Genomic DNA, 55968 nt, shown 5'->3' with positions numbered 1-55968 from the left:
GGGGCACGCACCGATTGTGACCCAGGGCGATGGCGGGCATCACCACGCCATGTCAGGCGTAGGTGCGGAAGCCGCGACCGGTCTTGCGGCCGAGGTAGCCGGCCATGACGAGCTGCTCGAGCAGCGGTGAAGGAGCGAAGCCCGGTTCGCGGAACTCCAGGTACAGCTGCCGCTCGATCGCCAGGGCCACGTCGAGACCGACGACGTCGAGGACCTCGAAGGGACCCATCGGGTAGCCGGTGCCCTTCTTCATCGCCAGGTCGATGTCGTCGGCGCTGGCGTAGTGCGCCTGGAGCATCTTCACCGCGTCGTTGAGGTAGGGGAACAGCAGGGCGTTGACGATGAACCCGGCGCGGTCACCGCAGGTCACCGGGTGCTTGCCGATCCGGCGGCACAGGTCCACGACGGTGGCAGTGACGTCGTCCGCGGTCGAGACGGTGTGGACGACCTCCACGAGCCGCATCACCGGGGCGGGGTTGAAGAAGTGCATGCCGATGACGTCGCGGGGACGCTCGGTGGCCGCCGCGCACTCGACCACCGGCAGCGAGGACGTCGTGGTGGCCAGGACGGCGCCGGGCCGGCAGATCTCGTCGAGGTTGGAGAACAGCGCCTGCTTGACGCTGAGCTCCTCGACCACGGCCTCCACGACGAGGTCCACGTCGCGCAGGTCCTCCAGGTCGGTGCTGCCGGTGAACCGGGCCAGGGCGGCGTCCCGCTCGTCCTCGGAGAGCTTGCCGCGCTGGACGGCCTTCTCCAGGCTCTTGGTCATCGCTGCGACCACCCCGGCGATCTTCTCCTGGCCGCGGGCGACGAGGACGACGTCCAGACCGGCCTTGGCGAACACCTCGGCGATGCCGGTGGCCATCGTCCCGGAGCCCACCACGCCGACCCGGCGGACGTCGCGCAGGCTGGTCCCGGCCGGCGGCTCGCCGGAGGGGGTGAGCTCGTCCGGGACGACCTGGGAGGAGCCCGGCTCGGCGTAGGTGTAGAAGCCGCGGCCGCTCTTGCGGCCCTTGAGGCCGGCGGTGACCATCTGCTTGAGGATGGGGCTCGGCGCGTGCAGCCGGTCGCGGCCCTGCTTGTACATCGTGTCGAGGATCTCGTAGGCGGTGTCGAGGCCGATGAGGTCCATCAGCGCCAGCGGGCCCATCGGGTAGCCGGCGCCGAGCTGCATCGCCGCGTCGATGTCCTCGCGGGTGGCGTACCGCGACTCGTACATCGACACGGCGTGGTTGAGGTAGCCGAACAGCAGCGCGTTGGCGATGAAACCCGCCTTGTCCCCGACGACGACCGGCTCCTTGCCCAGGCGGCGGGCCAGCTCGACGACGTCGGCGACGACGTCCTCCTCGGTGACGACGGTCCGCACCACCTCGACGAACGGCAGCACCGGGGCGGGGTTGAAGAAGTGCATGCCGACGACGCGGCGCGGGTTGTGGGTGGCGACGGAGATCTCGGTGACCGACAGGCTCGAGGTGTTCGTGGCGAGGATCGCGTCGGCGGACACGATCGAGTCCAGCTTGCCGAAGATCTCCTGCTTGAGGTCGAGGTGCTCGGGCACCGCCTCGATGACGAGGTCGGTGCCGGCGAGGTCCTCCAGCGCGGTGGTGAAGGAGATCCGCCCGAGCAGCGCCGCCTGCTCCTCCTCGCTGAGCTTGCCGCGGCGCACGGCGCGCCCGGTGGACTGCTCGACGTGACCGCGACCGGCCTGGACGGCGGCGTCGTCCACCTCGACGGCGACGACGGACAGCCCGGTGCGGGCCAGCACCTCGACGATGCCGGATCCCATCGTGCCGAGGCCGACCACACCGACCGTGCTGATCTCGCGGGCCATGACGTCCTCCGGGAGTGCGTTGCGTTCTCGTGGCGGGACCGGCGCCGCCGGCGCCGGGTACGGGCATCCTCGCAGAGCCGGGGCCGGCACAGAACCGTGCGCTCGGTCACCTGCGTCGCGCCGGTAGCCTCCGCGCCGTGCGTCTGGTCATCGCCCGCTGCTCGGTGGACTACGTGGGCCGGCTCACCGCCCACCTCCCGCTGGCCACCCGGCTGCTCGTCGTCAAGGCGGACGGCAGCGTGCTCGTGCACTCCGACGGCGGCTCCTACAAGCCGCTGAACTGGATGAGCCCGCCGTGCTCGCTGACCGTGGCCGAGCCGGCGCCCCAGGACGCCGCGGCCGGCGTGGAGCAGGTGTGGACGGTGCAGGCGACCCGCAGCGAGGACCGCCTCGTCGTGCGGGTGCACGAGGTGCTGCACTCCTCCCAGCACGACCTGGGCGTCGACCCCGGCCTGGTCAAGGACGGCGTCGAGGCGCACCTGCAGCGCCTGCTGGCCGAGCAGATCTCCACCCTCGGCGAGGGGTACACCCTCGTACGCCGGGAGTACCCGACGGCGATCGGCCCGGTCGACATCCTGGCCCGAGACCCGCGCGGGGCGACGGTGGCGGTCGAGATCAAGCGCCGCGGCGAGATCGACGGCGTCGAGCAGCTCACCCGGTACCTCGAGCTGCTGAACCGGGACCCCCGGCTGGCGCCGGTGACGGGGGTGTTCGCGGCGCAGGAGATCCGCCCGCAGGCACGGGTGCTCGCCCAGGACCGCGGGATCCGCTGCGTGACGCTCGACTACGACGCGCTGCGCGGGGTGGACGACGTGGCGTCCAGGCTCTTCTGAGCGCCGACGGCTGACAGCCTGCCGGACGGCGGGCATGCTGGCCCGGTGACCCAGCGCGTGATCGTCGTCGGGGCCGGGGTGATCGGCCTGTCCTGCGCCGTCCGCCTGGCCGAGGCCGGGTTCGACGCCCACGTCCTAGCCCGCGAGCTGCCGCTGGAGACGACGTCCGCGGTGGCCGGCGCGCTGTGGTTCCCCTACCGGGCCGAGCCGGCCGCCGACGTCGCCCGCTGGGGTCGCGTCACGCTCGAGGAGCTGCTGCGGCTCGCGGACGCCGAGGAGGAGGCGGGCGTCCTGGTCCGGGACGGCGTCCTGCTGCACCACACCCCGCCGCAGCGGCCGTCGTGGGCGGACGCCGTCTCCGACCTCACCTCCCTGCACCCGGTCACCGACCCGGCGCCCGGCTACCGGCACGGGCTCGCCGCGCGGGTGCCGCTCGTCGACATGGGGCGCTACCTGCCGTGGCTGCAGGCCCGCCTGGAACGGGCCGGCGGCACCGTCACCCGGATGCCGCTGCCGGCCCTGCCCGAGCGCGGCGTCGTCGTCAACGCCACCGGGGTGGCCGCCCGGGCGGTCGCCGCCGACCCGCTGGTGCACCCGGTCCGCGGCCAGGTCGTCGTCCTGGAGAACCCCGGCCTGGACCGGTGGCTCGTCGACGACGAGGAGACCCCGGACGGCCGGCTCGTGTACGTGCTGCCGCGCACGGACACCGTCGTCGTCGGCGGCTGCGCGGTCGAGGACGACTGGGACCCGGTGCCGGACCCGGACCTCGCCGAGGCCATCCTCGCCCGGGCCACCGAGGTCGAGCCGCGCCTGCGCGGCGCCCGGGTGCTGGCCCACCGAGTGGGTCTGCGGCCCGCCCGCTCCGCGGTTCGCCTTGAGACGACCCATGCGGGCGACGGCACGGTCGTGCACTGCTACGGCCACGGCGGCGCCGGGGTGACCCTGTCGTGGGGGTGCGCCGACGAGGTGCTCGAGCAGGTCCGCGCCGCCACCGGGTACTGACGGCGGGCAGCCGCCCGCGCGCAGCCCGAGACGGACCGCCAGCGCGAGACCGGCCAGGCCGGCACCCAGACCGGCGACGACGAACAGGACGACGTCGGTACTCACTCCGGAACGTCACCAACGCGCCGCCAGCCGTCGGCGTCGACCTCGACCACCCCGGGCGCCCGGAGCAGATCGGGCAGGGCCGCTGCAACGTCGGCCGGAACGCGGACGACGACCGTCTCACCCCGGTGCAGGTCCGCCAGTGCCTCCAGCTGGGCCCACGGGTCCGTGGGGCCAAGGTCCACCGACGTCGGCGTTCCGTCCGGCACGAGCAGGAAACGGGCGGGGCACTGCAGGTCACTCACGGCGGCAGCCTGCCACGATGACCCGTGTGATCGAGGACCTCGACGACACCGCGCTGCGCGCCCGGGCGAGCATCAAGTGGGACCTGGCCGAGCCGGACGTGCTGCCGGCCTGGGTGGCCGAGAACGACTTCGCCCCCGCCCCGCCCGTGCAGCAGGCGGTCGCCGAGGCGGTGGCCCGGGGCGCCTTCGGCTACCCCACCGTCGACGAGCGCACCGGGCTGCCCGAGGCGACGGCGCAGTACTGCGCGTCCGCGTGGGGGTGGCACGTGGACCCCGGCCGGGTGCTGCTCAGCGGGGACGTCATGGCCGGGGTCCGGCTCGTGCTCGAGACGCTCTGCGAGAAGGCCCCCGTCGTCGTCCCGACACCGGCGTACCCGCCGTTCCTGGACGTCGTCCCGCTCACCGGACGCGAGCTCGTCACCGTCCCGCTCGACCCGGACGCCGAGCGCGCGGTCCTCGACCTGGACCAGGTCGAGGCCGAGCTGGCCGCCGGCGCCCGCACCGTGCTGCTGTGCAACCCGCACAACCCCTGGGGGCGGGCGTTCACGGCCGAGGAGCTCACCGGCCTGCGCGACGTCGTCACCCGGTACGGGGCGCGGGTGGTCTCCGACGAGATCCACGCCCCGCTCGTGCTGCCCGGCGCACAGCACGTGCCGTACGCGTCGCTGCCCGGGACCACGGAGCACACGACGACCGTGCTGTCGGCGAGCAAGGCCTTCAACGTGCCGGGCCTGAAGTGCGCGCAGGTCGTCTGCGGGTCGGCCGAGGACCACACCGCGCTGCGCCGGGTGCCCGTCGTCGCCAACCACGGCGTCTCCCCACTGGGGATCGTGGCGAACACGGCGGCCTGGGCCGAGGGCGGACCGTGGCTCGCGGCCCTGATCGAGCGCCTCGACGCGAACCGCGGCCTGCTGGAGCACCTCGTCGCCGAGCACCTGCCGGGGGTCCGGATGCGCCGCATCGAGGCGACCTACCTGGCCTGGCTCGACGTCCGGGCCCTCGACCTGCCCGCCTCCCCGGCGGCCACCGCGCTCGACCGTGGCCGGGTGATGGTCAACGACGGGCTCGCCTTCGGCCCGGGCGGGCAGGGCCACGTCCGGCTCAACACGGCGACGAGCCCCGAACGGCTGACCGAGGCGGTCCACCGCCTGGCCCGGGCCTGGTACGGCGACGGCCGGTCGGTGTCAGCTCGCTGACTGCCGGTGCCCGGAGAGCTCCGGCAGCCCGTAGGCGCGCCTGATCGCGGCGACCACCCGGCCGAGGACCTCGTCGAGCCCGAAGTCCTTGGGCGTGAACACCTCGGCGACGCCGGCCTCCCGCAGCCGGTGGGCGTCGCCGTCCGGGATGATCCCGCCGACGACGACCGGCACGTCACCGAGGTCGTGCTCCCGCAGCCCCTGCAGGACCTGGGGCACCAGCTCCATGTGGGATCCGGACAGCACCGACAGGCCGACGCAGTGCACGTCCTCGGCGACCGCGGCCGCGACGATCTGCGCCGGCGTGAGCCGGATGCCCTGGTAGATGACCTCGAAGCCGGCGTCCCGGGCGCGGACGGCGACCTGCTCGGCGCCGTTGGAGTGACCGTCGAGCCCGGGTTTGCCGACGAGCATCCGCAGCCGGGTCCCGAGCTCCTCACCGGTGCGCCGCACGGCCTCCCGCAGCGCGGCCAGCTCGCCGGCGGGCTCCCCCGCACCACCAGGCGCGCTCCCGTCCCGCCCGGACTGGTCCGCCACCGACGGCGCGCCGACCGAGCCGGACACCCCCGTCGGGGCGCGGTACTCCCCGAACACCTCCCGCAGCGCACCGGCCCACTCCCCCGTCGTCACCCCGGCCCGGGCGCACGCGAGCGTCGCGGGCACGAGGTTGGCGTCGCCGCGCGCCTCCTCGGTGAGCCGACGCAGCGCGTCGGCGGCCGCCTGTTTGCGGGCCGGGTCGGCGTCCCGCTCGGAGCGCCAGCGGCGCACCGCCTCGACCGCGGCGGCCTCGACCCCCGGGTCCACGGTCTGGATCACCGTCGTGAGGTCGGCGGTCAGCGGGTTCGGCTCGGTGCTGGTGAACCGGTTGACGCCGACGACGACGTCCTGCCCGGTCTCGATCCGGCGCCGGCGGGCGGCGTGCGAGGCGACGAGGGCCTGCTTCATGTACCCGGACTCGACGGCGGCGACGGCCCCGCCCATCGCCAGCACGCGATCGATCTCGGCGCGCGCGCCGTCCGCGATCTGGCGGACCTTCGCCTCGACCACCGGGCTGCCGTCGAACAGGTCCTCGTACTCCAGCAGGTCGGACTCGTAGGCGAGCACCTGCTGCATCCGCAGGCTCCACTGCTGATCCCACGGCCGGGGCAGGCCGAGGGCCTCGTTCCAGGCCGGCAGCTGGACGGCGCGCGCCCGGGCCCGCTTGGACAGCGTCACCCCTAGCATCTCCAGCACGATCCGCTGGACGTTGTTCTCCGGCTGGGCCTCGGTCAGGCCCAGGGAGTTGACCTGGACGCCGTAGCGGAACCGCCGCTGGCGCTCGTCGCTCACCCCGTAGCGCTCCCGGGTCAGCTCGTCCCACAGCTCGACGAAGGCGCGCATCTTGCACATCTCCTCGACGAACCGGACCCCGGCGTTGACGAAGAACGAGATCCGGCCGACCACCTCCCCGAACCGCTCCGGCGGCACCTGGCCGGAGTCCCGGACGGCGTCGAGCACCGCGATCGCCGTGCACATCGAGTAGGCGATCTCCTGCACCGGCGTCGCGCCGGCCTCCTGGAGGTGGTAGCTGCAGATGTTGATCGGGTTCCACCGCGGGACCTCCGACACGGTGTACGCGATGAGGTCCGTGACGAGCCGCAGGCTGGGCCCAGGCGGGAAGGCGTAGGTCCCGCGGGAGAGATACTCCTTGATGATGTCGTTCTGCGTGGTGCCGGCCAGCTGGCCGGGCGCCGCCCCCTGCTCCTCGGCGACGACCTGGTAGAGCGCGAACACCCACATCGCGGTCGCGTTGATGGTCATCGACGTGTTCATCTCGGCGAGCGGGATGCCGTCGAACAGGGCGCGCATGTCACCGACGTGGCTGACCGGGACACCGACCTTGCCGACCTCGCCCCGGGCGAGCTCGTGGTCGGGGTCGTAGCCGGTCTGGGTCGGCAGGTCGAAGGCGACGGACAGGCCGGTCTGGCCCTTCTCGAGGTTGCGCCGGTACAGCGCGTTGGACTCCCGGGCGCTGGAGTGCCCGGCGTAGGTCCGCATCACCCACGGCCGGTCGCGCTCGGGCCGGCTCGGCTGGGACGGGTCAGTCATCGGTCGACCTCCTGGCAGGTGCGGTGAGGCTACCGACCGGTACCGCGGTTACGGGAGGTCAACCGGAGGTGAGGGAGGCCACTTCCGGCCCGGGCGAGCAGCGGCACCGCCGGGCACCGCGGCGCACACTGGACGGGTGTCCCCGTGGCAGAGCTACTCCTACCTGCTGGGCCCGCTCGTCGCGTTCGCGATGGTGGCCGTGCTGGCGCTACTGCTGCGCTGGGCGTTCTCTCGCGGCCACTCGCTGGTGGAGTCCCCGCCCCGGGCAGGTGCGCCGCAGGACTACGGGCTGCTCGTCGCCGTCGCCGAGCCGGCCACGTTCGTCGAGGCCGAGGTGCTGCGCCGCCGGCTCGCCGAGGCGGGGATCACCGCGACGCTGGCGCCGACCACCCTGGGACCCCGGGTGCTCGTGTTCCCCCGGGACGCCGACACGGCCCGGGCCGTCCTCCGGGACTGACCCGGCGGCGGCCGCGGGGCCCACCGGGGTCACGGAGCGAGCAGCCCGGTGGCGTCGTCCACGGTGCTCCGGCGCACCTGGGCCCCCAGACCCGCCAGCGTCCCGACGAGGTCCTCGTACCCGCGGTCCACGTGGCCGGCCCCCTCGACGGTCGTCACCCCGTCGGCGACGAGGCCGGCCACGACGAGGGCCGCGCCGGCGCGGATGTCGGTGGCCACGACCGGCGCCCCGGACAGGCGTGGCCGTCCCCGCACGAGCACGTGGTGGCCGTCCACCCGGACGTCGGCGCCGAGCCGGGCGACCTCGTCGACGAACCGGAACCGGGACTCGAACAGGTTCTCGGTGATCACCGCGGAGCCGAGGGACACCGCGCCCAGCGCGACGGCGAACGGCTGCAGGTCGGTCGGGAACCCGGGGTACGGCAGCGTCGCGACGTCCACGGCCTGCGCCCGGCGCGGCCCGACGACCCGGAAGCCGGCGGCGTCGGCCAGCACGTCGGCACCGGCGGCGCGCAGCTTGTCCAGCGGCAGCCGCAGGTGGTCGGCGCGCCCGCCGCGCACCAGCACGTCCCCGCCGGTGGCCGCCGCCGCGTACGCCCACGAACCGGCCACCACCCGGTCGGCGACCACGCGGTGCTCCACCGGGTGCAGGCCCTCGACGCCCTCGACGACGAGACGACCGGTGCCGATGCCGTCGATCCGCGCGCCCATCGCGACGAGCATCTCCGCGAGGTCGACCACCTCCGGCTCGCGGGCCGCGTTGTCGAGCACGGTCGTGCCCGTGGCCAGGACGGCCGCCATGAGGAGGTTCTCGGTCGCCCCCACCGACGGGAAGGCCAGCGGCACCTCGGCGCCGGTCAGCCCGCGGGGGGCCTGCGCGACGAGGTAGCCGTGGTCGACGTGCACGGTCGCGCCGAGCGCCTCCAGGCCGGCGACGTGCAGGTCCAGACCGCGCGAGCCGATGGCGTCGCCGCCGGGCATCGCCACGTCGACGCGGCCGACCCGGGCGACGAGCGGGCCGAGCACGCTGATGGAGGCGCGCATCGCCCGCACCAGCTCGTAGTCGGCCCGGTGCCCCGGCTCGTCCGGCACGTCCACGGTGACGACGTGCGCGCCGGTGTCGTGCTCGACCGTGCACCCGAGCCGGCGCAGCAGCTCGGCCATGATCCGGACGTCGAGGATGTCCGGGACGTCGAGCAGGGTGCTGTGCCCGGGGGCCAGCAGGCAGCCGGCCATGAGCTTGAGCACGCTGTTCTTGGCCCCGCGCACGGTGACCTCGCCCTGCAGCCGGGCGCCGCCGGCGACCTCGATGCGCTCCACGACCGGCGATCGTAGGGGGGCGCGTCGTAGTGTCAGGCCATGGTCAACCTCACCCGCATCTACACCCGCACCGGCGACGACGGCACGACGGCGCTCGGTGACTTCAGCCGGACCCGCAAGACCGACGCCCGGCTGGTCGCCTACGCCGACGTCGACGAGGCCAACTCGGCGATCGGCGTCGTGCTGGCCGCCCCGGACGCGGCCGACGTCCTCGGCGAGGACGTCGTCGCCCTGCTGACCCGAGTGCAGAACGACCTGTTCGACGTCGGCGCCGACCTGTGCACACCGCTCGCGCCGACCTACGACCACCCCCCGCTGCGGGTCCGCGAGCAGTGGGTGGCGGAGCTCGAGACGGCCTGCGACACCTACAACGAGCCGTTGACGCGGCTGCGCTCGTTCGTCCTGCCCGGGGGCACGCCGGCGTCGGCGGGGCTGCACGTGGCCCGGACCGTCGTCCGGCGCGCCGAGCGGTCGGCCTGGGCGGCGATCGAGTCCTACGGCACCGGCGAGCAGGGCGGGGTCAACCCGCTGACGGCGACGTACCTCAACCGCCTGTCCGACCTGCTGTTCATCCTCGCGCGGTACGCCAACCGGTCGGCCGGCGACGTGCTGTGGCAGCCCGGCGGCGGTCGCCAGGAGGCGCCGGCCCGTCGGCAGCGGCGGCAGGACGCCTAGGTCCTGCTCCGGCGTGCGGTCCTGCTCCGCCGGGCGCTCAGGTCACGCGCGCGGTCTGCCCGGGCGGCGCGGACTCCAGCCATGAGGCGAGGCCGGTGTAGGCGTCCTCGGTCATCGCCAGGTCGAGGTCGTCGCCGCGGTGGCGGCAGTGGACGACGACGGCCTGCGGGACGACGGCGGTCACCTCCGAGCCCTGGGTGGGGCGGCGGTCGACCACCGCGAGGTCCCCGCGGCGCCAGGTCGCCTTGGGTCGCAGCGAGAACGAGAACACCCGGAACCACTCGAGCCGGTCGTAGCCGTAGCGAGCGACGCCGAGGCTCCAGTGGCCGTCGGGCAGGCGCAGCGAGCAGTCGAAGGACGCCCGGCGCCGGGCCAGCCCCTGCCGGCGCAGCACGAACGCTGCGGCCAGGACGACGAGGAGCAGGGTGAGACCGAGGGCGGCCAGCAGGGGGACGACGAGCTCCTCCACGTGGCCGCCTCGGACTACCGGGAGGCCGTGGTCTCGTCCGGCATGGTCACGTCGTCGAGGACCAGGACGACGCGGTCGTGCTCGACCGACAGGAACCCGCCGCCCGTGGTCACCGTCACCGGCGACCCGCTGACGGGGTGCACCCGGACCTCGCCCTGGACGAGGGCGCCGAGGACCGGGGTGTGACCCGGCATGACGCCGAGCTCGCCCTCCGTGGTCCGGGCCACGACGAGCGATGCCTCGCCGGACCAGACCGTCCGGTCGGCTGCGACGAGCTCGACATGGAGTTCGGCCACGGGTTCACGCCTCCTGCGTCCGGGGGGGTGCCGCCGGTCGTGGCGGCGGTGCGGTGCCGAGGATAGCCACCGCCTGACACGACGACGACGCGGGGCCCGCACCGGTCGACCGGTGCGGGCCCCGCGGCGGGCGGACTGCGCGCTACTCGCCGGTCTCCTTCTGGATCCGGGCCCAGTTGCGCTCGACGTCCTCCAGGCCGCCGCACATGAAGAACGCCTGCTCGGCGACGTGGTCGTACTCGCCGTCCGCGATCTTCGTGAAGGCCTCGACGGTCTCCGACAGCGGCACGGTCGAGCCCTCGATGCCGGTGAACTGCTTGGCGACGTAGGTGTTCTGGGACAGGAACCGCTGGATCCGGCGGGCCCGGTTGACGACGATCTTGTCCTCCTCCGACAGCTCGTCGACGCCGAGGATGGCGATGATGTCCTGCAGCTCCTTGTTGCGCTGCAGGATCTGCTTGACCCGCACCGCGGTGGTGTAGTGCTCCTGGGAGATGTACCGCGGGTCGAGGATGCGGGAGGTGGAGGTCAGCGGGTCCACGGCCGGGTAGATGCCCAGGGACGCGATCTCCCGGGAGAGCTCGGTGGTCGCGTCGAGGTGGGCGAACGTCGTCGCCGGGGCGGGGTCGGTGTAGTCGTCGGCGGGCACGTAGATCGCCTGCATCGAGGTGATCGAGTGGCCGCGGGTCGAGGTGATCCGCTCCTGGAGCAGGCCCATCTCGTCGGCAAGGTTGGGCTGGTAGCCCACCGCCGACGGCATCCGGCCCAGCAGCGTGGAGACCTCCGAGCCGGCCTGGGTGAACCGGAAGATGTTGTCGATGAACAGCAGCACGTCCTGCTGCTGCACGTCGCGGAAGTACTCCGCCATCGTCAGCGCGGACAGGGCCACCCGCAGGCGGGTGCCCGGCGGCTCGTCCATCTGGCCGAAGACGAGCGCGGTGGAGCCCAGGACGCCGGACTCCTCCATCTCCACGATGAGGTCGTTGCCCTCACGGGTCCGCTCCCCGACCCCGGCGAACACCGACACGCCGCCGTGGTCACGGGCCACGCGGGCGATCATCTCCTGGATGAGCACCGTCTTGCCGACGCCGGCGCCGCCGAACAGGCCGATCTTGCCGCCCTGCACGTAGGGCGTCAGCAGGTCGATGACCTTGATGCCGGTCTCGAACATCTCGGTCTTGGACTCGAGCTGGTCGAACGCCGGGGCGGTCCGGTGGATCGGCCAGCGCTCGGTGACCTCCAGCGGCTCGTCGCAGTTGAGGCAGTCCCCGACGACGTTGAAGACCTTGCCGAGGGTGACGTCGCCGACGGGGACGCTGATCGGCGCGCCGGTGTCGTGCACCGGCATGCCGCGGACCAGGCCGTCGGTGGGCTTCATCGCGATGGCCCGGACCATGTTGTCGCCGACGTGCTGGGCGACCTCGAGCCACAGGGTGGTCTGCTCGCCGAGCAGCTCGTAGGTGACCTGCAGGGCGTTGTTGATGTCGGGGATCGCGTCCGCGGGGAACTCGATGTCGACGACGGGCCCGGTGACCCGGGCGATGCGGCCGACGCCGGGCTCGGTGGAGCGGACGTCGGTCTCCGGGAGAGTGGCGGTCATGGTGTGTCTCTCAGCTCCTACCGGCTCGCGGTGGCCTGGGCGAGCGCGTCCGCGCCACCCACGATCTCACTGATCTCGTTCGTGATCTCCGCCTGGCGCGCCTGGTTGGCCAGCCGGGTGTACGTGCGGATGAGCTCCTCGGCGTTGTCGCTCGCGGACTTCATCGCACGCTGACGCGACGCCTGCTCGCTGGCCGCGGCCTGCAGCAGGCAGTTGTAGATGCGGCTGCCGATGTAGCGCGGCAGCAGCGCGTCGAGCACCTGCTCGACGTCCGGCTCGAACTCGTAGAGCGGCAGCAGCTCGTCCGGCGACGGCTCCTCGACCCCTTCGACGACCTCCAGGGGCAGCAGCCGGATGACCTCGGGCTGCTGGGTGACCATGTTGACGAACCGGGTGAAGACGACGTGGATCTCGTCCACGCCGCCGTCCTCCGACCCCCGCACGAAGGCGTCGACGAGCGTGTCCCCGATCTCCCGGGCGACCTCGAACGTCGGCTGCTCGGAGTGACCGGTCCACTCCCGCTCGACCGGGCGCCGGCGGAACCGGTAGTAGGCCACCGCCTTGCGGCCGAACAGGTACGGGACCGGCTCGACGTCGTTCTCCCGCAGCCGCTCGGCGAGCCGCTCGCCCTCCTTGAGGACGTTGGCGGAGTACGCCCCGGCCATGCCGCGGTCGCTGGTGACGAGCAGTACCGCGGCCCGACGCACCTCGGCCTTCTCGGTCGTCAGCGGGTGCTCGGCGTCCGAGAACGTCGCCACCGCCGACACGGCGCGGGTGATCGCCCGGGCGTACGGCGTCGAGGCGGTCACCGCCTGGCGCGCGCGGGAGATCCGCGACGTCGCGATCAGCTCCATCGCGCGGAAGATCTTCTTCATCGACTGCGTCGACCGGATCCGTCCGCGGTAGACCCGCTGCTGGGCTCCCATGTGCTCTGCTCTCTCGTCGTCTGCTTCGAGGCCGCCGTCAGCGCTTCTGCCGGACGATCTTCTCCTGCTCGACCTCGGCCTCGTCGATCGCCTCGGCCTCCTCGTGGCCGGGCTGGACGAAGCCGCCGTCCTGCCCGCCGGAGAAGCCCTGCAGGAAGGACTGCACCTCGCGCTCCAGGGTGGCCGCGGTGTCGTCCGAGAAGGTGCCGGTCTCCCGGATGGTCGACAGGACGTCGGTGGAGCGGCGCAGGTGGTCGAGGAACTCGGTCTCGAAGCGGCGGACGTCGCCGACCGCGACCTTGTCGAGCTGGCCGGAGGTCCCCAGCCAGATCGACACGACCTGCTCCTCCACCGGGTACGGCGCGTACTGCGGCTGCTTGAGCAGCTCCATCAGGCGCTGGCCGCGGTTGAGCTGCTGGCGGGAGGCGGCGTCGAGGTCCGAGGCGAACATCGCGAACGCCTCCAGGGCCCGGTACTGCGCCAGGTCCACCCGCAGCGAGCCCGACACCGTCTTCATCGCCTTGATCTGCGCCGCGCCGCCCACCCGGGAGACCGAGGTGCCGACGTCGACCGCGGGGCGCTGGTTGGCGTTGAACAGGTCGGACTGCAGGAAGATCTGACCGTCGGTGATCGAGATGACGTTCGTCGGGATGTAGGCCGAGATGTCGTTGGCCTTGGTCTCGATCAGCGGCAGGCCGGTCATCGAGCCGGCGCCGAGCTCGTCGGACAGCTTCGCGCAGCGCTCGAGCAACCGGGAGTGCAGGTAGAAGACGTCACCGGGGTAGGCCTCGCGGCCCGGCGGGCGGCGCAGCAGCAGGGACACCGCCCGGTAGGCCTCCGCCTGCTTGGACAGGTCGTCGAACACGATGAGGACGTGCTTGCCGCCGTACATCCAGTGCTGGCCGATGGCCGAGCCGGTGTAGGGCGCGAGGTACTTGTAGCCGGCCGGGTCGGACGCCGGCGCCGCGACGATCGTCGTGTACTCCAGCGCACCGGCGTCCTCCAGCGCGCCGCGGACCGAGGCGATGGTGGAGCCCTTCTGGCCGACAGCCACGTAGATGCAGCGGACCTGCTTGCTCGGGTCCCCGGTCTCCCAGAACTGCTTCTGGTTGATGATCGTGTCGATGGCGATGGCCGTCTTGCCGGTCTGCCGGTCGCCGATGATGAGCTGGCGCTGGCCGCGACCGATCGGGGTCATCGAGTCGATGGCCTTGATCCCGGTCTGCAGCGGCTCGTGGACCGACTTGCGGGCCATGACGCCGGGTGCCTGCAGCTCCAGGGCGCGGCGGCCCTCGGCCTCGATCGCACCGAGCCCGTCGATCGGGTTGCCGAGCGGGTCGACGACCCGGCCGAGGAAGCCGTCGCCGACCGGCGCGGAGAGGATCTCCCCGGTGCGGCGGACCTCCTGGCCCTCGTCGATGCCGGTGAACTCGCCGAGGACGACGACGCCGATCTCCCGGACGTCGAGGTTGAGCGCCAGGCCGCGGGTCCCGTCGGCGAACTCGAGCAGCTCGTTGGCCATGACGCCCGGCAGGCCCTCGACCCGGGCGATGCCGTCACCGGCCTCGGTGACCCGCCCGACCTCCTCGCGCGAGGCCGCGCCGGGCTCGTAGGACTGGACGAAGGCGTCCAGCGCGCTCCGGATCTCCTCCGGTCGGATCGTCAGCTCCGCCATCTTCGATGTCCCTGCTTCCTGAAGTCCGTGGTTCCTGGAGTCTGTGGTTCGGTGAAGTCTGCGGTTCCTGAAGGTGGTGCGGTGAGGTCCAGTGTGGGTCGTCAGCCGGCGAGTCGGCGCCGGGCGTCGTCGAGGCGGCTCAGGACGCTGGCGTCGATGACCTCGTCGCCGACCTGGATCCGCAGACCGCCGACGATCTCGGGGTCCACCTCGACGTTGAGCCGCATCGTCGTGCCGTACAGGCGCTCGAGCAGCCTGGCCAGCCGTTCGCGCTGGTCCTCGGTGAGCGGCACCGCGGCGGTGACCCGGGCGAGGAGCCGCTGGCGACGCCGGGCGGCGACGGCGCCGAAGGCGTCCAGGGCGTCCGGCACGGAGCGGCCACGGGGATGGGTGACGGCCTGGACGGCGAGCACGAGGGTCGGCTCGTGGACCTTGCCCTCGAGCAGCCGGCGGACCAGTGCGGTGCGGTCCTCCAGCGGGGCCTCCCGGCTCCCGAGGGCCTGGCCGAGCTCCCGGTGGCCCTCGACGAGCCGGGCGAACCGGAACAGCTCGTCCTCGACGGCGTCGAGGACGCCCTGACGCTCGGCGGCGGCGAGGACCGCGACGACACCGAGGTGCTCGGCGGCGTCCGCGATGTCGCGGGCCTGCGACCAGCGGTCGCGGGCCAGCCCGGCGACGAGGTCCCGGGTGGCGTCGCTGACCTTGCCCTCCAGCAGCCGGTCGACGAGCGCCGCCTTGTCCTGCCCGTCGCGGGAGGGGTCGGTCAGCGCCCGGCGCAGCGTGCCCGAGGAGTCCAGCAGCCGCGCGACGGCGAACAGCTCACCGCCGACCTCGGCGGCCACGGCCGGGTCGAGGGTGCCGAGCAGCGGCTCCACCCGCTCCTCGGCCGCCGCCAGGGACTGCCTGCTGGTGCCGCGCATCAGGCGTCCTGCCCCGCACCGGCCCGGGCCCGCACCGCGTCGGCGTCGCTGCGCTCCAGGTCGGTGAGGAAGCGCTCCACGACGCGGCTCTGCCGGGCCTCGTCCTGCAGGGACTCCCCGACGATCCGTGAGGCGAGCGTCACGGCCAGGGTGCCGACCTCGTGGCGCAGCTGGATGACCGCCTGCTGGCGCTCGGCCTCGATCTGCCTGTGCGCCGACTCGGTGATCCGGGCGGCCTCGGTCGAGGCCCTCTCCCGCATCTCCGCGACGATGGCGGCGCCCTCGGCGCGGGCGTCCTCACGGATCTTCTGCGCCTCGGCGCGGGCCTCGGCGAGCTGGGCCCGGTACTGCTCCAGCGCGGCCTCGGCCTCGGCCTGGGCCTCCTCGGCCTGCTTCATCCCGCCCTCGATGGCGGCCGCGCGCTCGGCGTAGACCTCCTCGAAGCGCGGCACCACCCGGGTCGCGATGATCCAGTAGAGGATGCCGAAGGCGATCAGCCCGACGATGAGCTCGGCCGGGTGCGGGATGATCGGGTAGGCCTCGGCCCAGAACCCCTCCTCCGCGGCGAGGACCGCGGCGGCTTCGGTCTGCATGAGGACTCCTCGCAGTGTGTCGGGCTGGGTCAGAGGATGAACGCGAGGACCAGGCCGAACAGGGCGAGCGCCTCGGCCAGGGCGAAGCCCAGGATGGCGATCGGCTGCAGCATGCCGCGGGACTCGGGCTGGCGGGCGGTGCCGTTGATGTAGGCCGCGAAGATCAGGCCGACGGCGATGGCCGGGCCGATGGCCGCCAGTCCGTAGCCGATGACGTTGAGGCTGCCTTCCATGTCTCTCTTCTCTTCCTCTCGGTCGGCGCGCCGGGGCGGCGCGTCGGTCGGTGGGTTCCGCTCAGTGCTCGTCGGCCAGGGAGCCGGCGATGTACAGCGCGGTCAGCAGGACGAACACGTACGCCTGCAGGAACTGGACGAGCAGCTCGAAGAACGTCATGACGATGGCCATGACGAACGCCGCGACGCTGCTGAGGTTGACGAACAGGTTGCCCCCGTGCAGGAGCATGTACTCGCCGCCGAGGATGAACACCAGCAGCAGCATGTGGCCGGCGAACATGTTGGCGAACAGTCGCATCCCGAGCGTCAGCGGCCGGGTGATGAAGAAGGTCATCAGCTCGAGCACGTAGACGAACGGGGAGATCCAGCCCGGGATCCCCGGCGGCATGAGCCCCTTGAGGTAGCCGCCCAGGCCCTTCCGGCGGATGCCGACCGCGTGGTAGACGACGAACGTGACCAGGGTGACGGCGATCGCGAAGCCGATCCGGCTGAACGTCGGGAACTGGATCGGGGGGATCACGCCGAACCAGTTGTTGACGAGGATCAGCAGGAACTGGGTCAGCAGCAGCGGCAGGAACGGCCGGAAGTTGCGGCTGCCGAGGATGTCGATCGCGACCGAGTTCCGGACGAAGTTGTAGACGCCCTCGCCGGCGAACTGGAGCTTGCCGGGGACGACGGCCATCCTGCGGGCGACGGCCGTCATGAACCACGCGATGAGCACGACGGAGATCGCGATGACGAACATCGACCGCGTGACGGCGAACGCGCCGTCGCCGATGAGCGGCTGCCAGAAGTCACCGGGCGTCGGCGGGTTGAAGCCTTCCGCGGCGAGCACGAGCGGGCTCACACCATCTCCTCGCGAAGGTTCGGGGGGTGCTGGGGGGCCGTGACGACCGGCTCAGCGGGTCCCCCCGGGCCAGTGGTCACCGCGTACCGTACCGGAGCCAGATGAGGTAGCCAGCCAGGGCCGTGCCGACGAGGACGCCGACCAGCACCAGCCAGGTCGTCCCCAGCCACCGGTCGAGCAGCCAGCCGAGGAACCCGTAGCCGGCCATCCCGGACAGCAGGTACGCCGGGACGCTCCAGGCAGCGGCCGCGTCCCGTTCGGACTGCAGGCGGTCGCGCTCCCGGCGCTGCGGGTCCTCCGGTGGGCTGCTCATCGCGGACGGGACGGTAACACCGCACGGCGCTCACCGGGCCGCCCCACCGATCGGCAGCCGGGCGCGGGCCAGGCCGCGGACCTGCCCCACGAGCCAGGCGACCGCGCACGCCATCGCGGTGACGGCGAGCGCGGTCGGGGACAGCCACGACTCGTCGCGCAGACCGAGGACGGCGGCGCCGAGAACGGCGACCTTGGTCGAGTACAGCGCGAGTGCCACGCCCAGGCTCATCTCCGGGGCGACGTTGCGGGCTGCCCGCATGACGGTGAGGGTGAGTCCGAAGAACACGACCACCAGCGCAGCCCCGAGAGCGGTGCCGACGAGGACCCCGGTCCCGGCGCCGGTGCCCTCGAGCACGGCGGCGACGGCGAGGGCGAGCCCGCCGACCGCGGCGGTCGGCAGGAGGGCGCCTCGCATCATCGCGAGGTAGGGGTCGGCGGCCTGCACCGGGTTGCTGCTCCCGTCGGTGGGGGTCGTCGGCGTGCTTGTGAACGCTATCACAAGCGTTGGGCGGTCCGCCCGCGCAGCGGCCCGAGGGTGAGCGCGGCGGAGGCGACGATCGCGGCGAGCCACAACGGCACTCCCACCGACAGCGGGACGAAGGCCAGCGAGACCGCACCGAAGGCCATCACCCCGGTCCACAGGTACAGGATCAGCACCGCCCGGGCGTGGCTGTGGCCGAGGTCGAGCAGCCGGTGGTGCAGGTGCATCCGGTCGGCGACGAACGGGGACTGCCCGGCCCGCAGCCGGCGGACCACGGCCAGGGCCAGGTCGGTGAACGGCAGCAGCAGGACGACGACGGGCAGCAGCAGCGGGAAGAAGGCGGGGACGACCTGGGCGTCGGAGACGACGGTCGGGTCGATCTGGCCGGTGACGGCGATCGCGGCCGAGGCGAGCAGCAGCCCGAGCAGCATCGAGCCGGAGTCGCCCATGAAGATCCGCGCCGGGTTGAAGTTGTGCGGCAGGAAGCCCAGGGAGGCGCCGACGAGGGCGGCGCCGACGAGGGTGGCGAGGCTGGAGTAGTCGTCGGCGCTGGTGTCCCGGGTCAGCAGGTAGGTGTAGACGAAGAAGGCCGCTCCCCCGATGGCCATGACCCCGGCGGCGAGCCCGTCGAGGCCGTCGACGAAGTTCACCGCGTTGATGGTGACGACGACCGCCAGGACGGTCAGCACGAGGAAGGTCACCCCGGAGCCCACGGTGACCCCGCCGACCGGCAGGGACACCAGCTGGACGCCCTGCCAGGCGAGCAGCCCGGCGGCGAGCACCTGCCCGGCCAGCTTCGTCAGCGCGTCCAGGCCCCATACGTCGTCCGCGACGCCGACGAGGCACACCAGCGCCCCGGCGCCGAGCACCGCCCACGGACCGCGCCCGGCGAACACCGGGTCGAGGAACGGCACCTGGGACGCCACGGCGAACGCCACGGCGACACCCGCGAGCATGGCCAGGCCGCCCAGCCGCGGGGTCGGGACGACGTGCACGTCCCTGGCCCGCACCGGCGTCAGCGCACCGGTCGCGACCGCGAGCCGGCGGGCGAGCGGGGTGGTCAGGTAGGTGACGGCCGCGGCCAGGACGAGGACGAGCAGGTAGGCCCTCACCGCAGGCGCCTCACGCCCCGCCCGGCCCGTCGACGTCCGGGACGACCTCGCGTACCTCCTCGAGCCCGAGCGCCCCGAGCCGGACGACGCGCAGCCGCCCGCCGGTGGCGTCCAGGATGGTCGACGGCTCGCTGCGGCCGGTCGGCCCCGCCTCGAGGTAGGCGGCGACCGCGTCCCCGAGCTGCTCGCGCGCCTCGGCCGCGGTCGTCGCGGCCGGGCGGCCGGTCCGGTTGGCGCTGCTGACCGCCAGCGGACCCGTCGTGGCGAGCAGCTCGAGAGCGACCTCGTGGTGGGGCATCCGGACGGCGACCGTGCCCCCGGTGTCCCCCAGGTCCCAGTGCAGGGACGGCTGCGCCCGGCAGATCACGGTGAGCGGACCGGGCCAGAAGCGCTCGATGAGCGCCCGGACGTCGTCCGGCACGTCGGTGGCGAGCCCGTCGAGGGTGCGGGCGTCGGGGACGAGGACCGGCGGCGGCTTCTCCCGGCCGCGGCCCTTGGCCTCGAGCAGGGCGGCCACCGCCGCCGGGGTGAACGCGTCGGCACCCACCCCGTACACGGTGTCGGTGGGCAGGACGACGAGCTCGCCGCGGCGCAGCGCGTCGGCGGCGTGCCGCAGGCCGGTGGCACGCTGGTCGGCGTCGGTGCAGTCGTACAGGCTGCTCACGAGGGTCCACTCTCCCACCGCCGGGCGCTGACGTGGCGGGGACGTCCGGTCAGGTCGGTGTGCCCGGCCGGCTCGCGCCACCCGCCGCGCCGCAGCTCGGCGAGCAGCGCGGGCTGCTGGACCTCGGCGTGCTCGACGACGACGAGCCCGCCGGGCCGCAGCAGCCGGGCCGCGGTGCGCAGCACGGCCCGCGGGACGTCGAGGCCGTCGGGGCCGCCGCCGTACAGCGCCGCGGCCGGGTCGTGGTCACGCACCTCCGGGTCGACGGGCACGGCGTGCGGGGGCACGTACGGCGGGTTGGACACGACGACGTCGACGGTGCCGTCGAGGTCGCCGAAGGCGTCCGCGGCGTCACCGAGGCGCAGGTCGACCCCGGTGCCGGCGAGGTTGCGCGCTGCCCAGGCGTGCGCCGCCGGGTCGAGCTCGACGGCGTGCACGACGGCCCGGGGCACCTCGTGGCGGACCGCGAGGGCGATGGCGCCCGACCCGGTGCCCAGGTCGACGACGACCGGGGCCCGTCCGCTCGCGGCGACCCGGCGGGCCTCGGCGACGGCGACGCCGGCGACCACCTCGGTCTCGGGGCGCGGCACGAAGACCCCCGGGCCGACGTCCACCTCGACGGTGCGGAAGGCGGCTCGGCCGGTCAGGTGCTGCAGCGGCACTCGTCGGGCCCGTTCGTCGACGAGGTCGGCCAGACCCGGTGGGGCGTCGGCCCCGCGCAGCGCCGCGGCCCGCAGCTCGCCGGGACGGCAGCCGAGCAGGTGGGCGGCCAGCGCCTCGGCGTCCTGGCGCGGCGTGGCGACCCCCGCCTGCGCCAGCCGCGCAGTGGCCCGGCGCAGCGCGACGTCGAGCCGCTCGGCGGTCGGCACGCAGGGCGGCTCAGCCGACGCGGTCACCGCTACCCGCCTGCTCCAGGCGCGCGGTCTCGTCGGCGTCGACGCAGGACTGCAGCACCGGGTCGAGGTCGCCGTCCAGGACCTGGTCGAGGTTGTAGGCCTTGAACCCGGTGCGGTGGTCGCTGACCCGGTTCTCCGGGAAGTTGTACGTGCGGATCCGCTCGGACCGGTCCACGGTGCGCACCTGCGAGCGGCGGGCGGCGGCCGCCTCGGCGTCCGCGGCGGCGCGGGCCTCGGCGAGCAGCCGGGCGCGCAGGATCCGCATCGCCTGCTCCCGGTTCTGCAGCTGGCTCTTCTCGTTCTGGCAGGAGACGACGATCCCCGTCGGCAGGTGGGTGATCCGCACCGCGGAGTCGGTGGTGTTGACGCTCTGGCCGCCTGGCCCGGAGGACCGGAACACGTCGACGCGGACGTCGTTCGGGCCGATCTGCACCTCGTCGTCACCCTCGTCGGTCTCGGGCATGACGAGGACGCCGACGGCCGAGGTGTGGATGCGGCCCTGGGACTCGGTGACCGGGACCCGCTGCACCCGGTGCACGCCGCCCTCGAACTTCAGCCGCGCCCACACCCCCTCGCCGGGGCCAGGGGTCCCGCGGGAGCGGACTGCCAGGACGACGTTCTTGTAGCCGCCGAGGTCGGACTCGGTCGCGTCGAGCACCTCCGCGCGCCAGCCGCGGCGCTCGGCGTAGCGCAGGTACATCCGTACCAGGTCGCCGGCGAACAGGGCCGACTCCTCACCGCCCTCCCCGGCCTTGACCTCCAGGAGCACGTCCCGGTCGTCGTCCGGGTCGCGGGGCACGAGCACCCGGCGGAGCCGCTCGGCGGCGTCGTCCCGGGCCTGCTCCAAGGCGGGCACCTCGGCGGCGAACCCCTCGTCGTCGGCGGCCAGCTCGCGGGCCGCGGCGAGGTCGTCCTCGGCGGCGCGCCAGCGGTCGTAGGCGGCGACGACGGCGCCCAGCTCGGCGTAGCGCCGGCCCAGGGTCCGGGCCCGGCGGGCGTCGGCGTGCACGGTCGGGTCGGCGAGCGCGTGCTCGAGCCGGGCGTGCTCCTCGAGCAGACCCTGGACCGACTCGAACATGCTGGCTCCTCTGCGTGGGACGCCCTCACCGGGCGCGACGACGACGACGGCGCCGGCACCCCCCCGGGTCGGGGGCGTGCCGGCGCCGTGAGGTCGCTACTTGCCGTCGCCGGAGGCCACGGTCCTCTTGCCGTAGCGGGCCTGGAAGCGGGCGACCCGGCCGCCGGTGTCCATGATCTTCTGCTTGCCGGTGTAGAAGGGGTGGCAGGCGCTGCAGACGTCGGCGTGGATCTGACCGCTCTTCGCGGTGCTGCGGGTGGTGAACGTGTTCCCGCAGGTGCAGGTCACCTCGGTCACCACGTAGTCCGGGTGGATGTCGCTCTTCACAGGGGCTCCTTCGGTGTGGAGGTCGCCGGGTCGCGACGCCGAGCGCGCACGCGTGAACCGGAACCGTCGTCCAGTGTGCCAGAGGGACCGGCACGCTTCCCAAACGCACGGGGCGCGGCCGGCCTTCCCGGGTCAGTCGTCGTCGCCCTTGCCGGCGATCGGCGTCGTCTTCTGCACCTGCATGAGGAACTCGGTGTTGCTGCGGGTCTCGCGCAGCTTGGACAGCAGCAGCTCGAGGGCCTGCTGGGAGTCCAGCGCGGACAGCACCCGGCGGAGCTTCCAGATGATCTGCAGCTCCTCGCGGCCGAGCAGGATCTCCTCGCGGCGGGTGCCCGAGGGGTTGACGTCGACGGCGGGGAAGACCCGCTTGTCGGCCAGCCGCCGGTCCAGTCGCAGCTCCATGTTCCCGGTGCCCTTGAACTCCTCGAAGATGACCTCGTCCATCTTCGAGCCGGTCTCCACCAGCGCGGTGGCCAGGATGGTCAGCGAGCCGCCGTTCTCGATGTTGCGGGCGGCGCCGAAGAACCGCTTCGGCGGGTACAGGGCGCTGGAGTCCACGCCGCCGGACAGGATGCGGCCCGAGGCCGGTGCGGCGATGTTGTAGGCACGGCCCAGGCGAGTGATGGAGTCGAGCAGCACCACGACGTCGTGACCGAGCTCGACGAGGCGCTTGGCCCGCTCGATGGCCAGCTCGGCGACCGTCGTGTGGTCGTCGGCCGGACGGTCGAAGGTCGAGGCGATGACCTCGCCCTTGACCGTCCGCTGCATGTCGGTGACCTCCTCGGGGCGCTCGTCGACGAGCACGACCATGAGGTGCACCTCGGGGTTGTTGACGCTGATCGCGTTGGCGATCGCCTGCAGCACCAGGGTCTTACCGGCCTTGGGCGGGGAGACGATGAGCCCGCGCTGGCCCTTGCCGATGGGGGCGACCAGGTCGATGATCCGCGTCGTCAGGATCCCCGGCTCGGTCTCCAGCCGCAGCCGCTCCTGGGGGTACAGCGGGGTGAGCTTGCCGAACTCGACCCGCTGACGGGCCTGCTCCGGGGTCATCCCGTTGACCGTGTCGAGGCGGACGAGCGGGTTGTACTTCTGCCGCCTGTTCTCCGGCTCGTTCTCCCGGGGGGCGCGCACCGCGCCGGTCACCGCGTCGCCCTTGCGCAGGCCGTTCTTCTTGACCTGCCCGAGGGAGACGTACACGTCGTTGGGGCCGGGCAGGTAGCCGGACGTGCGGACGAAGGCGTAGTTGTCGAGGACGTCGAGGATGCCGGCCACCGGGACGAGGACGTCGTCCTCGGACACCTCGGGAACCTCGTCGGGCAGCTGGTCGCTGCCGCGGCCGCGGCGCTTGCGGTCGCGGTACCGACCACGGCGCCGGCGGCCGCCCCGCTCGTCGTCGTCGCCGTCCGGACCGTGCTGGCGGTCGTTCTGCTGCCGGTCCTGCTGCTGCCGGTCGTTCTGCTGCCGGTCGTTCTGCTGCCGGTCCTGCTGCTGCCGGTCGTTCTGCTGCCGGTCGTTCTGCTGCCGGTCGTTCTGCTGCACACCGTTCTGCGGGGCGCCGTTCTGCGGGGCGCCGTTCTGCGGGGCGCCATTCTGCGAGGCGCCGTCCCGGTGGGTGCCGTCCTGCTGGTCGCCGTCCTGCCGTCGTCCGGCGTCGGGAGCCTCGGCCTGGGACCGCTGGGCCGGCGTCCGCCGGACGGCGTCCCCCCGGTCAGCCGGCGGCTGCCCGGCCTGGTGCGCGCGGATGGCCTCGAGCAGCTCGCTCTTGCGCATGCGTCCGGTGCCGCGCACGCCCAGCTCGGAGGCGAGCGCCTGCAGCTGGGGCAGACGCAGCGTCGACAGGCTGGGGCTTGCCGCCGCGGAGCTCTCGACGGTCTCGGTGGTGTCTGTCACGAAGGACCCTTCCCCCTCGTCGGCGGTCCTTCAGATGTGGACCGCGGGTGTCCGGCCGAATCGCCGGGTACGGGAACAGCCACGCTGGGGACGCCGGGGCGACGTCCACGGTGGCGCTGATGCACGGGGCCGAGTGGCCGAGATCTCGGAGAGTTCCCGGGCCTCGAGGGCCCCGGGTGCACGATCACTCTAACACCGACTGGCGTCCGGTACTTCCGCAGTCGGAGAACCCGGCGCGCCGTGACCGGACGCCTGGGCTCCGGTGGTCGCCACGCCGGGTCGGAGCACCTGCCAGCCACCGGCAGCCTCGGCGGCGAGCGCGGCGGCGTCCGCGGCCTGGTCCACGGTGGTCAGCACGAGCACGCTGGGGCCGGCGCCGGAGACGACGGCGGCCAGCCCGTCGGCGCGCAGCCTGCGCACCAGCGCCAGGGTGGCGGGCATGGCCGGTTCGCGCTGCCCCTGGTGCAGGCGGTCCTCGGTCGCCGGTAGCAGCAGGTCCGGGGACCGGGTCATCGCCTCGACGAGCAGGGCGGCGCGACCGACGGTGAACGCGGCGTCCCCGTGCGGCACGGTCGGCGGCAGGACAGAGCGCGCCGTCGACGTCGGCAGCTGGTCGGCGGGCAGGCAGACGACGGGTTCGACGTCGGGGTGCACGTCGAGCCGCACCGCTCGCCAGCGGCCGGTCGGCTCCTGCCACCCCAGGGTCATCCCGCCGAGCGCGCAGGCGGCGGCGTTGTCGGGGTGCCCCTCGATCCCGCTGGCCAGGTCGACCACGTCCTCGGCGCCGAGCGCGCCCGGCGCCAGCAGGGCCCGCCCCGCGGCGACCCCGGTGACGATCGCGGTGGCCGAGGAGCCCAGGCCCCGGCCGTGCGGGACGGCGTTGCGGCACCGCAGCGCCAGGCCGGGGCGGCAGACCACCCCGGCGCGCTCGAAGGCCGCCCGCAGGCCCCGGACGACGAGGTGGTCCTCGCCCGGTGGCAGCTCACCGGCTCCCTCGCCGTCGACCTCGACGGTGACCGGGTCAGCGTCGAGGTCGTCGGCCACCTCGACCTCGTCGAAGACGCCGAGGGCCAGACCGACGGCGTCGTAGCCGGGTCCGAGGTTCGCGCTGGACGCCGGCACCCGGACGGTGACCGAGGCGCCGGGCTCCGGCGGTGGCACCGCCGCCCTCACTGCAGCTCCAGGGCCGCGGCGGCGGCGTAGGCGTCCACGCCGATCCGCAACGGCTCGACGTCCCCGCCGTCCGGCGTCCGCAGGGCCCACTGGGGGTCCTTGAGCCCGTGCCCCGTCACCGTGCACACGACCCGCTGGCCGGGCTCGAGCGCACCGGCCTCGTGGCGGGCGAGCAGACCGGCGACACCGGCGGCGGAGGCCGGCTCGACGAACACGCCGTCCCGGGCCGACAGCAGCCGGTGGGCGGCGAGGATCTGCTCGTCGGTCACCGCCTCGACGACGCCGCCGCTCTCGTCGCGCGCGGCGACGGCCTGCTGCCACGAGGCCGGGTTGCCGATCCGGATCGCGGTGGCGATGGTCTCGGGGTGGTCGACCGGGTGGCCGGCGACGATCGGGGCGGCCCCCGCCGCCTGGAAGCCCCACATCCGCGGCCGGCGGGTGGCCGGGCCGTCCTCGGCGTACTCGGTGTAGCCCTTCCAGTAGGCGGTGACGTTGCCGGCGTTGCCGACCGGCAGACAGTGCACGTCCGGGGCGTCGCCGAGGACGTCGACGACCTCGAACGCCGCCGTCTTCTGGCCCTCGATCCGGTACGGGTTCACCGAGTTGACGAGCTCGACCGGGTACGCCTCGGCAAGCTTGCGGGCCAGGGTCAGGCAGTCGTCGAAGTTGCCGGCCACCTGCAGCAGCGTCGCGCCGTGGGCGATCGCCTGGCTCAGCTTGCCCATCGCGATGCGGCCCTCTGGCACGAGCACCCCGCACGTCATCCCGGCCGCCGCGGCGTAGGCGGCCGCGGAGGCCGAGGTGTTGCCGGTGCTCGCGCAGATGACGGCGCGGGCACCGAGCTCGGCGGCGCGGGTGATGGCCGTGGTCATCCCCCGGTCCTTGAACGAGCCGGTGGGGTTGCAGCCCTCCACCTTGAGCCACACCTCGCAGCCGGTGCGCTCGGACAGGTGGCGCGCGGGCACGAGCGGGGTGCCGCCCTCGCCGAGCGTGACGACCGGGGCGTCCGCGCCGAACGGCAGACGGTCCCGGTACTCCTCGATCACCCCGCGCCACAGGTGCGCCACGGCTGCTCCCTCGTGCGTTCTCGCTGGTCTGGTGCGGTCTCAGTCGTTCTGAGTCAGTCTCGTCCGGCTGGTCGGGTTCGTCCGGCCGGTCAGTCGCTCATCACGCGCAGCACGGAGGCCACCGCGTCGACGACGTCCAGCTTGGCCAGCGCGTCGACGGTCGCGCCGAGCGCCGCGTCCCGCGCGGTGTGCGTGACGATGGTCAGCGTCGCACGCCGGGTGGCCTGGTCGTCCTGCTCGCCGGCGACGGTCTGCCGGAGGGTCTCGATGCTCACCTCGTGCTCGGCGAACACCCGGGCGACCTGCTCCAGCACGCCGGGCCGGTCCTCGACGTCCAGGCGCACGTGGTACCGGGTCAGCACCTCGCCCATCGGACGGGTGGGCAGGTCGGCGTAGCGGGACTCCCGTGGGCCGAGCCCGCCGTGGACCCGGTGCCGCGCGGCGGAGACCAGGTCACCGAGGACGGCGCCCGCCGTCGGGGTGCCGCCGGCGCCCTGGCCGTAGAACATCAGCGGGCCGGCGGCGGCGGCCTCCACGAACACCGCGTTGAAGGCGCCGCGGACCGATGCCAGCGGGTGGTCGCGCGGGATCATCGTGGGATGGACCCGCACGGACACGCCGTCCGGGTCGGTGGTCCGTTCGCAGATGGCCAGGAGCTTGACGACGGTGTCCGAGGCGCGCGCGGCGGCGACGTCCGCGGCGGTGACGCCGGTGATGCCCTCGCGGTGCACCCGTTCGAGGGGCACCCGGGTGTGGAAGGCCAGGCTGGCGAGGATCGCGGCCTTGGCGGCCGCGTCGAACCCCTCGACGTCCGCCGTCGGGTCGGCCTCGGCGTACCCGAGCGCCTGGGCCTGCTCGACGGCGTCGTCGAAGCCGGCGCCGGTGGAGTGCATCTGGTCCAGGACGTAGTTCGTCGTGCCGTTGACGATGCCGAGCACCCGCTCGACCCGGTCGCCGGCGAGGGACTCGCGGACCGGCCGGACGATCGGGATGGCGCCGGCGACCGCCGCCTCGAAGTACAGGTCGACGCCGTGCTCGGCGGCCGCCTCGTAGAGGGTCGGGCCGTCCTCGGCGAGCAGCGCCTTGTTGGCGGTGACCACCGACGCGCCGGACGCCATCGCCCGCAGCAGCAAGGAGCGGACCGGCTCGATCCCGCCGACCACCTCCACGACGACGTCGACGTCGGCGACGAGCGCCTCGGCGTCCGTGGTGAGCAGGTGGGCCGGGATCGCGGGGTCGCGGCGCCGGTCCGGACGGCGGACGGCGATGCCGGTGAGCTCCAGCGGGGCACCCACCCGGGCGGCCAGCTCGTCACCCTGGGTCAGCAGCAGTCGCGCGACCTCGGTGCCGACGACCCCGCACCCGAGCAGACCGACCCGAACCGTCACCGCGTTCCCTCCTGCCGAGGTACCTCCCTGCCGACCAGGCTCCCGCCCGGGCACGCGACCCGCGCCGAGTGCCTCGGCATCCTCCCGTGTCCCGTTGTTCGGGCGAACCCCGTCCCACCATCCGGACGTGCCCAGGGCCACGGCCCGGGGAACGGGGCAGCCCTCGAACGCTCACGCGTGCCACGGATTCAGGCAGGCCACACCAAGGGGTTCGAAGTGCTTGGTGTTCCGCGTCACGACTGTCATCCCGGCGGACTCGGCGATGGCCGCGATCAGCGCGTCGTCCAAGGGTGCGTGCTCGGGAACACGATACGCCGCCAGGACCCGCGCAGCCGACACGTCGAAGGGCAGCACCCGGTCCGCAAGTACCTCACAGGGGCGCTGAGCCTGCGGTCACGCCAAGCCGCTCGGGTTCGAACTCGATGTCGGCGCCCTCGTCGGTGCCCAGAACGTCGACGATGGTGACCGGTTCTCCCTGCAGAGCCTTCGTGAGGACGTCGCGCGCCTCCGCTTCGACCGACCGATGATGCGCCTCGGCGCGCGCACGGAGCGCGGCCTTCGTCCCGGCGGGAAGGTTGCGGATCAGAATCTGTTCCACGACACCACCTCCGCTATCAGCATCACGATATCGCTAGAAGGGTGGCGTCAGAGGTTGCCGCGGCGGGCCTGCTCGCGCTCGATGGCCTCGAAGAGCGCCTTGAAGTTGCCCTTGCCGAAGCCCAGTGAGCCGTGCCGCTCGATCAGCTCGTAGAACACGGTCGGCCGGTCGCCGATCGGCGTGGTGAAGATCTGCAGCAGGTAGCCGTCCTCGTCCCGGTCGACGAGGATCCGCCGCTTCTGCAGCTCCTCCACCGGCACCCGGACCTGACCGATGCGCTCACGCAGCTCAGGGTCCTCGTAGTAGGAGTCCGGGGTGTCGAGGAACTGCACCCCGGCGGCACGCATCTCGTCGACGGTGCGCAGGATGTCGTTCGTGGCCAGGGCGATGTGCTGGGCACCGGCACCGTCGTAGAACTCGAGGAACTCGTCGATCTGCGACTTCTTCTTGGCGATGGCCGGCTCGTTCAGCGGGAACTTCACCCGGTGGTTGCCGTTGGCGACGACCTTCGACATGAGCGCCGAGTAGTCGGTGGCGATGTCGTCACCGATGAACTCTGCCATGTTCACGAAGCCCATCACCTTGTTGTAGAAGGCGACCCACTCGTCCATCTTGCCGAGCTCGACGTTGCCGACGACGTGGTCGACGGCCTGGAAGAGCCGCTTCGGGGCCCCCTCGCGTCGGGTGACGACGGTCTCGCGCGCCTCGTACCCCGGCAGGTACGGGCCGCTGTAGCGGGACCGGTCGACCAGGGAGTGCCTCGTGTCGCCGTACGCGGCGATGGCTGCGACGCGAACGGTCCCGTGCTCGTCGGACACGTCGTGTGGCTCCTCCAGCACGGTCGCGCCGGCGGACCGGGCGTGGTCGATGCACCGGTCGACGTCGGGCACCTCGAGCGCCAGGTCGACGACCCCGTCACCGTGCTTGCGGTGGTGGTCGAGCAGCGGGCTCGAGGGGTGCACACCACCGGACACCACGAACCGCGCCGAGCCGGACTTCAGCACGTAGGACTTGTGGTCCCGGTTGCCGGTCTCCGGGCCGGAGTAGGCGACGAGGTCCATCCCGAACGCGAGCTGGTAGAAGTGCGCGGTCTGGGTGGCGTTGCCGACAACGAAGTGGACGGCGTCCATCGCCGTCACCGGGAACGGGTCGGTGCTCTCGTCGTACTCGACCAGGCCCACGAGCTGCTTGAGCTGCTCGAGGTCCAGGTCGGCCTCGCGCTCCTGGGGAGTGAGGTCGGTCTCGGCGTGCGTCGTCACTGTTCCTCCTGCAGCGGTGGCGGACGGGTTTTCCGGAAGGGTGTCCGACGTCCGCGCTTCGGACAACAGCCCGTCGCTGTGCTGGTCACTGTGTACATTTCCGGGCCGGACTTCGATGTGCTGCTGGTCAGAATGACCAGTGGCCTCCAGTGAGCAGAGGAGACGGGAGACCATGATCGACCGCCTGGACGCCGACCTCGTCGCGCTGCTGCACGCCGAGCCCCGGATCGGGGTGCTCGAGGCCTCCCGCCGGCTCGGTGTGGCTCGCGGCACCGTGCAGGCCCGGCTGGAGAAGCTGCAGCGCACCGGCGTCGTCACCGGGTTCGGCCCGGAGGTGGACCCCGCCGCCCTGGGATACCCGGTCACCGCGTTCTGCACGCTGGAGATCCGTCAGGGCCTGGGGCACCGCGTGGTCGCCGACCACCTCGCCGAGGTGCCCGAGGTGCTCGAGGCGCACACCGTGTCGGGCGCCGGCGACCTGCTGATCCGGGTCGTCGCGCGGTCCAACGCGGACCTGCAGCGGGTCATCGACGAAGTGGTGGACGGCGAGCACGTCGTGCGGTCCTCGACCCTCATCGCCCTGCAGACCCAGTTCGGTACCCGCACCCTGCCGCTCGTCCAGGCCGCTGCCCGAGAGGGCGGGCCAGTTCGTCGACGGGACGTGAAGAACGACCCTGCACCTGCCGATGGGCTCCTGTGATGCCCGAGTCGACGCAGCGCGCCTGGCGCCGCCTGTGGGACCACCTGGCGGCGCGGGCCGTGCTGCTCGGCGTCGCCGTGTTCGGGCTGAGCCTGACGGCGGTCATGCTGCGCCCCGAGGGTACGCACGTCGCCGTCTGGTGGCCTGCGGCCGCGGTGGCGGTCGCGGTGACGGTGCTGTCGCCGCGACGACACTGGCTGGTCCTGGCCGCCGTCGTCCTGGTGTCCTCCGCGCTGGCCAACTACGTCGGTGGCCGGACGCCGGTCACGGCCCTGGCGTTCGGGGTGGCGAACGCCGTCGAACCGCTCGTGGCGGCCGGCTGGCTGATGCAGGGCCGGGACCGGCCGTTCCGGCTGCGCACGGTGGAGGACTCCGTCCGGCTGATCTCCGCTGCCGCCCTCGGGGCGCTGGCCGCCGGCACGGTCGCGGCCCTGACCGCCGGCCTGCTGCTGCCCGACTCGCCGTGGACGGTGCTGCGGTCGATCACGTTCGCGCACACGGCGGCCGTGCTCGTCGCCACTCCGGTGTTCCTCACCGTCTCCTCCCCGCACGACCCGGTGCACCGGCGCGCCGAGGCACTCGCCCAGTGGGCGGCCGTCACGGTGGTCACCGGGGTCGTTCTGCTGCCGGCACACTCCTACCCGCTGAGCTTCCTGCCGCTGCCGTTCCTCGTCTGGGGGGCGGTCCGTCTGGGCAGCCGGCACACCACCGCCCAGCTGCTGCTCTTCGGGCTCGCGGTCTCCCTGACCAGCGCTCAGCAGCGCGGGCCGTTCGTCGACGTCGCCGACGGTGACCTTGCACTGTCGGTGTCCGTCGCCCAGCTCTACCTGGCCACCTACGCGACGATGCTCGTGCCGCTGGCGCTGGCCGCCCGTCAGCGCCGGGAGGACCTGGCCAGGCTGCGGTCCAGCGAGCAGCTCTACCGGCTGACGTTCGACGGCTCGCTCGTCGGGATGATGATGCTGCGCCTGGACCGGGCGCCGGCGTCGCCCCGGCTGCTGGTCGTCCGCACGAACGAGACGGCCGCGGCGGTCCTCGACCGCCGACCCGAGCAGCTCGTCGGGTCCGAGCTGTGCCGGCTCGTCGACGAGCGCGACCGCGACCTGCTCTACCGCGCCGTGACCACCGTCCTCGAGACGGACGACGCGACCTGGCGGGGCGACGTCCGGCTCACTTCCGGCACGGGCCTGCGGTGGGTGGAGATGGCGATGGCGCGGCTGGCTGACCAGGAGGAGTCCGTGGTCACCGTCCAGATCGTCGACGTGACCGAGCAGCGCACGAGCGAACGGCGGCTGCGCGAGCTGGCCCTGCACGACGCGCTCACCAGGCTGCCGAACCGCACCCTGCTCGATGACCGGGTCACCCGGACCCTGGAGGACCGCCGGGTCGGCCGCGGCGCGCTGCTCTTCTGCGACCTCGACGACTTCAAGGAGGTCAACGACTCCGCCGGCCACGCCGCCGGTGACGCGGTGCTCGTCGAGGTCGCCCGGCGCCTGCTCGCCGTGGTCCGCCCCGGCGACACGGTCTGCCGGCTGGGCGGGGACGAGTTCGTCGTCTTCTGCCCCGGCGCCGGTGTCAGCGAGGCGCTGCCGATCGCCGAGCGGGTCGTCGCCGCACTCTCCCACCCGGTCGAGGTCGCCGGGACGGCGCACGCGGTGCGGGTGAGCGTGGGGCTGACGGACGTGGCCGCCGGCAGCACGTTCGACGCTGCCCTGCGGGAGGCGGACCAGGCGATGTACGTGTCCAAGGCCGCGGGCAAGGGCCGGGTCACCACCTACCAGCCGGTGCAGGCCTGACCGGGCCGGCGTGAGGGCCCGACCGGGCTCAGGCGAGCGCCGCCGCGACCTCGGCGGCCGCTGCCCGGACCGCCCGGTGGGCGAGCGGTCGGTCCAGGTCACCGAGGGCGACGACACCGACGGAGGCGTCCAGCTCGGTGAGCGGCACCGGCGCCGCGACCCCGACCGCCCCGGGCTGCAGCTCGGAGTCCGTGCTCACGACGTCCCGGTCGCCGCGGCGTCCGGCGAGGATGGCCCGGCCGGCGGCCCCCCGGTCCAGCGGGTGCCGGGAGCCGACCCGGTAGGAGACGTGGAAGTCCGTGCGGGTCGGCTCGACGACGACCACGGCGAGCGCCTCCCCGCCGTCGGCGATCGTGAGGTGGGCGGTGGCCCGCACCTCGTCCGCGAGGCGCCGGAGCACCGGCGCGGCGGCCTCCCGCAGCAGCGGGTGCACGCGTTGCGCCAGGGAGAGCACACCGATCCCGAGACGGACCCGCCCGTCGTCGCTGCGCCGCACCAGCCGGTGCTCGGCGAGCGTGCCGAGCAGCCGGTAGACCACCGGACGGGCGACGCCGAGGGCGGCGGCGAGCTCGGTGACGGTGAGACCGGCGCGGCCGTGCTGCTCGTCGGCGAGCAGTTCGAGCAGACGCAGGGCCCGGTCGAGGGTCTGCGACGTCTCGGCGGCGGCCACGGCCGGTGCTAGAGGCTGAGCGCGGCGAGCGCGGCGTTCGTCACGGACCCGGGCAGCAGGTCGTGCAGCTCGTAGAGGTCGTGCACGCTGCCGGACTGGCCGAACTCGTCGACCCCGAGCGGGACGGCGGGCACACCGAGGGCGGAGCCCAGCCAGGCCATCGCGTGGCTGGCGGCGTCGTGCACGGTGACCACGGGTGCCCGATCGGGGAACACGGTGCGCAGCACACCGGGCACCGAGGGGGCGGTCGCCGTCCGCACGCCCTGCCGCAGCGTCCGCTGCCAGGCGGCGTAGACCCGGTCCAGGCTCGTCACGTCGACGACGTGGGCGGCGATGCCCTCCTCGGCCAGCTCCTCGGCAGCCGCGAGCACCTCCGGCAGCACCGCTCCGGACCCGACGAGGTGGACGACCGGCGCCTGCTGCTCGACGAGCTCGGGGTGGGCGGCGTGCGCGTCGAGGAGCCGGTAGGCCCCGGCGAGCACCTGCCGGCGCAGCACGGCGTCCCCGACCCGGGCCCGGGCCGCCTCGAACGGCGACTGGTCGATCGGCCGGGTGGTCAGCCGCAGGTAGTAGGCACCGTCGTCGTGCGGGGCGGCGGTGCGCGGCGCGGGCTCCCCGCCGGCGGCGATCCGGCCGAGAGCGTCGCACATCAGCCAGTCCAGAGCAGTGGCGTAGGCGGGTTCGATGAACGTGACCCCCGGCAGCTCCACGCCGATGGACGCGGTGATCGACGACTGGTGGGCCCCGCCCTCGGGGGCGAGTGTGACCCCGGACGGCGTCCCCGCCACGAGGAACCGCGAGCCGGAGTACGTGCCGTAGATGAAGGCGTCCAGGCCGCGGGCCACGAACGGGTCGTAGACGGTGCCGACGGGCAGCAGCGGCTGGCCGGAGTGGTCCCAGGCGAGGCCGAGCTGGCCGAGCAGGAGGAACAGGTTCATCTCCGAGATGCCCAGCTCGATGTGCTGGCCGGTCGGCCCCTCGGCCCACTTCAGCACGGGGTCGGCGTTCCAGGACCGGCGCTCGGTGGGGGCGAAGACACCGGTCCGGTTGATGAACCCGGCGAGGTTCGTCGACGTCGCGACGTCCGGGGCGGTGGTGACGAGGTAGGGCGCGACCGACGCGTCGCGGGAGAGGTCGACGAGCACCCGGCCGAAGACGTCCTGGGTGCTGATCGGCTTGGTGGCCCGCACCCCGGTGGAGTCCGGCACGCTCACGCCGGCCAGCCGCGGTGATCGGGCCTGGCGGGCCAGCGCACGGGCGCGCCGCTCGACCCACTGCCCCGCCGGGGTGCCCGGGTCGAGCCGGTCCCACTCGGTGGCGGCGTCCAGGCCGGTCTGCTCACGCAGTCGGTCGATCTGCTCGCCGGAGAGCAGGGCGGAGTGGTTGCGCGGGTTTCCCGCGATCGGCAGTCCCCACCCCTTGATGGTGTAGGCGAACACGACGCTGGGCCGGTCGGTCTCGGCGTCGCACTCGGTGAGCGCCTCCAGCACGGCCCCGAGGTCGTGCCCGCCGAGGTCGGTGACGAGGACGCCGAGGTCGTCGTCGGCGACGTCCCGGACGACGTCCGCCAGGCCGTCGGGGGCGCCGTCGAGCAGCCGCGCGCGCAGCTGGGGACCGGTGAGCCCGAACAGGGACTGGTACTGCTCGTTCGGCATGGCGTCGATCCAGTCGCGCAGCAGGACACCGCCGTCGCGCTCGAAGAAGGCCTGCAGCCGGCGGCCGTACTTGACCTCGACGACGTGCCAGCCGTTGGCCTCGAACGCCGAGCGCCACTGGTCGATGCGCACGCCGGGGACGACGCGGTCCAGGGACTGGCGGTTGAAGTCGACGACCCAGGTGACCCGGCCGAGCCCCTGCGTGGCGGCGTCCGCGACGGCCTCCCAGATGTTGCCCTCGTCGAGCTCGGCGTCACCGAGCAGCGCGATGAAGCGAGACGGCTCGCGCTCGCCGAAGTGGGCGTCGACGTAGCGGCGCACGGCGGCGGCGAACAGCGGGGCGGCGGCGCCCAGGCCGACCGACCCGGTGGAGAAGTCGACGTCGTCCGGGTCCTTGGTGCGCGAGGGGTAGGACTGCAGGCCGCCGCGGGCGCGCAGCATGGTCAGGTAGCGGCGGTCGAGGCGGCCGAGCAGGTACTGGACGGCGTGGAACGCCGGGGAGGCGTGCGGTTTGACCGCGACCCGGTCCTCGGCGTCCAGGTGGGCGAACCACAGGGCGGTGAGGATCGTGACCAGGGACGCCGATGACGCCGGGTGGCCGCCGACCTTCACCCCGTCGCCGGTGTCCCGCTCGCGGTTCGCCGCGTCGATGATCCGGGTGGACAGCCACAGCACCCGGCGCTGGATCTCGTCGAGGACGTCGAGGTCGACCCCGGGTTCGGCGGCAGCGGACATCCGCCGGGGGGCGACCCCGGGGGCCTGGGACGGCGCGGCCGGCGGCGGGGCGTCGTCCACCGGGAACCGGCCGGGCAGTGGAGCGGTGGCGGCGTCGGTCACGGCGGCGACTGTAGGCCCCGGCCCGGGGTCAGCCGAAGACCCCCCGTCCGCCGCGAGCGTGGCGGGACTGCATGATCACGTCGCGGAGACGGGGGGCCCAGGGTGGCGGGACTGCATGATCACCAACAGGGTTGGTCGGTGATCAGGAGGGGGTCAGACGCGCCCAGCGGCCTTGAGCTGCTCGTCGTACTGCTTCTTGACCTCGTCCATGTCGAGCGCGCGCACCTGGCGCAGCAGGTCCTCGAGCGCGGGCCGGGGCAGCGCGCCCGGCTGACCGAACACCGGGATGCCGTCGCGGTAGATGACCAGCGTGGGGATCGACGTCACGCCGTACCGGCCGGCGAGCTCGGGCTGGTCCTCGGTGTCGACCTTGGCGAAGGTGGCGTCCGGGTTCTCCTCGGAGACCTGCTCGAACACCGGGGCGAACTGGCGGCACGGACCGCACCACTCGGCCCAGAAGTCGATGAGGACGATGCCGTCCTGGACGGTCTCGTCGTGGTTCTCCATGGTCATCGCTGTCGTAGCCATGGTCGCTGTAACGGACGAGCGTGGCCCGGTGTTCCACCATCGCCGACGGGTGACGCATCTCATACCCCGGGGGGCATCGGTGTCAGCGGCGGCCGACGAACCAGTCCCGCAGCGTGTCGATCCGGGTCTGGAGCTGCTCGGGGGTGGCCCGGGCCACCTCGGTCCCGCCGCCGAGGCGGCGCAGCTCGGCGTGCACCACGGCGTGCGGCTGGCCGGTGCGCCGTGCCCACGCCGCGACGAGACCGTTGAGCTCCTTGCGCAGCGCGGCGGTGAGGCGGTGCACGGCGGCGTCGGTGACCCCCGCCGGCTCCTGGCGCCCTGCGCCCCGGCGCCTGGCGTGGTCGGCCTGACGCTGGCGCAGCAGCGTGGCGACCTGGTCGGGCTCGAGCAGCCCCGGGATACCGAGGAAGTCCTGCTCCTCGTCGCTGCCGGGCTCGGCGTGGGACCCGAACTCGCCGCCGTCGAAGAGCACCCGGTCGAAGGAGGCCTGCGCCTCCAGCGCCTGGAACGTTCCCTCGGTCAGGTCGCCGGAGGCCTTCTCGGCGCGCTGCGCGGCCTCGAGGAGGCCGTCCTCGAGCCACTCCTGTGGCTCCTCACCGCGCGGACGGTCCAGGGCGTGGTCGCGCTCGACCTCCATCGCCCCGGCGAGCTCGAGCAGCGCCGGCACGCTCGGCAGGAAGATCGACGCGGTCTCTCCCCGACGTCGGGCCCGGACGAACCGCCCGACCGCCTGGGCGAAGTACAGCGGCGTGGACGCCGAGGTGGCGTAGACGCCGACGCTGAGCCGCGGGACGTCGACACCCTCGGAGACCATCCGCACCGCGACCATCCACCGCTGGTCGCCGTGTGCGAACTCCTCGATCCGGGAGGACGCGCCCGCGTCGTCCGACAGCACGACGACCGGCTGCTCACCGCTCACCTGCCGCAGCACGGCCGCGTAGGCGCGGGCGGTGCTCTGGTCGGTGGCGATGACGAGGCCGCCGGCGTCCGGCACGTGCCGGCGCACCTGCGCGAGGCGCTTGTCGGCGGCCCGCAGCACGGCCGGCACCCACTGCCCGCGGGGGTCCAGCGCGGTGCGCCAGGCCTGGGCGGTCATGTCCTGGGTGAGCGGCTCCCCGAGCCGGGCGCTCACCTCGTCCCCGGCGCGGGTGCGCCAACGCATCTGCCCGGAGTAGGCGAGGAAGAGCACCGGCCGCACCACCCCGTCGCGCAGGGCGTGCTCGTAGCCGTAGGCGTAGTCGGCCCGGGAACGGCGGACGCCGTCGGCGTCCGGGACGTAGTCGACGAACGGGATCGCCGCGGTGTCGGAGCGGAACGGGGTGCCGGTCAGCGCCAGCCGCCGGGTCGCGGGCTCGAAGGCCTCGCGGACGGCGTCACCCCAGGACAGCGCGTCCCCGGCGTGGTGGATCTCGTCGAGGACGACGAGCGTCGGCGCGGCCTCGGTGCGCGCCCGGTGCAGCACCGGGCGGGCGGCGACCTGGGCGTAGGTGACGACGACACCGTCGTAGTCGCGGCCGTGGGTGCCCTGGCTGTTGCGGAAGGCGGGGTCGATTCGGATACCCGCCCGGTGCGCGGCGTCCGCCCACTGGGACTTCAGGTGCTCGGTCGGCGCGACGACCGTCACCCGCCGGACGACGCCGCGTTCGAGGAGCTCGGCGGCGACCCGCAGCGCGAACGTCGTCTTGCCGGCGCCGGGGGTGGCCACGGCGAGGAAGTCCCGTGGCTGGCGGCGCAGGTACGTCTGGAGGGCGTCCGCCTGCCAGGCACGCAACTTCGACGCCGTCCCCCAGGGGGCCCGCTCCGGGTACGCCGGGGGGAGCTGCGAGGCGGCGGCGGACGACGCGCGGTGCGGCGTGGAGGAGGAGGTCACGGTCCGGCGAGGGTAACCGAGCCGCGACCGGAGCCGCTCAGCCCGGCCACCCAGCAGCCAAGGCGACGCTACGACTCAGCAGCGCCGTGAGTGCGCAGCCATCCGGCGATGTCCGGCACGTCCAGCTCGCCGGCAGCCGCGCGAACCATCAGGCGCTCAGCGTCGTCGACGGTGTACGCGAGGTCGCACCCGTTGAGCAGGTAGAAGACGCGGGTTGCAGCCCAGGCGAGGCGCTTGTTGCCGTCGACGAGGGCGTGGTTGCGCACCAGTGAGTGCAGGAGGGCAGCCGCCTTGTCGTCAAAGGTCGGGTAGGCGTCAACTCCCGAGATCGTGACCCAGGGACGTGCGGCCGCGGAGGCGAGGAGTCCGGCGTCCCTCACCACAACCTCATCGAGCACGCCCGTTGCGATCTCAAGGAGGTCCTCGACGGTGAGAAGGTCAAACTCCTCCCCGCTCACCTGCTGAGACGCTCGAGGAGCTCATGGTCTTCCGTGCGCACCCGGTTGATGGCGGCGGCCAGACGCTGGGGCCGCTCGGAGACGTACTGCGCGATGGCGGTGCGGGCCACCTCCTGCATCGAACGCCCCTCCTCCTGGGCCTTCGCGCGCAGCGCCTCGCTCTCCTCGTCGGTGAGCCGAAGGGTCATTGCCACGACGGCACGGTACCACCGTGGTAGCAGTCACCACAGGACGCGTCGCCGGACGTCGGCAGCATGCTCAGCCGTCGCCGTCGTCGTCCCCGCCCGGCAGGCTCTCGTAGATCTCCTTGCACGCCGGGCAGACCGGGAAGCGCTGCGGGTCGCGGCCTGGGACCCAGACCTTGCCGCACAGCGCGATCACCGGCTCGCCGGTCAGCGCCGACTCGAGGATCTTCTCCTTCTTCACGTAGTGCGCGAAGCGCTCGTGGTCGCCGGGCTCGGCCAGCTGCGGCTCCTCGACGAGCTCACGCTCGAGCACGGCGGTGCGCTGCTCTCCTGGGTCGGAGGCGGGCTGCGGCTGCGGGTGCTGCTCGGTCATGACCCCCAGTCTAGGCGGGCTGCGCCGGCGTCGTCAGTTGAGCGACGGGTCCTCGGGGAACGTCGCCACGAGTGCCAGGTCGCCGCCCTGACGGCGCAGCACGTCGGCCCACAGCCGCTCGGGGGTGTCGGTGAACGCGTCCCCCGGCTCGGCGTCGACGACGTACCAGGACCCGTCCTCGATCTCGCTCTCCAGCTGGCCCGGCGCCCACCCGGCGTAGCCGGCGAAGATCCGCAGCCGGGTCAGCTCGGGCACGACCACCTCCGGCGGGGTGTCGAGGTCGACGAGGCCGAGGCTGCCGGTGAGCCGGCGGACGCCGAGCGGCTCGGCGTCCGCCGCACCGGGGACCGAGACCAGGCCGAGCGCGGAGTCCAGGGCGACCGGACCGCCCTGGAACAGCCGGCCGGGGACGGTGACGAACGGCTGCCACACCGGCAGGACGGCGTCCACGTCGATCTCGGTGGGGCGGTTGACGACGACCCCGAGGGCACCGTCCTCACCGTGGTCGAGCAGCAGGACGACGGTGCGGCGGAACTCCTCGTGCACGAGCCGCGGCGTCGCGACGAGGAGCCGTCCGGTCAGGTCCTGGCCCCGCATGCCCTCATTCTGCCCGCCGGCGGCGCCGGCCGCCCTGTTGCGCCACGACCACGCCGACCACGGTGCCGACGGCGTCGGCGAGCGCGTCCCACGGGTCGCCGCCCCGGCCGGGCAGCGCGAGGTGCTGGACGGTCTCGCTGACCACGGCGTGCGCGAGCAGGACCGTGACGAGCGGCCCGGTCGGCAGACCGGCGCGGTGCCCGGCCCAGCCGACGGCGGCGAACACGAGCAGGTGCACGGCCTTGTCGAGACCGGGCAGACCGGAGCCGTCGCCGACCGTGGGCCAGTACAGGACGACGAGCTGGACGACGACCGTCGCGGCCAGGACCAGCCGGCGCCGCCGCGCCGCGCCGGGCGCACCAGCCGGGGGCACGGTCAGGTGTCGGCGAAGAAGGACACCGGGCCGGCCACGACGACGCCGATCTCCTCGGTGGTGGGCAGCGGACCCTGGGTGCGGCACAGCACCGGCAAGGGGGAGCCGTCGGGGCCGGGCACCTGCAGCCGGACGCTCGCGTCGTGGCCGTAGAAGACGGTGCCGACGACGCGGGCGGTGGTGCCGCCCCCGGAGTGCACCATCCGCACCTGCTCGGGCCGGATCACCACCCGGCCCGGGCCCTCGGCGACGTCCCCGCGAAGCAGCGACAGTCGGCCCAGGGGGGTCTCGGCGACGCCCTCGCGCACCCGGGCGGGCAGCACGACGGCCTCGCCGACGAAGGTGGCGACGTCGAGGTCGCCGGGGGCGGAGTAGAGCTGCTGGGGGGAAGCGCTCTGCACGACGACCCCGTCCCGGACGACGGCGACGAGGTCCGCGGTGGACAGGGCCTCCTCCTGGTCGTGGGTGACGAGCAGTCCGGTCGCGCCGGTGGCCCGCAGCGCGGTGCGCACGTCCTCCCGGACGGCGGCCCGCAGGCCGGCGTCCAGGGCGGAGAACGGCTCGTCGAGCAGGACGAGCGCCGGGTCGGGGGCGAGGGCGCGGGCCAGCGCCACCCGCTGCTGCTGGCCGCCGGAGAGCTGGGAGGGCATCCGGTCACCGAGGTCGCCGAGACCGACGAGGGCGAGCAGGTCACGGACCCGTTCGCGGCGTCGCCGGCCGGAGCCGGTGCCGCGCCGGGGCAGGCCGAAGGCCACGTTCTCGGCGACGGTGAGGTGCGGGAACAGCGCACCCTCCTGCGGGACGACGCCGATGCCCCGGTGCTCGGGCGGTACGTGCACCCCCGGCCCGGCCAGCAGCCGGCCGCCGAGGTGCACCTCGCCGGCGTCCGCCCGCTCGAAGCCGGCGACGACGCGCAGCAACGTGGTCTTGCCGCAGCCGGAGGGGCCGAGCACGGCCGCGAGCTGCCCGGAGGGCACGTCGAGGTCCAGGCCGTGCAGCACCTCGGTGCTGCCGAAGGCCTTGCACAGGCCCCGAACCTTGAGGTCCCTCACCGCTCACCTCCACGTGCGTCGCTCACCAGTGTCTCCTGGGCCCTGGACATCAGGAAGGTCGGGACCGCGGCGAGCAGCACGAGCGCCACCGCGTACGGGGCGGCGGCGGCGTACGCGCCGACCTCGGTCTGCGTCCACAGCTCGGTCGCCAGGGTGTCGACCCCGGTGGGGCGCAGCAGGAGGGTGGCCGGCAGCTCCTTCATCGTCGTCAGCATGACGAGGGCGAAGCCGGCGGCGATGCCGGGCCCGGCCAGCGGCAGGGTGACGTCGCGCAGCACCCCGGCGGGCGTGCGCCCGAGGGAGCGGGCGACCTCCTCGAGACGTGGCGGGCTCTGGCTGACGGCGGCGCGCACCGAGCCGATGGCAGCGGGCATGAACAGCACCGCGTAGGCCAGCACGAGCAGCGGGGTCTGCTGGTAGATCGGCTCGGCGTAGCGGATGCCGAAGAACACCAGCGCCAGGGCGACGACGATGCCGGGCAGGGCGTGCCCGGCGTAGGTGGCGTGCTCGAGCATGCGCACCCCGCGTCCGGTGTAGCGGGCGGCGAGGACCCCGACGGGGACGGCGAGCGCGGTCGCGGCGAGCGCGCCGAGCAGCGACACCCACAGGGTGGACGCGCCGGCGGGCACGAGGCGGCCCCAGTCGACGCCGGCGGACTGGCCGCGGACCACCCAGTAGGCGAGGACGACGGCCGGGTAGCCGAGCGCGAGGGCCGCCACGCCACCGGTGGTGGCCAGGGCGAGCGGCCGGCCGCGGCCGAGGCGCAGCAGCTGCGGGGTGCGGGAGGCACCGGCACCGACCCGGGCGTGCTCGGCGCGGCCGCGGCTGCGGGCCTCGGCGACGGTGATGCCGATGGTGATGACGACGAGCACGATGGACAGGACCGCAGCAGGCGTCCGGTCGAAGGAGGCCTGGTAGGAGCTGTAGATGACCCGGGTGAAGACGTCGTAGCGCATCAGCGACGGGGTGCCGAAGTCGCTCAGCGTGTAGAGGGCGACGAGCAGCGCGCCGGCCGCGGCGGCCGGGCGCACCTGGCGGGCGGTGACCGACACGAACGTGGCCAGCGCGCTGCGGCCCAGGGACCGGGACACCTCCTCCAGCGCGGGGTCGGTCCGGCTCAGCGCGGCGGCGACCGGCAGGTAGACGTACGGGTAGGTGCTCAGCGTGAGCACCAACCAGGTGCCGCCGAACCCCGCCGAGGACGGGACGACCGACACCCACGCGTACGCGGCCACGTAGCTGGGGACCGCCAGCGGCAGGGCGGCCACGACGCTCCAGGCCCGCCGGCCGGGCAGGTCGGTGCGGGTGGTGAGCCAGGCCAGCACGACGCCGATGACGACGGCGGCCGCGGTGACCGCGGCGGCCAGCCCCAGACTGCGCACGACGAGCCAGAAGGTGCGGTCCCGCCACAGCGTGTCGAGGACCGCGGCCGGTCCGGCCTCGACGGCGCGCACGAGGAGGTACCCGATCGGCAGCAGCGCCAGCGCGGCGGCCACGACCGCGGGGACGACGAGCACCGCCGGCGGGCGGCCGGCGGTGGCGGGGCGCCGACAGCGCCGCCGCTGGGTCGGCGGCACCGTCGGCGCGTCGATCAGAGTCAGGTCAGCCCCACCTCGTCGAGCAGGTCGAGGGTCTCCTCGAGGGAGTCGAGGTCGTTGAGGTCCACGCTCGAGCCCTGGCCGAGCGGCTCGAGGTCGTGCTCGGTGGAGGTGATGCCCTCGACCACCGGGTACTCGGCGGTGCTGTCGGCGAAGTACTGCTGGGCCTCCTCGGAGAGCAGGAACTCCACCGCCCGCTGGGCGGCGTCCTCCTGCTCGGAGCCGGCGATGACGCCCACGCCGGCGACGTTGATCAGGGCGCCGGGGTCGTCGCTGTCGAGGAAGCGGATCTCGGCGTTGACGTTGTCCTCGCCCTGCTCGGCGACCCGCTCGTACCAGTAGTAGTGGTTGATGAGTCCGAGGGCCACCTCGCCGGAGTCCACGGCGTCCAGGACGGCGATGTTGTTGTCGTACTTCTGCACGTCGAGGTCCACGAGCCGCTCGAGCCACTCGCGGGCGCCGTCCTCGCCGCGGTCCAGGCGCAGGGCGGTGACGAAGGACTGGAAGGACGCGTTGGTCGGCGCGACGCCGATGAGCCCCCGGTACCGCTCGTCGAGGACCTCGTCGACGCTGGTCATCTCGGCGGCCTCGGGTGCCTGCCTCGGGTCGTAGGCGACGACCCGGGCGCGGGCGGAGGTGGCGACCCAGCGCCCCTCGTCGTCCGCGTACTGCTCCGGGACCAGGCTCAGCACGTCCTGCGGCAGCTCCGCGAGGCGCCCGGCCTTGGCCAGGGCGCCGAGGGCGCCGGCGTCCTGGGAGAAGAACAGGTCGGCGTCGGTGCTCTCGCCCTCCTCGAGCAGCTGGGCGGCCAGGTCGCTGGAGCCGGCGTAGCGGACCTCGACCTCGGTGCCGACGGCGTCCTCGAGCTGCTCGAGGATGGGGCCGACGAGGTTCTCGTTGCGCCCGGAGTACACGGTGAGCACGTCCTCCCCGCCGAAGGCGCCGCAGCCGGACAGGCCACCGGCGAGGACGACGGTCAGGGCGGCCGCGACGGGGGCGCGCAGCCGGGTGCGGGGCGGGGCGTTCACAGGCTCTCCTCGTCAGGATCCGGGGACGGCGGTTCCAGGGCGACCGCCGGAGGCACCCTACTTAGGACAGCCTTACCTGTTCAACCGGGGACAAGCGACCGCTCAGGCGCCGGCCGAGGCCCTCCCCCCGGCGACCGCGGCGGCGGCGTCCGTGGCGGCCCGACCGGCGACCACCCGCGCCGGGGCGTCGGCGTGCTCCTCGGCCTGCACGGCCCGCCGGACGGCGTCGGCGACGACGGTCGCGACGTCCGGGTGGAACACGCTCGGGACGATGTAGGTGGCGTTGAGCTCGTCGTCGGTGACGACCGCGGCGAGCGCGTAGGCGGCGGCGAGCAGCGTGCCGGTCGTGATCGACGTGGACTGGGCGTCGAGCAGCCCGCGGAACACCCCCGGGAAGGCCAGCACGTTGTTGATCTGGTTGGCGAAGTCGCTGCGGCCGCTGGCGACCACGGCGGCGTGCCGGGCGGCGTCCGCGGGGTCCACCTCGGGCACCGGGTTGGCCAGGGCGAAGACGACGGCGCCCTCGGCCATCGTCTCGATGTCGTCCCCGGTGAGAATGTTCGGTGCGGACAGGCCGATGAACACGTCGGCGCCGGCGAGCGCCTCACGCAGCGTGCCCTGGACGCCGCGCGGGTTCGTGTGCGCGGCGGTCCAGCTGGTGGAGACGTCGAGCCGGTCGCGGCCCGGGTGCAGGACGCCGAACTCGTCGGCGACCACGACGTCGCGGGCGCCGGCCGCCAGCAGCAGCTTGAGCACCGCGGTGCCGGCGGCGCCGGCACCGGCCATGACGATGCGGACGTCCTCGATCCGCTTGCCGACCACCTTCAGCGCGTTGGTCAGGGCGGCCAGGGTGACGATGGCGGTGCCGTGCTGGTCGTCGTGGAACACCGGGATGTCGAGCTCCTCCCGCAGCCGGCGCTCGATCTCGAAGCAGCGCGGCGCGGAGATGTCCTCGAGGTTGATCCCGGCGAACACGGGCGCGACGGCCTTGACCACGGCGACGATCTCGTCCGGGTCGGTGGTGTCCAGGCACAGCGGGAAGGCGTCGATGCCGCCGAACCGCTTGAACAGGGCCGCCTTGCCCTCCATCACCGGCAGCGCGGCGAGCGGCCCGATGTCACCCAGACCCAGGACGGCGGTGCCGTCGGTGACGACGGCGACCGTGTTGCGCTTGATGGTCAGCCGGCGGGCGTCCTCGGGGTTGTCGGCGATGGCCTGGCAGACCCGCGCGACGCCGGGGGTGTAGACCATGGACAGGTCGTCGCGGTTGCGGATCGGCACCCGGGACTCCACCGACAGCTTGCCCCCGATGTGCGCGAGGAACGTCCGGTCGGAGACCTTGCCGATGCTCACCCCGGGCAGGGCCCGCAGCGCCTCGACGAGGTCGACGCTGTGGTCGCTGTCGCGGGCCGCGCAGGTGACGTCCACCCGCACCCGGTCGGCGCCGGAGGCGGTGACGTCGAGTGCGGTGACCACGCCGCCGGCGCCCTCGATCGCCGTCGTCAGCTCGCTGACCGCGGTGGGCCGGGCCGGCACCTCGAGACGGACGGTGATCGAGTACGAGACGCTGGGTACGGAGGCCATGGCCCCATCATCGCGGACCAGCAGCGCGGCGTCGCTCAGGCCTTGCTCAGGTGCTCAGGTGCTCAGGTGCTCAGGTCCGGGTCAGCCTCGGCGGCTCCGCTTGTCCGCGTACATCTCCCGGTCCGCCCGCTCGACCACCCGCTGCACCGGGTCCCCCGGCTCGGCGGACGCGGCGCCGACCGAGGCCCGCACCGGCAGCCCGTCCGGGGTGACGGCCTCGGCGAGCGCGGCGCGCAGCCGCCGGACCAGCCCGGCGGCGTCCGCGACGCGAGGCACGAGGACGCCGAACTCGTCCCCGCCGACGCGGGCGACGACGTCGGTGGTCTCCCGCAGGCCGGAGCCCAGGGCGCGGGCGGCGGTGCGCAGCAGCTCGTCCCCGGCGGCGTGCCCGTGGGTGTCGTTGACCTCCTTGAGCTCGTCGAGGTCGACCAGGGCGACGGTGACCGGGACGCCGGTGTCGACGAGCTCCTGGACGGCGAGGAGCTCCTCCTCCCAGCGGTGCCGGCTCGCGACCCCGGTGAGGGTGTCCCGCTCCAGCCGGGCACGGATGTCGTCGAGGCGTCCTTCGAGCTGGTCGCGGCCCTGGGCCACCTGGAGCAGGACGGTCGCGGCGTCGGCGATCTGCACCGCCATCCGCCGGCACAGGTCGTTGAACCGGCAGTGGTCCGAACCGCGGAACACGGCGAGCAGCCCGCCGCCGAGGTCCTCCCCGAGGGGGTGCAGCAGGTAGGAGGTGACGCCGTCCTGCGGGGACAGCGGGACCGGCAGTGGCGCGGTGGCGGCGTCCTGCACGACGACGCCCCCGGGGTGACGGGCGAGCAGGTCCCGGGCGATCCGGAGCACGTGCGCCGTGGTGGTCCCGTCGCGTGGGTCCGCGACGTCCGCCGCGGGGTCGCGCTCCGGGGAGCCGGTGTCGGCGACCGCGCACCGGCCGTCGCCGGTCCACACGACCACCACCTGGGCGAGCATCGCGTCGGCGGTGACGTCGGCCACGTGCTCGAGGGTGCGCCCGAAGGAGCGGCCGAGCCCCCCGGTGATCCGCTGGACGGCGCCGAGGACCTCGAGCTCGTCGCCGAGCCGCTGGGCGACGGTGCTGCGGGTGACCGCGTCGGCGATCTCCAGCGATGCCTCGCGCAACGTGTCGGCGGGGGTGGCCATCAGCGCCTCGCTGCGCTCCGGGTGCCCCCACACGACGACGACGTCCTCGGTGACGTGCAGGAGCACGGCGGTGCACGCGTAGTAGGGGCCGACGATGCGGGCGGACGACGCGGCGAGGACCCGCACCGGGGCCGGGTCGTCGAGGGCCTGGTGCAGCAAGGGTTCGGTGGAACGCTCCGCCTCGACGATGCCCGCCCAGCCGTCGCCGCGGCCGTACCCGCCGACGTGCGCCCAGGAGCCGGGTGCCACCCGGCGGAAGACGAGGACGTCGCGGGCGCCGGTACCGGTCATCCCGGTCGCGACGACGCGCCCGTCGCCGGCCGTCGGCCGGTGCAGCGATGGCGTCGTCATGGGCGTGGTCCCCGTCCTGTCCGGGCTCAGTATCGGCCCACGGCACCCGTGGAGGTACCAGGTTCACCGGATCGGGCTCTGGCACCCGCCTCACCCCGGGGCCGTGGCGGCCTGCGAGGCTAGGGTGGCACCGTGACCGCCGCACCGACGAGGGCCCTGGACCGGTCCTCCGCCCTGCCGCTGTGGGCTCAGCTCGCCGACGACCTGGTCGCCCGGCTGGACGGCGGCGACTTCACCGAACGGTTCCCCACCGAGCACGAGCTCATGGCCCAGTACGGGGTGAGCCGGCACACCGTCCGCGACGCTCTGCGCCGGCTGCGCGACGACGGCCTGCTGTCGGCCGAGCGCGGACGCGGCACGTTCGTCCAGCCGGGGCGCATCGACCAGCCGCTGGGAGCGATCTACTCCCTGTTCCGGGAGGTGGAGGCACGCGGGATGGTGCAGACCTCCCAGGTGCGGGCCCTCGACGTCCGCTCGGACGCCGAGGTCGCCCGCCGGCTGGGCCGGCCCGCCGACGAGCCGCTGGTGTACCTCGAGCGGCTGCGGCTGGCGAACGACGAGCCGCTCGCGCTGGACCGGGTCTGGCTGTGCCGGCCGCTGGGCGACCCGCTGCTGGCGGCCGACCTGAGCCGCACCGGCGTCTACGACGTGCTGGCGCAGGCGAGCGGCGTCCGGCTCAACGGGGGCCGAGAACGGATCCAGGCGGTCCTGCCGGACGACGCCGAGCGGGAGCTGCTCGGTCTGACCGGCGTCCCGGACGTCGCGGCGCTGAGGATCGCCCGGACCGGCGAGCTGGACGGCGACCCGGTGGAGTACCGGACCACCCTGGTCCGCGGTGACCGGTTCGCGGTCGTCGCCGAGTGGAGCACCCGCCGCGGGTACCGGATGGACCTGGCGGTCCCGCAGGTCTGAGCGCCGGCCCGCCCCGACCGAGAGTCCTCCGGCCCTGCCGCCACGCACCGAGCGTGAGCACGCTGACGTCGTGGCCACGCTGACGTTCCTCGGCGGCACCGGCACGGTGACCGGCAGCAAGTTCCTCCTCGAGCAGGAGGGTTCCCGGCTGCTCGTGGACTGCGGCCTGTTCCAGGGCCTGCGCGAGCTGCGGCGACGCAACTGGGAGCCGCTGCCGCTGGACCCCTCCGGCCTGGCCGCCGTCGTCCTCACCCACGCCCACCTGGACCACTGCGGGTACCTGCCGCGGCTGGTGCGCGACGGGTTCTCCGGTCCCGTGCTGTGCACCCCGGACACCGCCGAGCTCGTCGCGGTCGTGCTGCGCGACAGCGCCCACCTGCAGGAGGAGGACGCGCGGTACGCCGCGGGAGCCGGCTACTCCAAGCACCACCCGCCGCTGCCGCTGTACGACGCCGCGGACGCCGAGCGGGCGATCGCGCTGCTCCGGCCCACGCCGTTCGGCGAGCGGGTCCGACCGGCTCCCGGCCTGGAGGTGCTGCTGTCCCCCGCCGGGCACATCCTCGGCTCGGCCACGGTCCTCGTCGTCGCCGGCGGCCGGCGGGTGGTGTTCAGCGGCGACCTGGGCCGGCCGGTGCACGCCCTGCTGTCCCCGCCGGCGCCGCTGCCGGAGGTGGACGCGGTCGTGCTGGAGTCGACCTACGGTGACCGGGAGCACCCGGAGCCGGACCCGGAGGTGCTGGCGGGCGCGATCCGCCGGACGGTGCGGCGCGGCGGGGTGGTGCTCGTCCCGGCGTTCGCAGTGGACCGCACCGAGCTCGTCCTCGCCGAGCTGGAGCGGCTGCGGAGCGCCGGCGAGATCCCCGACGTCCCGGTGGTCGTCGACAGTCCGATGGCGCTGGCGTCGCTGCGGATCTACCGGACGGCGCTGCGCGAGGGGCACCCCGACGTGCGACCGGACGCGCGGACGCTGCTCGACCGCAGCGACGTCCGGGAGGCGCGCACGGTGGAGGAGTCGATGCGGCTCAACGCCCCGGCGCTGCCGTGCATCATCGTGTCGGCGTCCGGGATGGCGGCCGGCGGCCGCGTCGTCCACCACCTCAAGCACCTGCTGCCGGACCCGCGGAACACGGTGGTGCTCACCGGGTTCCAGGCGCCCGGCACCCGCGGTCGGGACCTGCTCGAGGGGGCCCGGCGGCTGAAGATGCACGGCCGGTACGTCCCGGTACGCGCCGAGGTGGTGGAGGTGCGGGACTTCTCCTGCCACGCCGACGCCAGCGAGCTCGTCGACTGGGTGCGTGGGGCGCCCCGGCCTCCCGCGGTCGTCTACGTCGTCCACGGGGAACCGGCCGCCTCGGCCGCCCTGGCGGACCGGCTGGAGGACGAGCTCGGCGTTCTCGCCGTCCCGCCGCGACCCGGCGAAGTGGTCCGGCTGTAGCCGGGCCTCAGGTCAGGATGAGCACGACGACGCCGAAGTAGACGAGCAGCGACAGCAGGTCCTGCACGACGGTGGCGAGCGGCCCGCTGCCGAACGCGGGATCCAGGCCGCGGCGGTGCAGCAGCCACGGCAGCAGCATGGCGACGACCGTCGCGATCGAGCAGGCGGCGACGAGGGAGAGGGCGACGGCGACCGCGAGCCGGGCGGAGCCGAGCGCCCACCACACGGCCGGCAGGGCCGCGGCGGCGACGATCAGGCCGACGAGCAGACCGGTGACCGCCTCGAGCCGGTAGACGCGGCGCAGCGGCATCCCCACGGACAGACCCCGAACGACGAGCGCCTCGGTCTGGGTGCCGACCGCGTCGGCCATGTACACGACACCCGGGATGAAGAACGCCAGCCGGACGTCGCGGGCGAGCTCGGCCTCGAACCCGCCGACGAGCCACGCCGCGACCGCGGAGCCGAGGAGGCCGAGCAGCAGCCACGGCAGGCGGTGCCACAACCGGTCCCGCAACGGCTCCTCGGTGGCGTGCCGGGCCCCGGCGGTCGAGGCCAGGTACCCGCCGAGCCGGGCCAGGTCCTCTTCGTGCTCCACCAGCAGGACGCCGAGCAGCCGGACCGGCGGGACCAGCCCGAGAAAGCGTCCGTCCTCGTCGCACACGGCCAGCGAGGACTCCCCGTGCCTCACCGCCTTCCACGCGGCGCGCTCCTGGTCGACGTGGACGGCGACGACCGGGGGGTCGTCGTCCATCAGGTCCACGGCCGTGACGCCGTCCGGCGCGGCCAGGGCCCGCTCGACGGGGACGAGCCCGACCAGACGCGGCCCGGAGCAGACGGCGACGTCGGCGACGGACGGCCAGGGCCGGGAGGTCAGCAGGGCGCGCAGGTCGGCGGCTGTGTCGGTCGGGGTGCAGACCGGGACGTCGCGCTCGAGGTACATCTCGATCGCACCGGGTAGGAGGTCGTCGCCGCCGTCCGGCTCCGGGGCTTCACCGGGTTGCCCCGGGTGGTGCGCAGAGGCTGCCGTCACGGGCGGCCACCCTCCCACGCGGACGCCGGCAGGTCGACGGGAGCGAGCGGACCGTGCGACAGGTGACGTCAGACCCTGGCGGCCCGGCAGCCGGGCGCGTACCCCGGAAGCGAGGAGAGGAGCCGAGATGGCTGACAACGGACGCCGGATCGTCGTGGGGATCGACGGGTCGCCGCGCAGTCGAGAGGCACTGCGCTGGGCGGTGGACCAGGCCCGCCGGACCGGGGCTCAGGTGCGGGCCGTGGCCGCGTGGGACGTGTCGCCGTTCGTCTACCTCGCCCCGACCGCGACCGAGGAGACCTACGAGCAGGCCGCCGAGACGGTCCTCAACGAGGTGGTCGAGTCGGTGCTCGACGAGGAGGACGACGTCCCCATCGAGCGGGTGATGGTTCAGGGCCGGCCGGGACCGGCGGTCGCGAAGGCCGCCCGAGGGGCGGAGCTGCTCGTCATCGGCAGCCACGGCCACGGTGAGGTCCCCGGGATGCACCTGGGGTCCACCGCGGGCTACTGCGTGCACCACGCGCCCTGCCCGGTGCTGGTGATCCGCCATGACGACGCGTGACACCAGGACGCTGGGACGAGGACACCGGGCCGCTGGCGTGGTGGTCGGTGCGGTCGTCGGGCTGCTCGCCGGCTGGGCGCTCTACGCCCTCGGCAGTCCGGTGCTGGAGCGCAGCACCGGAGTAGCGCGGGAGCTGCAGGGAGCACTGTGGAACGCGGTACCCGCGCTGACGGTCGTCGGCGCGGCGGCCGGGTGGGCGCTGGCGAGGCGACACCGCCGGTGACGAACGGCCACGGGGCCGCCCAGCCGCCAGGCGGCGCGATGACACGGCGCGGCGTCATCGAAGCAGGTCCTCGAGCACACGGTGGCCAGCCGACCGCTCCCTTACCTCGAGCGACTCGGCGAGGTCCACGGCGATGACGGCGGTCGGCATCGTGGTCCGACCGAGCACGTCGGCCGATGGACCTAATCTGTCCAGCAGTAGGTGGTTCCCAGATGCCTGCCGGAACACAGGAAGGTAGCTCTCCGCATTCACGGATCGCTACCTTCCTGTGTACATGACCCGTTCTTTCAGGTCACAGGGGTGGAGGTGGCGGGAATCGAACCCGCGTCCGTCGTCGTACCCCCAGGGATTCTCCGGGTGCAGCCTGTGTTGCGGTCTGCTCGGCCCCAGCGATCCCACAGGCGAGTTCGCTGCCGGGCCCAGTCGTCTAGGTGTCCCCGTAGCCCCGACGACGAAGGCTACGAGCAGTGGCTCTCTAGTCGATGCCAGCTACCGGGCCGAGAGCACTCCCGGGCTGACAGACCTCAACGCTCGCTCAGGCGGCGAGGGCGAGGTCGGTGCGCTTGGAATCGGCACCTATGGTTTACGGCGAGCGTTTACGAGATGACGCCGTCTTCTCGACCCGCTTCCCCTGGTTCGACATCCGACGTCGAAACCTGTCACCCCCCTGTTGAGTTGTCCTGCCGCGCCGGCGTCCAAGGATCCCGACGACACGGCAGGTTACTCCCCTCAACGGACCGGGCGCACCCGGCATTCCAGCCGTCGCCCAGCCGCACCTGGCCGCCTCGAGGCGGCGGGCTCACTCGCCCATCTTGGCGCGCAGCGACATCGCCCGCTGGGCCTCGCGCGCGTCCTGCCTGGCGCGCAGCGTCTGCCGCTTGTCGTACTCCTTCTTGCCCTTGGCCAGCGCGATCTCGACCTTGGCCCGGCCGTCCTTGAAGTACAGCTGCAGCGGCACGAGCGTGTAGCCGGTCTCGCGGCTCTTGCCGGCGAGCTTGTCGATCTCGACGCGGTGCAGCAGCAGCTTGCGCTTGCGCCGCGGCGCGTGGTTTGTCCACGTGCCCTGGGAGTACTCCGGGATGTAGACGTTCTCCAGCCACGCCTCGCCGCCGTCGATGGAGGCGAACCCGTCGACGAGCGAGGCGCGGCCGGCGCGCAGAGCCTTGACCTCGGTACCGGTCAGCACGAGGCCGGCCTCGTAGGTGTCGACGACGAGGTAGTCGTGGCGGGCCTTGCGGTTGGTCGCGACGACCTTGCGGTCCTCCGGCGACTTCTTCGGCACGGCTACCCTCCTCTCCTCGTCGTCCGGCACGTCGATGGCCAGCCCGTGCAGGAGCAACGGACCGGTCGGCGAGTCTATGCCGGGGGCTACAGCCAGTTCATCGGGTTCTGGGTCGACCCGTTGACGTACACCTCGAAGTGCAGGTGGCAGCCGGTGGACGTGCCCGTCGTCCCGACGTACCCGATCACCTGGCCGCGCGAGACGCTGCCACCCCGGACGGCGTAACCGGACAGGTGGTTGTAGGACGACGCGACGCCCTGCCCGCGCAGGGTGCCGTGGTGGACGACGATCTGGTTGCCGTAGCCGCCGTTCACCCCGGCCCGGATCACCGTCCCGTCGGCGGCGGCGCGCACCGGGGTGCCGCAGGAGGCGGCGAAGTCGGTGCCGGCGTGCAGCCGGCGGGTGTTGTAGATCGGGTGGATCCGGTAGCCGTAGTGCGAGCTGATCCGGGCGTTCACCGGCCAGGACAACCCGTCGGCTGCCGGAGCGGGCTCGGGTGCCGGAGCGGGGGCGCGCTCGGCGCTGCGGCCGCGCGAGGGGGCCCGGTCCTCGGCCGCCTCTCGCTCGCGGGCCTCCTGGGCACGGCGCTCGGCCTCGCGCTGCTTGCGCAGCTCCTCCTGGCGGCGGCGCTCCTCCTCCTGGCGGCGACGCTCCTCCTCGATCCGGCGGATCTCGGCCTCGAGGGCGGCCCGGTCCGCCTCGGCCTGGTCGAGGCGCTGCATCTCGCTCTCACGGCGGGCCTCGATGACGGCGACCGCCTCGGCCTGCTCGGCCTTGAGCGCCTCGATCTCGGCCTTGCGGTCGGCGGCGTCCGACTCGGCCTGCCGGGCGGCCGCCAGGTTGGCCGCGGCCTCGGCCTTGAGCCGCTCGATCTCGTCCTGGACGGCGGCCAGCCGGGCCTCGGAGTGGGCGCGCAGCGCCTGCTGCTCGTTGAGCCGGGCCAGCGCGCCGTTCTGGGTGCGCAGGGCGGTGTCGACGAGCACGTAGCGGTCGGCGAAGTCGGTCGGGCTCTGCGCGTCCAGGACCAGGGCGAGGGTGGGGTTGATGGTCCCGCCCCGGTAGGCCTGGGCGGCGATCTGACCGAGGGCGGTGCGCGCGGCGGCCACCTCGGCCTCGCCGTCCGCGATCGCCTCGACGGCCTTGACCTCGGACTCGGTGGCTGCGGCCAGCCGGCCGGCCAGCTCGACGTCCTTGGCCTTCGCCTCGGCGGCGGCTGCCTGGGCCTGCTCGAGCTCGGCCTGGGCCACAGGGAGGCGCTGCTCGGTCTTCTGCAGGGCCACGGCGGCGGCGCGCAGCTCCGCGGAGCTCTCCTCCAGGGCGTGCTCGAGGTCCTCGATGTCCTGCTCGACCTGCTGCTTACGCTCCCACGGGTCCGCCGCCTGGGCGGCGGGGGTGGCGACCAGGAGGCCCGCGGCCAGCGCCGCGGTGAGGGTCGCCCCGGCCAGGCGTGCTGGACGAGGTCGTCTCATCGGGTCGTGCTCCTTGTCCGTCTCCGGGGCATGCCGCAGGTGTGGTGATCTACACCTTGAGGTATCGACCCAGCGTGACGACGGAGGACACGCCCGCGAGCAGGATTCCGATGAGGAACAGTGCAGGGGCGACGAGGAGCACCTCACTGGTGCCGATGTAGTTGAACAGCGGCAGGTTCTCGGTGAGCCAGCCCTCGACGCCGTAGCGCACCGCGCCCCACAGCCCGGCCGTCGCCAGCGCGGCGCCGACCGTCGCCGCGAGGACGCCCTCGAGCACGAACGGCGTCTGGATGAGCAACTTCGAGGCACCGACCAGGCGCATGATCCCGGTCTCTCGGCGGCGGCTGAACGCGGACAGCCGGATCGTCGTGGCGATCAGCAAGGCGGCGGCGACGATCATGACGGCGGCGAAGATGCCGGACACGAGGGTGAAGGCGTTGAGGACGGCGAAGAACTGGTCGAGCAGCCGCCGCTGGTCCTGCACCTCCTCGACTCCGGGGTAGCCGGTGAAGTACTCGGCGACCACCTGGTACTCCTCGGGGTCGACGAGCTTGACCCGGTAGGAGTCCGGCATCTGGTCCTCGGTGACGTTGTCGACGATGGAGGAGTCGGAGAACTGCTCGCGGAACCGTTCGTACGCCTCGGCCTTGGACTCGTAGTAGTAGACGTCGACGTACGGGTCGAGCGGGCCCTCGAGGGCGGCGACGATGGAGTCGCGCTGGGCCTGGGTTACCTCGCCCTCGGCGCAGGTGGGGGCCTCGCTGTTCTCCACGCACAGGAAGATGGACACCTGGACCCGGTCGTACCAGTAGTCCTTCATCGTGCCGATCTGCATCTGCAGCAGGGCGCCGGCGCCGACGAAGGTCAGTGACACGAAGGTCACGAGGACGACGGAGATCGTCATCGCGAGGTTGCGGCGCAGGCCGACGAGGATCTCGCTGAGGATGAACTGGAGTCGCATGGCGGGTGAGGTCCTGGGTCAGCGGGAGTAGCCGTAGACGCCGCGGGACTGGTCACGGACGACCGCGCCGTCGTCCAGCTCGACGACGCGCTTGCGCATCGAGTCGACGATCTCGTCGTCGTGGGTGGCCATGACGACGGTGGTGCCGTGGCGGTTGATCCGGTCGAGCAGGCGCATGATCCCCACGGACGTCGTGGGGTCCAGGTTCCCTGTCGGCTCGTCGGCGAGCAGGATGGCGGGGCGGTTGACGAAGGCCCGGGCGATGGCGACGCGCTGCTGCTCACCGCCGGACAGCTCGTGCGGCAGCCGGCGCTCCTTGCCGGCCAGGCCGACGAGCTCGAGGGTCTCCGGGACGGTCTGGGCGATGTGGTGGCGGGACTTTCCGATCACCTGGAGCGCGAAGGCGACGTTCTCGTAGACCGTCTTGTTCGGCAGCAGCCGGAAGTCCTGGAACACGACGCCGATCTGGCGCCGCAGCTGCGGCACCTTCCACGAGGAGAGCTTCGCGACGTTCTTGCCGGCGACCCAGACGGTCCCGCGGGTGGCCTCCTCCTCCTTGAGCACAAGACGCAGGAAGGTGGACTTGCCCGAGCCGGAGGCGCCGACGAGAAAGACGAATTCGCCGCGCTCGATGTCCAGGGTCACGTCGTCCAGAGCCGGCCGCGACGTGCGGTCGTAGATCTTGGAGACGTGCTCGAACCGGATCACTGGCCGGAGTCTACGGGCGGATCACGACGAGGCCCCGGCGGACCGACACTCGCGTGTCGGGCCACCGGGGCCACCACCGGTGAGTGGTCTGCCGTCAGGCGCGGCGGCGCCGTCCGATCAGGCTGCTGCCGATCATCCCCGCTGCGCCGGCCGCCAAGAGGCCGAGAGCGAGGGCGAGCAGCCCGGTCGGGTCGGTGCCGGTCCGCGGTAGCTGCCCGGTCTGTGCCGAGGTATTCGGCTGGACGGCCGGGAGCTTCGTGCCGAGGACCGCGGTCTCCGGCTGCTCCTGCGGCTGCTCTTCCTCTTCCTCGGCAGGCTGCTCCTGCTGCGGCTGCTCTTCCCCAGCGGGCGGCTCTTCAGCAGGGGGCTCCGGGGCCGGCTCCTCCGCCGGCGGCTCCTCCTCCTCGCCAGGCTGAACCTCGACACAGTCGCGCAGGTCGGTGAGCTGGTGGATGACCTTGTCGCCCGCGGTGACGACCACAGTGACCGCCGCGTCCTCCTCTGCCGGGAAGACCTCAGCCTTCTCGCCCTGGGCTGGGACCTCGACGGAGCGGGTCACACCGTTCACCGAGACGAGGAATGTGACAGCCCTGTTGACACCCGAGCCCTTGTTCGACAAATCGACCTGGACACCCTCGTCGACGCAGATGTCGACGGCCGCTGCAGCGTTAGTGATGGGGTTCGGGTTTGGAGCAGGAGGCGGCGTCGGGCACGCCGTCACGGTGACCTGCGCGGACTGACCCGCCACGGCCTCACCGCCCTTGAGCAGCGTGACCGTGTAGGAACCGACCGGAACGTCGTCGAACACGACCGAACCGTCCACGACGGCCTCGGTCTCATCGACAGAGTCACCACCGGTGAGCTTCACCGACAGCCCCGTCGCACCATCGGCGCTCACCGGAACCGTCACCGTTCCACCGACAGCGCCCTCGGCCACACAGTCCGGCGCAGCGACCACACCCAACTCCGGCTCCGGAGCAGGAGGCGGCGTCGGGCACGCCGTCACGGTGACCTGTAC

The 55968-nt window shown here is 73.5% G+C and carries 58 protein-coding genes, 1 other RNA gene and 1 pseudogene (1 of these 60 running past the window's edge); 11 read left to right on the top strand and 49 right to left on the bottom strand.

What is annotated here, in order from left to right:
• On the bottom strand, positions 1-7 hold the 5' portion of the coding sequence (locus ACFP6A_RS05390; protein WP_379602120.1) for a hypothetical protein. 320 nt of this gene lie to the left of the window's left edge; only the first 7 of its 327 coding nucleotides appear in the window; it begins with the start codon at positions 5-7; its stop codon lies beyond the left edge, outside the window.
• Positions 8-52: 45 nt separating this feature from the next.
• Entirely contained in the window at positions 53-1831 is a 1779-nt protein-coding gene (locus tag ACFP6A_RS05385) for a 3-hydroxyacyl-CoA dehydrogenase family protein (RefSeq protein WP_379602119.1), read from the bottom strand.
• A 137-nt stretch (positions 1832-1968) separates the two neighbouring features.
• Between ACFP6A_RS05385 and nucS the strand changes: the two genes are divergently transcribed.
• Both nucS and ACFP6A_RS05375 read left to right on the top strand, forming a co-directional pair.
• Positions 1969-2664, top strand: a complete 696-nt coding sequence (gene nucS / locus ACFP6A_RS05380) for an endonuclease NucS (RefSeq protein WP_379602118.1) — start codon at positions 1969-1971, stop codon at positions 2662-2664.
• Between the two features lie 45 nt (positions 2665-2709).
• Complete coding sequence (locus tag ACFP6A_RS05375) at positions 2710-3666, top strand: FAD-dependent oxidoreductase (RefSeq protein WP_379602117.1); 957 nt, start codon at positions 2710-2712, stop codon at positions 3664-3666.
• Positions 3667-3767: 101 nt separating this feature from the next.
• Here ACFP6A_RS05375 and ACFP6A_RS05370 read toward each other — a convergent pair whose 3' ends face one another.
• On the bottom strand, positions 3768-4013 hold the full coding sequence (locus tag ACFP6A_RS05370; RefSeq protein ID WP_379602116.1) for a hypothetical protein: 246 nt from the start codon (positions 4011-4013) through the stop codon (positions 3768-3770).
• A gap of 17 nt (positions 4014-4030) precedes the next feature.
• Between ACFP6A_RS05370 and ACFP6A_RS05365 the strand changes: the two genes are divergently transcribed.
• Positions 4031-5209, top strand: coding sequence for a MalY/PatB family protein (locus tag ACFP6A_RS05365; RefSeq protein ID WP_379602115.1), 1179 nt, complete (start codon positions 4031-4033; stop codon positions 5207-5209).
• Here ACFP6A_RS05365 and ACFP6A_RS05360 read toward each other — a convergent pair.
• The gene (locus ACFP6A_RS05360) at positions 5198-7297 is read right to left on the bottom strand and encodes a protein meaA (RefSeq protein WP_379602114.1); all 2100 of its coding nucleotides are present in this window, start codon (positions 7295-7297) and stop codon (positions 5198-5200) included. The two genes, ACFP6A_RS05365 and ACFP6A_RS05360, sit on opposite strands and share 12 nt — an antisense overlap.
• A gap of 136 nt (positions 7298-7433) precedes the next feature.
• Between ACFP6A_RS05360 and ACFP6A_RS05355 the strand changes: the two genes are divergently transcribed.
• Positions 7434-7754, top strand: coding sequence for a hypothetical protein (locus tag ACFP6A_RS05355; RefSeq protein WP_379602113.1), 321 nt, complete (start codon positions 7434-7436; stop codon positions 7752-7754).
• A 29-nt stretch (positions 7755-7783) separates the two neighbouring features.
• Here the strand turns inward: ACFP6A_RS05355 and murA are convergent, their stop codons facing one another.
• Positions 7784-9073, bottom strand: coding sequence for a UDP-N-acetylglucosamine 1-carboxyvinyltransferase (murA, locus tag ACFP6A_RS05350; protein ID WP_379602112.1), 1290 nt, complete (start codon positions 9071-9073; stop codon positions 7784-7786).
• 39 nt (positions 9074-9112) lie between these two features.
• On the opposite strand from murA, the gene ACFP6A_RS05345 reads away from it, so the two are divergent.
• Positions 9113-9748 carry a cob(I)yrinic acid a,c-diamide adenosyltransferase gene (locus ACFP6A_RS05345; RefSeq protein WP_379602110.1) on the top strand — a complete coding sequence of 212 codons (636 nt, stop codon included), beginning with the start codon at positions 9113-9115 and terminating at the stop codon, positions 9746-9748.
• 37 nt (positions 9749-9785) lie between these two features.
• Here the strand turns inward: ACFP6A_RS05345 and ACFP6A_RS05340 are convergent, their stop codons facing one another.
• From ACFP6A_RS05340 to hppD, 23 genes are all read right to left on the bottom strand, one after another.
• Positions 9786-10217, bottom strand: coding sequence for a DUF2550 domain-containing protein (locus tag ACFP6A_RS05340; RefSeq protein ID WP_379602108.1), 432 nt, complete (start codon positions 10215-10217; stop codon positions 9786-9788).
• Between the two features lie 14 nt (positions 10218-10231).
• Positions 10232-10513 carry a F0F1 ATP synthase subunit epsilon gene (locus ACFP6A_RS05335; RefSeq protein ID WP_379602107.1) on the bottom strand — a complete coding sequence of 94 codons (282 nt, stop codon included), beginning with the start codon at positions 10511-10513 and terminating at the stop codon, positions 10232-10234.
• 142 nt (positions 10514-10655) lie between these two features.
• Positions 10656-12113 (bottom strand): F0F1 ATP synthase subunit beta, encoded by a 1458-nt coding sequence (gene atpD / locus ACFP6A_RS05330; RefSeq protein WP_379602105.1) that lies wholly within the window; start codon positions 12111-12113, stop codon positions 10656-10658.
• A gap of 17 nt (positions 12114-12130) precedes the next feature.
• Entirely contained in the window at positions 12131-13039 is a 909-nt protein-coding gene (locus tag ACFP6A_RS05325) for a F0F1 ATP synthase subunit gamma (RefSeq protein ID WP_379602103.1), read from the bottom strand.
• A gap of 37 nt (positions 13040-13076) precedes the next feature.
• Positions 13077-14714, bottom strand: a complete 1638-nt coding sequence (atpA, locus tag ACFP6A_RS05320; protein WP_379602101.1) for a F0F1 ATP synthase subunit alpha — start codon at positions 14712-14714, stop codon at positions 13077-13079.
• A gap of 101 nt (positions 14715-14815) precedes the next feature.
• Positions 14816-15634: a F0F1 ATP synthase subunit delta gene (locus ACFP6A_RS05315; RefSeq protein WP_379602100.1), complete on the bottom strand. Its 819-nt coding sequence runs from the start codon at positions 15632-15634 to the stop codon at positions 14816-14818.
• A complete protein-coding gene (locus tag ACFP6A_RS05310) occupies positions 15634-16227 on the bottom strand; it encodes a F0F1 ATP synthase subunit B (protein WP_379602098.1) in 594 nt (197 codons plus the stop codon). Before ACFP6A_RS05310 ends, ACFP6A_RS05315 begins: the two co-directional genes overlap by 1 nt.
• Positions 16228-16256: 29 nt before the next feature.
• Entirely contained in the window at positions 16257-16460 is a 204-nt protein-coding gene (locus ACFP6A_RS05305; protein WP_379602097.1) for a F0F1 ATP synthase subunit C, read from the bottom strand.
• Between the two features lie 61 nt (positions 16461-16521).
• The gene (atpB, locus tag ACFP6A_RS05300) at positions 16522-17307 is read right to left on the bottom strand and encodes a F0F1 ATP synthase subunit A (RefSeq protein WP_379602095.1); all 786 of its coding nucleotides are present in this window, start codon (positions 17305-17307) and stop codon (positions 16522-16524) included.
• A 76-nt stretch (positions 17308-17383) separates the two neighbouring features.
• Positions 17384-17620: an AtpZ/AtpI family protein gene (locus ACFP6A_RS05295; RefSeq protein WP_379602093.1), complete on the bottom strand. Its 237-nt coding sequence runs from the start codon at positions 17618-17620 to the stop codon at positions 17384-17386.
• A 30-nt stretch (positions 17621-17650) separates the two neighbouring features.
• The gene (locus ACFP6A_RS05290; RefSeq protein ID WP_379602092.1) at positions 17651-18067 is read right to left on the bottom strand and encodes a hypothetical protein; all 417 of its coding nucleotides are present in this window, start codon (positions 18065-18067) and stop codon (positions 17651-17653) included.
• A gap of 50 nt (positions 18068-18117) precedes the next feature.
• Entirely contained in the window at positions 18118-19215 is a 1098-nt protein-coding gene (locus tag ACFP6A_RS05285) for a glycosyltransferase family 4 protein (protein WP_379602090.1), read from the bottom strand.
• Positions 19216-19225: 10 nt separating this feature from the next.
• Complete coding sequence (locus ACFP6A_RS05280) at positions 19226-19879, bottom strand: L-threonylcarbamoyladenylate synthase (protein ID WP_379602088.1); 654 nt, start codon at positions 19877-19879, stop codon at positions 19226-19228.
• On the bottom strand, positions 19876-20775 hold the full coding sequence (gene prmC / locus ACFP6A_RS05275) for a peptide chain release factor N(5)-glutamine methyltransferase (protein ID WP_379602086.1): 900 nt from the start codon (positions 20773-20775) through the stop codon (positions 19876-19878). The genes ACFP6A_RS05280 and prmC overlap by 4 nt, the downstream gene beginning before the upstream one ends.
• The gene (prfA, locus tag ACFP6A_RS05270; protein ID WP_379602084.1) at positions 20759-21853 is read right to left on the bottom strand and encodes a peptide chain release factor 1; all 1095 of its coding nucleotides are present in this window, start codon (positions 21851-21853) and stop codon (positions 20759-20761) included. The genes prmC and prfA overlap by 17 nt, the downstream gene beginning before the upstream one ends.
• A gap of 96 nt (positions 21854-21949) precedes the next feature.
• Positions 21950-22180, bottom strand: a complete 231-nt coding sequence (gene rpmE, locus ACFP6A_RS05265) for a 50S ribosomal protein L31 (RefSeq protein WP_379602082.1) — start codon at positions 22178-22180, stop codon at positions 21950-21952.
• A gap of 132 nt (positions 22181-22312) precedes the next feature.
• The gene (gene rho, locus ACFP6A_RS05260; RefSeq protein WP_379602080.1) at positions 22313-24070 is read right to left on the bottom strand and encodes a transcription termination factor Rho; all 1758 of its coding nucleotides are present in this window, start codon (positions 24068-24070) and stop codon (positions 22313-22315) included.
• A 189-nt stretch (positions 24071-24259) separates the two neighbouring features.
• Positions 24260-25231 carry a homoserine kinase gene (thrB, locus tag ACFP6A_RS05255; protein ID WP_379602078.1) on the bottom strand — a complete coding sequence of 324 codons (972 nt, stop codon included), beginning with the start codon at positions 25229-25231 and terminating at the stop codon, positions 24260-24262.
• Positions 25232-25239: 8 nt separating this feature from the next.
• Positions 25240-26310, bottom strand: coding sequence for a threonine synthase (thrC, locus tag ACFP6A_RS05250; RefSeq protein WP_379602077.1), 1071 nt, complete (start codon positions 26308-26310; stop codon positions 25240-25242).
• An 89-nt stretch (positions 26311-26399) separates the two neighbouring features.
• On the bottom strand, positions 26400-27698 hold the full coding sequence (locus tag ACFP6A_RS05245) for a homoserine dehydrogenase (RefSeq protein WP_379602076.1): 1299 nt from the start codon (positions 27696-27698) through the stop codon (positions 26400-26402).
• Positions 27699-27869: 171 nt separating this feature from the next.
• Positions 27870-28052, bottom strand: a complete 183-nt coding sequence (locus tag ACFP6A_RS05240) for a hypothetical protein (protein ID WP_379602074.1) — start codon at positions 28050-28052, stop codon at positions 27870-27872.
• A 16-nt stretch (positions 28053-28068) separates the two neighbouring features.
• On the bottom strand, positions 28069-28296 hold the full coding sequence (locus ACFP6A_RS05235) for an Arc family DNA-binding protein (protein WP_379602073.1): 228 nt from the start codon (positions 28294-28296) through the stop codon (positions 28069-28071).
• A 47-nt stretch (positions 28297-28343) separates the two neighbouring features.
• Positions 28344-29504, bottom strand: coding sequence for a 4-hydroxyphenylpyruvate dioxygenase (gene hppD, locus ACFP6A_RS05230; RefSeq protein WP_379602181.1), 1161 nt, complete (start codon positions 29502-29504; stop codon positions 28344-28346).
• A 223-nt stretch (positions 29505-29727) separates the two neighbouring features.
• Here hppD and ACFP6A_RS05225 point away from each other — a divergent pair, with 223 nt between their 5' ends.
• Together ACFP6A_RS05225 and ACFP6A_RS05220 are read left to right on the top strand one after the other, a co-directional pair.
• Positions 29728-30255 (top strand): Lrp/AsnC family transcriptional regulator, encoded by a 528-nt coding sequence (locus tag ACFP6A_RS05225; RefSeq protein ID WP_379602071.1) that lies wholly within the window; start codon positions 29728-29730, stop codon positions 30253-30255.
• The gene (locus ACFP6A_RS05220; protein WP_379602069.1) at positions 30255-32051 is read left to right on the top strand and encodes a diguanylate cyclase domain-containing protein; all 1797 of its coding nucleotides are present in this window, start codon (positions 30255-30257) and stop codon (positions 32049-32051) included. The genes ACFP6A_RS05225 and ACFP6A_RS05220 overlap by 1 nt, the downstream gene beginning before the upstream one ends.
• A gap of 28 nt (positions 32052-32079) precedes the next feature.
• Here the strand turns inward: ACFP6A_RS05220 and ACFP6A_RS05215 are convergent, their stop codons facing one another.
• From ACFP6A_RS05215 to ACFP6A_RS05150, 14 genes are all read right to left on the bottom strand, one after another.
• Positions 32080-32721 carry an IclR family transcriptional regulator gene (locus ACFP6A_RS05215; protein WP_379602068.1) on the bottom strand — a complete coding sequence of 214 codons (642 nt, stop codon included), beginning with the start codon at positions 32719-32721 and terminating at the stop codon, positions 32080-32082.
• Positions 32722-32729: 8 nt separating this feature from the next.
• Positions 32730-35111 (bottom strand): transketolase C-terminal domain-containing protein, encoded by a 2382-nt coding sequence (locus ACFP6A_RS05210; RefSeq protein WP_379602179.1) that lies wholly within the window; start codon positions 35109-35111, stop codon positions 32730-32732.
• A gap of 255 nt (positions 35112-35366) precedes the next feature.
• Positions 35367-35741, bottom strand: a complete 375-nt coding sequence (gene trxA, locus ACFP6A_RS05205; RefSeq protein WP_379602066.1) for a thioredoxin — start codon at positions 35739-35741, stop codon at positions 35367-35369.
• A gap of 82 nt (positions 35742-35823) precedes the next feature.
• Entirely contained in the window at positions 35824-37611 is a 1788-nt protein-coding gene (locus ACFP6A_RS05200) for a DEAD/DEAH box helicase (protein WP_379602065.1), read from the bottom strand.
• A gap of 68 nt (positions 37612-37679) precedes the next feature.
• Positions 37680-38069: a type II toxin-antitoxin system death-on-curing family toxin gene (locus tag ACFP6A_RS05195; RefSeq protein ID WP_379602063.1), complete on the bottom strand. Its 390-nt coding sequence runs from the start codon at positions 38067-38069 to the stop codon at positions 37680-37682.
• Positions 38066-38257, bottom strand: a complete 192-nt coding sequence (locus tag ACFP6A_RS05190) for a ribbon-helix-helix protein, CopG family (protein WP_379602177.1) — start codon at positions 38255-38257, stop codon at positions 38066-38068. The genes ACFP6A_RS05195 and ACFP6A_RS05190 overlap by 4 nt, the downstream gene beginning before the upstream one ends.
• A 70-nt stretch (positions 38258-38327) precedes the next feature.
• On the bottom strand, positions 38328-38627 hold the full coding sequence (locus tag ACFP6A_RS05185) for a DUF3039 domain-containing protein (protein WP_379602062.1): 300 nt from the start codon (positions 38625-38627) through the stop codon (positions 38328-38330).
• 33 nt (positions 38628-38660) lie between these two features.
• Positions 38661-39224: a YqgE/AlgH family protein gene (locus tag ACFP6A_RS05180; RefSeq protein WP_379602061.1), complete on the bottom strand. Its 564-nt coding sequence runs from the start codon at positions 39222-39224 to the stop codon at positions 38661-38663.
• A gap of 4 nt (positions 39225-39228) precedes the next feature.
• On the bottom strand, positions 39229-39597 hold the full coding sequence (locus ACFP6A_RS05175; RefSeq protein ID WP_379602060.1) for a VanZ family protein: 369 nt from the start codon (positions 39595-39597) through the stop codon (positions 39229-39231).
• 2 nt (positions 39598-39599) lie between these two features.
• Positions 39600-40649, bottom strand: a complete 1050-nt coding sequence (locus tag ACFP6A_RS05170) for an ABC transporter ATP-binding protein (RefSeq protein ID WP_379602058.1) — start codon at positions 40647-40649, stop codon at positions 39600-39602.
• Entirely contained in the window at positions 40646-42226 is a 1581-nt protein-coding gene (locus ACFP6A_RS05165; RefSeq protein WP_379602057.1) for an ABC transporter permease, read from the bottom strand. The genes ACFP6A_RS05170 and ACFP6A_RS05165 overlap by 4 nt, the downstream gene beginning before the upstream one ends.
• 20 nt (positions 42227-42246) lie before the next feature.
• The gene (locus ACFP6A_RS05160) at positions 42247-43275 is read right to left on the bottom strand and encodes an extracellular solute-binding protein (protein WP_379602056.1); all 1029 of its coding nucleotides are present in this window, start codon (positions 43273-43275) and stop codon (positions 42247-42249) included.
• Positions 43276-43377: 102 nt separating this feature from the next.
• The gene (locus ACFP6A_RS05155; protein WP_379602055.1) at positions 43378-44859 is read right to left on the bottom strand and encodes an NAD-dependent malic enzyme; all 1482 of its coding nucleotides are present in this window, start codon (positions 44857-44859) and stop codon (positions 43378-43380) included.
• Between the two features lie 81 nt (positions 44860-44940).
• Positions 44941-46368 carry a diguanylate cyclase domain-containing protein gene (locus ACFP6A_RS05150; RefSeq protein WP_379602053.1) on the bottom strand — a complete coding sequence of 476 codons (1428 nt, stop codon included), beginning with the start codon at positions 46366-46368 and terminating at the stop codon, positions 44941-44943.
• Positions 46369-46500: 132 nt separating this feature from the next.
• Here ACFP6A_RS05150 and ACFP6A_RS05145 point away from each other — a divergent pair, with 132 nt between their 5' ends.
• Together ACFP6A_RS05145 and ACFP6A_RS05140 are read left to right on the top strand one after the other, a co-directional pair.
• Positions 46501-47280, top strand: a complete 780-nt coding sequence (locus tag ACFP6A_RS05145; RefSeq protein ID WP_379602052.1) for a GntR family transcriptional regulator — start codon at positions 46501-46503, stop codon at positions 47278-47280.
• 70 nt (positions 47281-47350) lie between these two features.
• Entirely contained in the window at positions 47351-48715 is a 1365-nt protein-coding gene (locus ACFP6A_RS05140) for an MBL fold metallo-hydrolase RNA specificity domain-containing protein (protein WP_379602050.1), read from the top strand.
• 7 nt (positions 48716-48722) lie between these two features.
• Here the strand turns inward: ACFP6A_RS05140 and ACFP6A_RS05135 are convergent, their stop codons facing one another.
• A complete protein-coding gene (locus ACFP6A_RS05135; RefSeq protein ID WP_379602049.1) occupies positions 48723-49745 on the bottom strand; it encodes a magnesium transporter in 1023 nt (340 codons plus the stop codon).
• Between the two features lie 127 nt (positions 49746-49872).
• Between ACFP6A_RS05135 and ACFP6A_RS05130 the strand changes: the two genes are divergently transcribed.
• Together ACFP6A_RS05130 and ACFP6A_RS05125 are read left to right on the top strand one after the other, a co-directional pair.
• Positions 49873-50307 (top strand): universal stress protein, encoded by a 435-nt coding sequence (locus tag ACFP6A_RS05130; RefSeq protein ID WP_379602047.1) that lies wholly within the window; start codon positions 49873-49875, stop codon positions 50305-50307.
• Complete coding sequence (locus ACFP6A_RS05125) at positions 50294-50530, top strand: hypothetical protein (RefSeq protein WP_379602046.1); 237 nt, start codon at positions 50294-50296, stop codon at positions 50528-50530. Before ACFP6A_RS05130 ends, ACFP6A_RS05125 begins: the two co-directional genes overlap by 14 nt.
• 298 nt (positions 50531-50828) lie before the next feature.
• Here the strand turns inward: ACFP6A_RS05125 and ssrA are convergent.
• From ssrA to ACFP6A_RS05095, 6 genes and pseudogenes are all read right to left on the bottom strand, one after another.
• Positions 50829-51197: a transfer-messenger RNA gene (ssrA, locus tag ACFP6A_RS05120) on the bottom strand.
• Between the two features lie 132 nt (positions 51198-51329).
• Positions 51330-51812 carry an SsrA-binding protein SmpB gene (gene smpB, locus ACFP6A_RS05115; RefSeq protein ID WP_379602175.1) on the bottom strand — a complete coding sequence of 161 codons (483 nt, stop codon included), beginning with the start codon at positions 51810-51812 and terminating at the stop codon, positions 51330-51332.
• Between the two features lie 86 nt (positions 51813-51898).
• Positions 51899-53281: a peptidoglycan DD-metalloendopeptidase family protein gene (locus ACFP6A_RS05110; RefSeq protein WP_379602045.1), complete on the bottom strand. Its 1383-nt coding sequence runs from the start codon at positions 53279-53281 to the stop codon at positions 51899-51901.
• A 49-nt stretch (positions 53282-53330) separates the two neighbouring features.
• Entirely contained in the window at positions 53331-54242 is a 912-nt protein-coding gene (ftsX, locus tag ACFP6A_RS05105) for a permease-like cell division protein FtsX (protein WP_379602044.1), read from the bottom strand.
• A gap of 18 nt (positions 54243-54260) precedes the next feature.
• Positions 54261-54950 carry a cell division ATP-binding protein FtsE gene (gene ftsE, locus ACFP6A_RS05100; protein ID WP_379602042.1) on the bottom strand — a complete coding sequence of 230 codons (690 nt, stop codon included), beginning with the start codon at positions 54948-54950 and terminating at the stop codon, positions 54261-54263.
• A 94-nt stretch (positions 54951-55044) separates the two neighbouring features.
• Positions 55045-55968 (bottom strand): annotated as a pseudogene (locus ACFP6A_RS05095) (hypothetical protein); the annotation flags it as partial.

The organism is Quadrisphaera sp. GCM10027208 (assembly GCF_042658805.1).
Taxonomy (GTDB): Bacteria; Actinomycetota; Actinomycetes; order Actinomycetales; family SCSIO-59966; genus SCSIO-59966.
This window is presented reverse-complemented; position numbering and strand designations above follow the sequence as displayed.

Bases quoted from the DNA above. Each gene is read 5' to 3' on its own strand.
- ACFP6A_RS05210 (WP_379602179.1), bottom strand. From the start codon at position 35,111: ATGTCCGCTGCCGCCGAACCCGGGGTCGACCTCGACGTCCTCGACGAG.
- ACFP6A_RS05150 (WP_379602053.1), bottom strand. From the start codon at position 46,368: ATGACGACGCCATCGCTGCACCGGCCGACGGCCGGCGACGGGCGCGTC.
- ACFP6A_RS05180 (WP_379602061.1), bottom strand. From the start codon at position 39,224: ATGCGGGGCCAGGACCTGACCGGACGGCTCCTCGTCGCGACGCCGCGG.
- ACFP6A_RS05225 (WP_379602071.1), top strand. From the start codon at position 29,728: ATGATCGACCGCCTGGACGCCGACCTCGTCGCGCTGCTGCACGCCGAG.
- ACFP6A_RS05190 (WP_379602177.1), bottom strand. From the start codon at position 38,257: ATGACCCTTCGGCTCACCGACGAGGAGAGCGAGGCGCTGCGCGCGAAG.
- ACFP6A_RS05325 (WP_379602103.1), bottom strand. From the start codon at position 13,039: ATGGGAGCCCAGCAGCGGGTCTACCGCGGACGGATCCGGTCGACGCAG.
- ACFP6A_RS05310 (WP_379602098.1), bottom strand. From the start codon at position 16,227: ATGCAGACCGAAGCCGCCGCGGTCCTCGCCGCGGAGGAGGGGTTCTGG.
- ACFP6A_RS05385 (WP_379602119.1), bottom strand. From the start codon at position 1,831: ATGGCCCGCGAGATCAGCACGGTCGGTGTGGTCGGCCTCGGCACGATG.
- atpD (WP_379602105.1), bottom strand. From the start codon at position 12,113: ATGACCGCCACTCTCCCGGAGACCGACGTCCGCTCCACCGAGCCCGGC.
- ACFP6A_RS05220 (WP_379602069.1), top strand. From the start codon at position 30,255: ATGCCCGAGTCGACGCAGCGCGCCTGGCGCCGCCTGTGGGACCACCTG.
- ACFP6A_RS05305 (WP_379602097.1), bottom strand. From the start codon at position 16,460: ATGGAAGGCAGCCTCAACGTCATCGGCTACGGACTGGCGGCCATCGGC.
- ACFP6A_RS05360 (WP_379602114.1), bottom strand. From the start codon at position 7,297: ATGACTGACCCGTCCCAGCCGAGCCGGCCCGAGCGCGACCGGCCGTGG.
- trxA (WP_379602066.1), bottom strand. From the start codon at position 35,741: ATGGCTACGACAGCGATGACCATGGAGAACCACGACGAGACCGTCCAG.
- ACFP6A_RS05110 (WP_379602045.1), bottom strand. From the start codon at position 53,281: ATGAGACGACCTCGTCCAGCACGCCTGGCCGGGGCGACCCTCACCGCG.
- atpA (WP_379602101.1), bottom strand. From the start codon at position 14,714: ATGGCGGAGCTGACGATCCGACCGGAGGAGATCCGGAGCGCGCTGGAC.
- ACFP6A_RS05125 (WP_379602046.1), top strand. From the start codon at position 50,294: ATGACGACGCGTGACACCAGGACGCTGGGACGAGGACACCGGGCCGCT.
- ACFP6A_RS05185 (WP_379602062.1), bottom strand. From the start codon at position 38,627: ATGACCGAGCAGCACCCGCAGCCGCAGCCCGCCTCCGACCCAGGAGAG.
- ACFP6A_RS05315 (WP_379602100.1), bottom strand. From the start codon at position 15,634: ATGCGCGGCACCAGCAGGCAGTCCCTGGCGGCGGCCGAGGAGCGGGTG.
- ACFP6A_RS05155 (WP_379602055.1), bottom strand. From the start codon at position 44,859: ATGGCCTCCGTACCCAGCGTCTCGTACTCGATCACCGTCCGTCTCGAG.
- ACFP6A_RS05295 (WP_379602093.1), bottom strand. From the start codon at position 17,620: ATGAGCAGCCCACCGGAGGACCCGCAGCGCCGGGAGCGCGACCGCCTG.
- ACFP6A_RS05130 (WP_379602047.1), top strand. From the start codon at position 49,873: ATGGCTGACAACGGACGCCGGATCGTCGTGGGGATCGACGGGTCGCCG.
- ACFP6A_RS05365 (WP_379602115.1), top strand. From the start codon at position 4,031: ATGACCCGTGTGATCGAGGACCTCGACGACACCGCGCTGCGCGCCCGG.
- ftsX (WP_379602044.1), bottom strand. From the start codon at position 54,242: ATGCGACTCCAGTTCATCCTCAGCGAGATCCTCGTCGGCCTGCGCCGC.
- prfA (WP_379602084.1), bottom strand. From the start codon at position 21,853: ATGTTCGAGTCGGTCCAGGGTCTGCTCGAGGAGCACGCCCGGCTCGAG.
- ACFP6A_RS05345 (WP_379602110.1), top strand. From the start codon at position 9,113: ATGGTCAACCTCACCCGCATCTACACCCGCACCGGCGACGACGGCACG.